Genomic DNA, 57671 nt, shown 5'->3' on the forward strand with positions numbered 1-57671 from the left:
AAGTAGCGTCTAATTTTTCCTCAGCAGTAAATTTCCCCATAGAAAAACTGCACCTCCAATTGTTAGATGTGTCTAACAATTGGGGGGCAGTTCAGACCAATTACCTATAGGGGTGTTTCATTGTGACTTTATACAAATGTCGCAACTATATTTTATTCAGAACATCAAGAAATGCACCTATAAGTTAGCTACAATAAAATATCTAAGCCTATTACAACAAATCAGAGGATAACATTCCATAAACCATACTATCTGTCCATTCATTTTTATTCCAAAAATCTTGTATGAAATGGGCTTCCTTTCTCATGCCTATCCGTTCACATAATTTTTGTGAAGCTGTATTCCGTGCATCAAGATTAGCTTGTATACGATGTACATTAAACTCACTAAATAATTTAATGACCAAATTACTTACTGCTTCAGTAGCCAAACCTTTCCCAGCTACTTCATTTGAAAAACTATAACCAATCTCAACCGTATCTTTCATATCTGTATACCATACAGATAGATCACCAACTACTTTAGTCTTGTATATAACTGCCAAACTTAACATTGATTCTTTCGTCAGTGCACTGTTCACTAGCTTCTTATTAAATCTTGTCTGCATATCTTCATGAGTCCACTTATTATGTAATAGGAACTTACATGTATCATCATTATTATAAATAGTAAATACATCCTGTAAATCAGTACTCTTAAATGGTCTAATTAGTAATCTTTCTGTAGTGATTTCCAAGTTAGCTCTCCTCCCTTGCATTCATTCAACAAAACCTTTTTCTCATAGTATCCTTCTTCGATTTTACTTAGAATACATATAATAGTAAATTAAAATCCTTCTTCCACGCAACTGCTCCGTTCGTTTAAGGACTTTTCTTCACAATCTCCACGTCCAATTTTATTATCGTATTATCTGGCCTGTTTGTTGAATAAATTAACTCACATTTACAAATACATTTATTATTTTTCAAACGACTAATCAAACTTTCATACAAATGATCTAACTATTTTATAATCATACATTTTAAATATTCATCCCAGCTAAGCCAAAGTATCGACAAACATCCTGTCTGTATGTCCAAACCAAAAAAATAGCCCCCTTAGTAAATAAATAAGAGGGCATAATGTAATTTCTAATCTATCACTTATCTTCAACTGGCTTTAGTGAATTCATTGGAAGGTAAACAGCATTATCGAGTCTTTCTTCTAAGTCATCGGATACATATATATAACCATTAATTTCTTGATCATACCTTGAAAAAACAGTACTTCCCTTTTTAATAATTCTTTCAGTTTTAGATTCTTTTAATGGAACGCCTTTCCCCTCTTCATCTCTTGTTAGTTCATAACGTACACCTCTTTCTCTTGATATTGTCTCAGCGATTTTAAGGTCTGTACCAGAATACTCGTAACAAAATTCCTCACTACCATCACCACTGTCGCAATACTTTAGTAGTTGTCCATTATTTGTATCCTTGAAATAAATACCCCATGGTCCTTCTAGTTTAAAGTGAGATCCGTAATATAAGCCGTCATTAATACCATCGCGCGTAATAACAATATAAGTTGGTTTGTTATAAAAAGATGAACGAATTTCTATTGGTACTTCTTTGAAAACTACTAAATCCGTTGCTTGTACGCGGTATTGGCCCATTTGATAGAATATTTTTTTATCATATTTTTCAATATCATACGTTCTAAAGAAGTTATTTCGCTTAACCACTAAAGATTCAAACGTACCATCTGAATTTTTCTTGTATACCTTAATGTCTTTTTTAAAGGTCATTTTCCCAGTTTGCCCTTTTACAACTTCTGCTCCATCATACATCACTTTCGCTTCTGATTTTGTTGGATTTACTACTGAAAATATAAATGCTGCTAGTATCACGATAAATAATTTTTTCATTATTCTCCTCCTTCTCAGTTTTAAAAACATAATTTCTTAGTATTATATACCAGTAACTTAATATGATGAATAAATAAAAAGACCAAGTACTCACCTAATAATGAGCGCTTGGTTATTAGTTTATTGAATCAGGAGTCTAACATAAAGGACATAACATATTTTATATGACTATTATGTTATGTCCTTTAAATACAACTAATCGGCAGTTAAGTGATATGCACAACCGCGCCCGATTGTTGAAGATTGTTATTGAACTAAAGACCCGTTAGTTGCACAATTAAAAATGTAAAAACTTTAGTTTAAGGGTCCGTATATATCAATAAAACTCCCAGTATAGGCATCCATCACAATCGTTGGCTCAATGCCATTATATTTTATTGTTACTTCCCACTGCATTCTATTTGTTAATTGATTCCAAAACCCACTCTTTTGATTGAGCGTTGCTCTAATATTTTCTATCGGGATTTCATTTAAATCAACATAAGAAATTGACTTACTCCACTCCTCTGGTGGTTTTTGCAAGTATCGTTCTGCACTAGATATCGCTTCTACTGTACTCATAATATGCGACTGATATATGTATAAAAAAATCATTGCCATAACAACAAAGCCTAACAATATCTTTTTCAAGTGAACACCTCCATCTATAAATATATACCTGCTAAGAGTTAATCAACTCCTTATTGAACAAAACCGCTTCGTTAGTTGAGGAAAAAACACCCAAATCATCGTTTGGTACCATTGCTTAAAAGCTTGTTTGCTCAATAAATTAGCCCTTTAGTGAAAAACTTATCCTTGTTACAGAAACGCGCCCTATTCTTGAATAAAGTACAATCCCTAAATAGAATAGTGCCCAATTATAGAAGAACAACTTACAATGTTTTCGAGTTCCATTAATTGTTAATGCCACTTTAGCATAATTAAAAACTAAAAAAATGTTTTATTTATTCAATTTAGTGGAATAGATTGAATGTAAACATATATTGGAGGGATAAATAATGACAGTCAAATTGACAGTAGAAAACGTAGTACAAGCGAAACAAGAAGTGGAGAAATTAGAAGCACAAGGATATCTTCGAGATAACATTTACATCTTTGCGCACTATGAAGAACGTGAAGATGATATTAACGAAGCACTGGGGACAGAAGAAGCTGGTATTAGTGAGCAAGGGTTCCTGACTTCTATGAAGAACCTGGTGAATTCCCGTGGAGATGAACTCCGCAATAAGTTAGCTTCTGTCGGATTAAGTAAATCGGAAGCTGCTCAATTCGAAGAGGTACTTGATACAGGTAAATTGGTCTTAGTTGCCAATAAGTAAAAACAAACCCGGGAATCCAATCCCGGGTTTGTTTTTCATTTTACAAGTCTCCTCGTATTGCTTGGACTCTGTATTCCAGATGGCCTTTCAACCAAGTCAGTATAAAAACCGAAAACCCATCCTTCTTTATTGTCAATGATCTGCTCGAGGAAATCTTCATCTTCTTCAACATTATGGCCCTTTAATGAAAACGAGCGTTGATCCTTGTTACAGTATCGAGCCCTTATATGGAAGACTTGATTTCAAGATAATACATTACAATTTCCATTGTTCCCCTGTTACTTAAAAATAAGAAAAAGGGGTCGGTGTTGGTTTAAAAAATAAAATTTGTCGATCACCCGACAAACTGAATTAAACTGACTCGTAAAAAAAGCAGTGACGGACTAGGAACTCGAAAGACCTAGACTGCCGCTGCTTTTATTGTGCTAACGTATTCCGGTTAGCGTAATCTATTTTAGGTGACAAGGTCATCTACCCGTCTGGTAAACGAGACCTATGGCTCCAGAATCAAATGTCTTGTTTTCGATAAGTTTAAGATTGATTTTCTCCTTGAGACCTTGGAATAACGGCAACCCGCTGCCGACCAGGACGGGAGAAACCGTAATCTTATACTCATCAATTAAATCAAGCTGCATAAGGTAGTGTGCTAATCTAGGACTTCCTAAGATGACCATATCCTTGCCTGGCTGCTGTTTGAGGTTCTTGATCTCTTCCTCGACATCTTCTTTCACCAGTCTGGAATTGTTCCATTCGACCTTCTCCAGCGTCGTGGAAAAAACGATTTTGGCTGTCTTTTCGATCCACTCGGCATGATTCCGTTCGTACTGCGAAGCTGATGGGTTCGAAGGCACAGATGGCCAGTAACTATGCATCATTTGATAAGTCCCACGTCCCCAAATGACAGTGTCGGCAGTACTCAAAATTTCTTTCGCGTGTTTCTCCAAATCAGAATCGTAGGAAACCCAGCCAATGTCCATTTCACCGTTTGGCCCTTCTACAAAACCGTCAAGCGATGCGTGCAGAAATAGAACAAGTTTTCTCATTTTCAGTTCTCCTTTGTTCATGAAGGATGTCACATTATACTTTGCAGTTTTCATTAATGTTATGTGCAGAATCAAGTATATCACACATAACAAGCAATAATTTCTTCTAGATTGCAAAATTTCTTTATTTAACAATTTGACCCTATAATAAAAAAACACTCGACTAATTGTATGCAAATAGTTACACTTAACCTTTTTGCAGTTTAGTTCAATAACAGTCACGAAACGATTAATTAATACCTTTTTTGTGTAGAAAATGTGTAGAAACTTTTCATTTTCTATCCTTTTCTAACGGTTTCTCAAAAAAGAAAAGCGCCTCAAACCCTTGTTGTAAAAGTATTTGAAGCACTTTTCAGTTGGTTCAAACTTGTTCTATCTGAACCTTTAGACGTCCCAGGATATCAAGCAATCTGAGTCAATGAATTTAGTTATGAAAGGTTCGAGGAGTGTCAAGAAAGGATTTTTTAAACATAAAAAAAGAAAAGATGACTTTTATAGTCACCTTTTCACTTATATTAGCAATTTAGTTATTGAATGTTTGTTCGTAACGGTGGAAGAATGCCACTGTGTGCGCTCTTGCTAGAGAATCATTTGGTTTAAACTCTTCATTTGTTTTAGTGGTTGTTAAACCATTATCACGAAGAAATTGAATAGCTTCTGACTGAGATACAGTCTTACCATAATGCATTGAAGCTAAGATACGAGCGAAGTTACCACGTGTGATATCCTTACCTGCAATAGCTTGTTTGGATGCTGTGTTTGCACCTAAAACTGGTAGAGAGTATTTTGTAGCCAGTTGGTAGTTTACGTCTCCATACCATGAAGTAATTGCTATCGTTGAAGCTAGTTCTGATGGTTTGAAGTAACGTAATAGGATAGATAACATTTGATTTTCCGTTAAGTTAGTGTACGGTTTAAGTAAGTTTTCGTACTTACCTGTTGATGGGTTTTTCACGTTTGGGTATCCACTGATGATACCGATGTTGACTGCCCACTTAAAATCCTCAGCCCAGTATTGGTTTGCATTGTAATCAGCAAACTTTGATACATCAACATTTCCCGTTGTTGGCGGTGTTACTGGAGGTGTTGGCGTTGGTGTTGAAGCTGAGTAGTTTAAATAACTTGATGCAACATACCCCTCTGTCCCGTCACTTCTTTTCACAGGATACCAAACAAAATGGTTTTTCTTCGTTGATACTTTTTCATATTCAAAAGGACCCGTAATGGTAACAATTTCACCTTCACGTAATGTACCCAAAGAAGGACTATCCGTAGTAGGTCTTGTCCTAAATGTTACATTCGTTATTGCACTAACTTTTTGATTTGTTTCAAAAAGATACTTAGATTTTGTTAATGGTAAATCAAAATCATAGTTCATTGTTGAAAATTTAATATTTTCCCTACTGTTAGAGTCATATTGAAATTGTTCACGTGAAAAAGGTAGCTCTGTTAAGTCTATTAATTCCAATTTATTTATGATTCGGAGAATTCTTTCTTGATAGGCATTGGTATTTCTTTCACCAGTTGCTTGAACAATTGGACTATTTACTGGCTTAGTACCGTTATAAGCCATGATAGCGAAGTACCAATGTTCCAGTACATCTCTTTCCCCACCGTTGATGCCAGGTAAATCCTTTCGCTTAAACATATCATCTAGAGTCTCTACACCAGCTTGTATATTATAGACAATATCACTTTTTAGTCTATCTTGATTGTAGCCGACTTGATTTGTAATTTGCATAATGCCAATTCCATTATCAGCTGTCACAATCGCTTCACCATTCATATCAAAATGACGCCAATTTCCACTTTCACCTTCCGCTATTGCCTTCACAATTTCAGGAGGAACATCATAAATCAGTGCTGTTTCGGTTAACAAGCAGTTCATTGTGGAATAATCAGGGTTTACTTTCGATGCCGAATCATACTTACATGTATTTGCAATATTATTAGCTAATACATTATTATCTATGTTTATAGATAGCGAGATGGCACCAATAGCAATAACACTAATCAATGGTTTCAATATCTTTTTCATATGTGATTATTACACTTCCTTTCATATTTTTTATAGTTAAAAGATTCAGATATATGTTATCATAAACCCAATATTTAGGATATGGGTAATAATCAATGTTTCTTTCATTTAACAGGATTGAGTGATAAATGATAGCTCTAACATATATTGTTTAATTTTAATTCGGTGAAAAGGTGATAAATAGTGATTGTTGGATTTTTACTTTTTTGTAAAATAGGTAGGCTTCCTAAAATATTGACCAAAACGCCAAGCGATTTTGTTCTGCAACGTGTTCCTTAAAATAGTCAACAAGAGGGAGTGCTTTATAAGTTTTTTACTTCCATAAATATATTTAAATTATATACAAAAACCATACTTTGACATTGTCTAAAGCATGATTTTTATTTGAACTAATATGAAACTGCTTAGGTAATTTTTTAGCTCAGCTATTTATTGAATTCATTAACTGGAAGAAGTACTCCCGTTTATGAGTCTTATTTAGGTTATACCATGAATGTAATGTGTCGGGTGTAAAGACGTCTAATTTTTTTAGTACTTCCATCGTAAATTCTAGAGGTGCTACTCCTGATGCAGTAATCAAATTCTCACCAGATACCGCAGGTCTCATCTCATAATATTTTTCTCCTTTATAATTAGGACAGACCATTTTAATATACTCTAAGTCACTGCTTGTGTGTTTTCTAGAATCTAAGTATCCCATATTTGCAAGGGCCTCAGTTGCACCACAAATTGCAGCAACAATAGTGCCAAACTTTAAAGCTTGGCCAACTCTCTCCAAGATAGGTTGATGAATTTCTTCACTCCAAGTAAACCCTCCTGGTAAAATTAAAAGATCTTTACTCTCAATAATACATTCATCAAGTGAAATATCTGGTTTTATGCTCAGTCCTCCCATAGTAGTAATCATTTCTTTATTAGCTCCTACTGTAATTACTTTTAAAGGTGGTAAGTCTTTTTTGAAATATCTTCCTGAGTTTAGTTCAGCAATTAAATATCCATATTCCCAGTCCGACATTGTATTAAAGACATATAGAAAAACTTTGTTTGTTTGCATCCAAACACTCCAATCACATTTGATATAGCTATTATAAAATAACTTCCCTGACAGTTACCGTCAGGGAAGTTATCATACTTGATGAAAATTTATTAATTCCGTCAGAACTTCAATAATTCTTTTCTTAAGACTTATTGGCTCGATAACTTTAATAGATTTATTGTACGGTAAAAGTAAATAAGGTACATATGTATGTATTATATCTTTTTCAAGAAGAAAAACTGCTTGATTTGAAGTCCGTGTTTGTAAATAATGTCCTAAAAACCAATGTTGGCAAATATCATCCAATGTTAGTGAATTCCCATTAATAACCAAAGGAATAATTACTTCCGTATCTTCTATAGTTGGAAGGAGGTTTTTCATAAAAAAGTCACGTGCTGAAAAATTTTCTAGCCGGTTAAACTTATTTTCGGTTAGCGTTAGACTTTCAATTCGATCTACTCTAAAACTACGGATTTCATTCCTAAGATGACAAAACCCAATCACATACCACTTATTATTCCAATAAATAATTCTGTAAGGATCAATACATCTATACTTTGATTGATTCTCGCCACTTTTATGGTAAAGAATTTTTAAAGAGTTTCCGTCAGCTACAGCCTGCTCCAACTCCTTCAAGAAAGGATCCATAGGCTGAGAACTTAATCGACTTATTACTTCAAGACTGGTCAAATGTTGGTTTATCTTTATTTTCTGCTCTTGATTTGAATATTTGCTTAGCTTTGAAATAGCACTATTTAGTGCTTCGCCACCATAATATCCAGCTTCTTCTGCAAAAACAGCAGCATGATAAAGTGAAGTTTGCTCCTCAAAATCAAAAAATAGAGGAGCCTCAATAAAATTGTTCAATAGAGTGTATCCACCGTTATGTCCTGGTTCTGAAATTATAGGTACGCCACTTGTTGAAAGTGTATCAATATAACGATACACAGTCCTTATATTCATCTCTAACTTTTCTGAAATTTGTTGTGCAGTAATTTTTTCACCTGAACGAAGCATCCATAGAATTGCTAACATATTGTCAATTTTGGGCATGAAATTCCACCTCTATATAGAATTTATTATCTATCATATAGTAATAAGTAAACTTTAGTTTATCATTTAAATTTAACTGAATTAGATTATTCTGTCCTTTTCGTTTAAGTATAATTTTTAACAATCTATTTCTGATTTTTAGTATAACCCATCAACTGCGTTATTCCACAATCTGGCCTTTTAATGAAATCGAGCGCTGATCCCTGTTACAGAATCGCGCCCTTTAATGGAATAACTGAAATATGATCTTAGCCATAAAAATACGTAATACTTCTTGAACTAATGTAATGTACCCCGTTAGTTTAAGTACATAACTTCACAATTTGCTGGTCAAACGATACCTAAATTATGTATTAAAAAGCAATCAACGTTGTTCGTGTATCATTTTCATCTGTAATGTACTCAATATTTTCGTAACCAGCAGTTATTGCCTTAGAGAATAAATGCTTAACGGTTACTTGGTCCTTGGAATAGATTGTTACATAGGAGGAATCGACCAATAGGAGTACAAATGTACATTCACTTTCAACAAATTCTTGATAGGTTTCAATTTCTCTCACATCTGACTTTTTCGGAAATCCTTTTAAATCAACAAATATAAGATAATAATCTTCTCTTGAAATTTGCTTATATAGTCCTTCCTCATTTAACACGCTGATATTTGGAAATAGTGGGTCCCCTAATTTATTATTATCAATAAAATATGATTCTCCACCACCAATCTTCAAAGTTAATCCTTTTAAATTGATGCCATCTAATATCTCTAACAAATATTTCCCGTAAGCGTTGGGAATTTCAAAAGATATACCTCTCACTCGTAACCCCCATTTCTCTTTTTTTAATTAACCTGCCCCTATAGTTTAAGTATAATCTTTCACAAAAACCAATCTAGCATTACCATATGTAATCAATTTTTCTTAGGATTCTTCCTCCACTAAATGGCCCTTTAATGAAAACGAGCACTGATCCATGTTACAGAATCTCGCCTGATTGTTGAAGATAGATTAAGTTTTATGAGCTGATTTAATCATCCAACCAAATTATTTTACGGCTTTCCAAATGGTCCATCTATCTCTTTCCACAATATTATTTTCAGTCGAAATTGCTTTATCTATATAATTAATTAATAAGTTTAATTCTTCATCGTCCAATTCGTGTAAAATACTTCTTCCTGTTCTCTCACTCAAGTCTTTTAGTAATTGCTCTTTATTTTTATACACTTTTCTTGTTTCCCACAACTGTACTTCTTGAATTTCTTTAAACCCAACCTCTGAAAGTGTTTTTATTACAAATTGGCTATTGTATCTGCGTTTAGTCTCTTTCTCAATTAATTGTGGAAATAGTTCAAAGAAATATCCCCTAATGTGACTATCATTACCTTTTAATAAGCAATCTTCAGGTGTACGGTCTTGAACAATATAAATTCCCTTGTCCTTTAATAGTCGATATGCCTCTTCAAAGCATTTTTGCAAATCATTTATATGATGTATCAACGCTCTTTCAAGAAGTAAATTGTAATCGTTGCTTTCTAAGCTTGTCTGAAGAGCATCACCTTGCTTAAAAGATATGTTTTGAAATTCTCTACAGTTATCTCTTGCACCTTTTAGTATTTCTTCGGAAAAATCGACACCGGTAACAGAGGCTACTCCCATTTCAGATATCGCCTTTGAATAAATACCTCCACCACACCCTATATCCAACGCCTTAGAGATATTGTCGAACTGTACCAGATCCTTTATAACCTTAACCCACGAATCATCTGCTTTTCGAGTTGAATAAGTATTACGGTTTTTCTCATTATGAAAATCAATACCCATTTAAAATCCCCCATGTCAACTTTAGATTATTTCAACAGGAATGTTTAGTTACATTCGGCTTTAACGCATGTTTTTACCTTCTATTCCCAATAGTATATCAATAAATTCATAAGTAAATTTTTAAATAATTATTAATATACATAAGTTTATCTAATAGAACTATTTTTTAATAAAATAAATCTGAGCTTCCAATATAATCCTTCAATCTCAATTAAGAGTGTAAGACCATTTCTTAACAATATGGCCCTTTAATGAAAACGAGCGCTAATCCTTGTTACAGAATCGCGTCCGATTGTTGAAAATCGTTATTTAACTAAAGCTCCCGTTAGTTGAATAGTATACAAGAAAGGTAATTACTTTATTAATTGTTCTCCTGTTAAAATCTCATATAGATTCGCTTGATCTTGCTCTGTTAATTTCACATATCTACCGCTGTCCGTAACAATTTCTAAATTTTCACCGCTTATACTACTAAAGAATAGTACATACTTATGATACGGTTCACCTTAATGTAGTTAGTTTCCATTTTATATATTTATTTATCCTTACCAGCGATTCATCGCTATTTTCACCAAGACAACGTATAATAAGAGAAGCAGAAGAAGAATTTATTTTTCCTCTAGTGAAAAAAAGAGGTGCTATTACTTGAAACAGTTTGAAACAGCATTACCTGAGCAGTATGAAGCATTAAAAAAACAAGCCAATTATACGTCTAGCTGGCGAGAGCGTTTAGACGCAGTCGAAATGTTATCGGCTTATCAACATGACAAAATCATAGATTTATTAAAAAATCGTATGGAGCATGATACTGTCAACAAGGTGCAATTAGCAGCCTATGAAGCACTCGTGGCGTTTGGTGAGGACGTAGAGAAGCCATCACCTGCACGTTTTGATATTATTAAAGGAACAGATAAAATTTTCCTACGGGTGAAAAAGAGCTTGCCGAAGGACCATACAGTGGCAGAATTTGCGGATAAACTAAAACGTATGCGTTTAGATGTCTTTGATGCGTATGAAGGCGACAAAGGTGTAGAATTTATGAACTGGTTAGAGGAACGTTGGGCAAAGCTATAATCAGTAGTTTTGCGATTTATGAAGGAAAGTCATTTTCTCCGCTTGTGGAGTGAATGGCTTTTTCTTATCTTATGCTGCTATTCATCGAAACTAATTAAATTGTATTAGTTCATTTCTTTGATCATCTATTTTATTGTTTAATGATAAATGCTTATATTCATTCCTATCATCACAAACGTATGTAAGCTAAATTAAAAAATCTGAGTCCAATACAATACCGGACTCAGATCTTAGCAGTTGCTTAAATTATTTGTCTAACTTTTTTGGTCAGATCACATCATGTTTTAAGTGATCCCTATGGCAACCGCAACAATTAACGCCAGACAAGCAATAACTACCCAACCAAGTATCATCTTCCAAATAAATTTAATCCACTTTTCATAGGGGATACCTGCTACAGCTAAATATGCCATTAATGCCGATGAAGTTGGGATGATAGAGTTTGTTAGAGAATCGCCATATTGAAAGGCTAAAACAGCTACTTGTCGTTCTAATCCTAATAAATCAGTAATTGGAATCATAATTGGCATTGTTGCTGCTGCCTGTCCACTGCCTGATGAAATAAATAAATTTAAAATTGCTTGGATAATTAACATGCCGATTGCGCTTATAGCATGTGGTAAATGTCCAATTGTTTCAGATGCTGCATACACAATCGTATCAATAATTTTCCCTTGCTCTAATACAACCGTAATGGCACGGGCAAAGCCTACAATTAAAGCACCAAACGTTACAGCCTTAGCTCCCTCAATAAAGGAATCAAAGATAGTGGCAGGTTTTAAACCACCAATTAATCCTGCAACTAACCCCATAATTAAAAAGGATGCAGTTAGCTGTGTTAAGAACCAACCCCAATTAAAGACACCATAAATATTAAAGCCAATTCCACAAGCCATGACAATAAATACAAATTTATGCTTTCCAGTTAATGTAGGAATGTCAATCACTGATACATTGGATTTAGCTTTTTGCTCAATATCGTAAATAACGCTTGCCTGAGGGTTCTTTTTCACCTTAAAAGCATAGCGAGATACATAGAAAATAGCAAAGCCTAATACAAAAACATAGACTACTGCACGGAAGCCAATCCCTGAGAATAATGGTACATCTGCCAATGATTGCGCAACACCTACTGTAAAGGGATTTAGCATTCCTCCAAAAAATCCACTGGCAGCACCAAGTGTGATCATGGCAGTTCCTGTTATAGCATCAAAGCCCATCGCGCGTGCAATGGCCACACCAATTGGTACGAAAATAATTGTTTCTTCCGCCATTCCCATTGTAAAACCACCAACAGAGAATAAAATCATCGATAAAGGAATAAGCAATTTTTCTCTGCCTTCTAAAGCTTTTACCCCTTTATAGACACCAGCTTCAATGGCACCTGTTTTATGAATAATTCCAAATACACCACTAACTAAGAAAATGTAGAAAATAATTTGAGCTCCTTTTTCAAGCCCCATTGGAATCGCTGTAAACATTTCAAAAAATGAAACTGGATCACTCTCAATATGATGATAGCTTCCATCTACAACGAGCATTCGCCCTTCCTCATCTTCTACACGATCAAACTCACCTGCTGGAACAATATAGCTTAAAATACCCGCTAAAAAAATAATAGCAAAAATAATGGTATATGTATGAGGGACTTTGAGCCAACTCCTCTTCTTTACGCTCTGTTCATTTTCCATTACATCATGCTCCTTTTATAGATTTAGACATATAACAACTTTGTCGTTAATATGTCGTTAATAAAAAATAAATATACAGGAGTTAAAATTCTTTGTAAAGTCTTAATTTTCCCTCATTTCAAAAATAAATTGGTAGTTGCCTAATAAAGCTTTCTTCAACGACCTTGATGAGTGATAGGATACTTCTACCTGCTAACAAAAAAATGTCATGCTCGTTTAACAAATTAATAATGCGTTCATTAGATACTCATAAAGAGCTAATTCCTCTGCAGAAAACCTTTCAATATTAGAATAGTTAATGTGTCCATGTCATCGCGATGTTGATATATTTACATAAAAGTTGTGTAGACAATATTCAAAGAAAAATCCAAGAAATGATGATTTAACAGCATTTCTTGGATTTCGGTTTCATTCCACTCTTTCATTTGGGAATGTTATTAATGTTTACTATTATATAAAAATAATTTTCTTGAGATATGTGTAACCATTTGAGTTAACCATAGGGACTTTTTAACATATGTCTTCGTTGAAGAAGTATCAGTTAAATGAAATGATTTAACTACTTTTTAACATGTATTACTTTGTATCCAACGAATAAGATTAAAAACCAAACTGGCGCGACATATAGGGCAACACGCATATCTGGAATAAATGCCATTAACACAATAACCATTAGTAAGAATGCAATGGCAATATACGTAGAAAGTGGATACAGCGGAATTTTAAATTTCAGTTCGGCTACTTCCTCTTTCGTTTTTGACTTTCTAAATTTCAATTGTGCTAATAAAATAATCATCCAACTTGTAATGACTGCAACAGTCGCAACGGCAGAAATATAGATGAACACTTTTTCAGGTACTACGTAATTTAAAACAACCGCAATTAATAACACCGCTGAAGAAAATAAAATCCCTCTTCGTGGACTACCGTTTTTACTTACTGTTTTAAAATATTTTGGAGCATTTTTTTGTACCGATAAGTTGTGTAGCATACGTCCTGAACCGTATAAACCACTATTAAATGCAGACATTGCTGCTGTGATTACAACAAAGTTAATAATGTGAGCCGCAGCAGGGATACCGACGTAATCGAAAATTTGAACGAACGGGCTTCCTTCTGAACCAACCTCGTTCCAAGGATAAATAACCATCATAATGCCTAATGCACCAATGTAAAAAATTAAAATACGCCAAACGATGTTGTTAATAGCTGAAGGAATTGACTTGCTAGGATTTTTTGCTTCTCCTGCAGAAATACCAACTAATTCAACCCCACCGAATGAGAACATAACTAATACTAGTGACATTAAAATACCATGGAAACCGTTTGGCATGAAGCCACCGTGTGCCCATAAATTATCGAAGCCAATTGCTTCACCTTGGTTGCCGACACCGAAGAAAATAATGGCCAATCCTAGAACAATCATACCGATAATCGCAACAACTTTAATCATCGCAAACCAGAATTCGAATTCTCCGTAAGCTTTTACATTTGCTAAGTTTACAAGCATCATAATAAAAAGTACTACAAGTGCAGTTACCCATTGTGGAATATCAGGGAACCAGTAGTTAATGTATACACCGACTACTGTTAATTCAGCCATGCCAACGACAATCCACATGAACCAATACGTCCAACCAGATAAAAACCCAGCAAAGCGTCCTAAATATTTATCCGCGTACGTACTGAAAGAGCCTGATACAGGTTCCTCTACTGCCATTTCGCCTAATGCACGCATAATTGTGAAAATTACTAATCCGCCAATTAAATAAGCTAGTAAAATAGACGGCCCAGCCATTTGAATTGTTGAACTAGAGCCATAAAATAAACCGACCCCAATGGATCCGCCCAATGCAATTAGTTGCATGTGACGAGTACTTAATCCGCGCTTTAGCTGTGAATCTTGATGATTGTCTTTCATAATGTCATACTCCTAATACGTTTAGATTTTCAAATACTTTGCTCAAAAAAGGAATAAAAAAAAACGCCCTTTTGGATTAACCAAAAGGACGATTCAACTCGTGTTACCACCTTTAATTTATAAGCAATTCACATTACTTACCTTAAGAAGTACGGTCATTTGACGATACTCTCGCACATGATTACGGGTGCTTACCGGCGTAGCCTACTTAGAATAATCTGTTCGGTACACGGCTCCAAGATGAATTCTCAATCGTTTTACATGCACCTCTCATCAACCGGTAACTTTCTGTTCGTAAAAATAATTGATACTATTTCTTTTCATAGCCTTTGTTCTATACAAATATTTTTGAATTGTTTTTCATTTTACAGAAAAAAAATATTTTGTCAATATAATTTTCAAAATTTCTTCATAACCCACTTAAATTATATATGACAATTTGCTATGTAAATATAAAATCTAAAAGAAATATTACAACAAATGTTAGTAAAGTTCTTTTAAAAATGTTATTTAACAATCTGGTCTTTTAATGAAAATGAGCGCTGACCTTGTTACAGAATCGTGCCAGATTGTGGAAGATCACACAACTCAATGATTATTTTGTTTACCCTTCAACAATTGCAAGATATTTTCTGATTTCTCCTTTTGATTCAACGATTAAAATATCTCCTCGTTCTTTGGTGGAAAAAATCTTTGTACCAACAGGAAGTTTATTCGACATCTCATCTTTAAAATCTGTATTAGCTTCATTTTTTGTTTTTATTTCACCGATTTGAACATCTTTTGTTAAAGACAATTCTTCAACCCAATCAATATTAGTTTTGTAGATAACGCCATCATACTGAAAAATATCGGCATCAGAATCTAATGTTAAAACTTCTTCAGCATCTATACTGTCTATTGATACTGTTGTAGTTCCCCCTTGAATATTGCATCCTGTAATCATGAATAAAGCTAATGCAATCAAACTATAGAATAACTTTTTTATATTCAATCCACCCACCTCTTTTATATAGACATAAATTGTTTACCAAAAGTTACATATAACTAAACTGCATCGTTAGTCGAAGAAGAAAAAAGCTGCCTATGCAAGTCAATATTCTTCAAGTAATGCCCCCCCATTAATTTCACCCGTGGGATTACTTATTTTTCTCTGAAATATGGAGCGAAACAAATTTATTTGAGCATCGGACATATCGCTATTCGTTCTGTACAAATACACTAATTATAAAAATTTACCAACAATAATTTGACAATTCAACTGCTACGTTGTATGGTTAGTTACACAAGTAACGAACCAATTAACTAGGAGGTGGATTGTGATTTATTCTTTAAGCAATGAAAAACCAATCTTCCAACAAATTCGGGAACGGATTGAAGATGCAATTCTTGATGGGCATCTTCAATCTGAAGATCGCATTCCATCGACAAATGAATTTGCCAAGGAGTATCAAATAAATCCTGCAACAGCAGGAAAGGGTGTGAACGAATTAGTGGAAAAAGGTGTCATCTATAAAAAACGAGGCGTAGGCATGTTTGTTAGTATTGACGCACGGAAGATTTTAATCGAAGAACGTAAGGAAATCTTCTTTGCACAACATATTGAACCGTTGAAAAAAGAGGCAATTCGTTTAGGTATCTCAGATGAAGAATTACAAAATATGTTACAGAGGGGATAACTTATGAAAATCGATGTGAGTAATGTAAGCAAATTATATAAGCAGAAGCATGCTTTAAAAAATATATCGTTTACTATTGAAGGGCCAAAAATCATAGGTTTTTTAGGCCATAATGGCGCTGGTAAAACAACATTCTTAAACCTTTTAGCAGGACTTATTTCTACAAATGAAGGGCAAATTTGTGTCAATGGCGAGAATGTATTTAATGCCCCTGTTATATTACGAGACATTTGTTTTGTTGCAGAGAGTGGGAATTTTCAAGAAGATATGACAGTTGCACAAAGTTTAAAGACTAATAGTTTTTTCTATCCAAAGTGGGATGGACAGCTTGCAAATGAACTACTTCAAGTGTTTGCTCTTAATCCAAAAGATAAGGTGCGCAATCTCTCCAAAGGGATGGTATCTGCACTCGGTATCATTACAGGGTTTGCCAGTAATGCTTCAATCACGATTTTCGATGAGCCTTACATTGGATTAGACGCAGCTGCAAGAAATACTTTTTATGATTTATTAATCGAACAACAAATAGAAAATCCAAGGCTATTTCTTTTATCAACGCATTTAATAGATGAAGCTAGTAAATTGTTTGAGGAAATTCTTATCCTCCATGAAGGTGAATTATTACTTCAAAAAACAGCGGAGGAATGGGAAAAGTATATTGTTGCAGTAAAAGGAAGTCCACAGGATGTCGAGCTCGCAATCAAAAACTTAGAAGTAATTTATAAGCATAGTTTTATGCAGGAGATGACAGCCGTTGTGTTTGCTAGTGGTCAGGCTATTGAAGATGAGAACATCACACTAGAAAATGTATCTTTACAAGACCTATTGGTTTATTTAAGTAAACAGCAGAAAGCGAGGTTAGTGAAATGAAGACAGTTCAGGGGAGCTTATACGTCCTTTTTCAAAGCTATAAAAAAAGTAATATTATTTTTTGGTGCATTCTGTTTTCAATCGTCATACTGTTATTTTTTATTGACACTTTTTTTGGGCAGTATGTATCCTTTGCCGTGACTATTTCAATACCTGTCTATGTTTTTTATAGTATAAAGGGAGCGAAAATTTTAAATAAAACATTGCCCTATTTTTTAAAGCTTGGCTTAAGTCGTATGCAATATGTGTGTAACGTTGGCTTATTTTTCATCGTTTGGAGCCTTGCTGGAGCATTCGTAATCGCTTGCACGCATAAAATTATTACCCTCGTTTCTAACCTATTTGATTATGAAAATATGGTTATTATCCACCCTATTTTATTTTTCAGCAATTCTGATTCCTTTTTATTAACAATGTCTATGGATACTGTGTTACTTCTACTCTGTCTAATTTCAAGCTTGCTTTTAAATGTCGTCTTTTACCGCTTCGGAACATTAGGTGGCTACAGCTTTATTGGTGTACTTGCGTTGATTCCGATTACAATGGTGATTTTCGAATGGTATACACCGCTGTTTGAATTAGTATCTAAGGTTTCTGCTTTTACTATTATCGCTAGCTTACTAGTTATTAGTATTTTCATCTATATCGTAATATCAGGTGCATTACGAAAAGCTTCTGCAATTCCATCATAAAACGGTGCTTGAAAACATTAAATAAAGAAAAGTAAAAACATTAACCATGAAGGGATTCAACAAAATGAAAAAAATCATTTTTAAAATTATTGGATTAGAACTGCTTCTTATATTTTTCTATGTTGCAAATGGCGCCTACGTATCCATTCAACAACCATCTAGTCCGTTTCTACAATTTGCCTTTTTGATTCCTTTAGCAGTTGGCCTCCTCCTTTATATTGCTGTCAAAAAGAAATGGAGCCATTACTTCTTTATTGCAATCAATAAAGAAAATATTATAGTATTCTCACCGCTTCTTATCGTGTTATGTATTATTTTAATTGGCACAAAAGGCTTAAATTTCGAATCGATTAGCGATTTATTTCTTATGTTTATGATGCAAATGTTTATCGTTGCGTTTATTGAAGAAACAATTTTCAGAGGAATCCTACTTCGCATGTTGCAACCTAAAGGAACCTTTGTTGCCATATGGATTTCAAGCATACTGTTTGGCGTCACACATGCATTGCAACTAGTTGGCGGGCAATCGGTTGAAGATACTATCATTCAAATTATTTATGCCCTTCTTGTAGGTCTTGTTCTTTCATTACTGATTATCGATGGCCAATCCATTATTTTGACAATTCTCTTCCATGGTTTTAATAATTTCTTCAACTTTATGGGGAATGCTGAAAGTTCTATGCTAACAGCGTATATTATCATTATTGTCCTATTTGTTTATACGTTATTTTTATGGAGACGTGTTAAGAAAAAAGACAAGGGGCTACTCCTAACAGCATAAATCAAATTAAAAGCATCTTCGATTGAATTAGGGTATAAATACCTTACTTTCAATTAGGAGGTGTTTTTTCTGTCTTATACAGTTTCTCATATTTTTCTATAAGTATGTACGTTGCATAGTTACATCTTTTATTACTATTCTACATGCAGTTAAAAAGGGCATTACCATGAGCTTTGTCCTTTATAGGATGCCCACTGATAATGCCCCATTCGCATTCGTTATGCTACATTCAATCTTACTTTTGAAAAACGCCTTTAGAAACTATCTCTTCAACACTTACTTTTCGATCTTCATTTAGAGACAATGTAAGGGCATCTGCAGTAGCAATTGATGCTCTCGCAGCAGTACCGTCCAGTAAAGGAATAAATTCTTCTTCAACCTCTGCCCCCTGCATAATACTATGGAAATACTTCATCTCTTTTTCCATAATCGAATGCAGCCACATTGGTGGTGTTTGATTTGGTTTACCATAGGCAATCGCTTGGTCAGACTTTAGCCCACTATAAATTCTTGTACGATCCTCATCTTCTTCTTTTGATTCATGCAATAAATATCTTTCTTCTTTCTCCGGTGTTTTTAAAACTACTTTTACATCTTGCAAATCGATTAAAATTGCACCTTTCGTTCCTTGGATTTTTACATAATGATCGCTCCATCTAAAAGCAGACCCATATTGTAATGTTGCAAATCGTTTATTTTCAAATTCAAGCGTAATTAATAACATATCATCTTCATCACCAAATTGTTCTCCTTGATGAGCAACATTTCCCCCAACCATTGACACACGTTTAGCTGGACCCATTAAAAACTGAATAAAATCAAGTTCATGAATATGATGATATAAATGACCACCTGAAAGTTCCCTTTGCTTTTTCCAACTTACTTCTTTTTGTGCTTCTTCCCAGCCATTACGTTCTGCGTGACAGAAAAGAATTTCACCAATTTCACCTTCGTTAATCAATTTTTTAGCTGTACGTACCCCGTTCATAAAATTCATGACATGACCTGCCATAAATGTAACGCCATTTTGTTTCGTAGCTTCAATCATCTCATTACAATCTTCATAGGATAAGGCAATTGGTTTTTCACAAAATACATGTTTGTTATTTTGTGCAGCGCTTAAGACGGGATGCTTATGAAATCCATTTGGGGAAGCTATAATTACCGCATCAATATCTGCTCGTTGACACAATGCTTCAATATCAGGTTCAACCTCACAATCTAATTCTTTGGCAACCACTTCAGCATTATTTGGATCATATACCGCTACAATCTTCGCATCTTCTAAACTGTTAAGTATTCTTGCAAGACCTGCTCCAAAATAGCCTGTCCCTACTACTCCATAGTTGATTTGACTCATATTTATTCTCCTCTCAATTTAAACAATTGTTATTTTCCTGCTCCATCCGATAAACCGCCTGCAATCTTATTTTGGATAATCATAAAGAATATAATAGAAGGTAAAATGACAATTACAGATGCGGCCATCATTTCTCCCCAATCCAATACTTCTGAACCTGTTAAGGAATACAATGCCACTGATATTGGCATCTTTTCAGAACTATTTATAAGCAGCAAGGCAAATAAAAACTCATTCCACGTATTGATAAAGGTATAAATAGCAGTTGCCACTACACCTGGCGCTACGATTGGTAGCACGACTTGCAGAAAGGTACGCACTATCCCTGCTCCATCCACCTTTGCAGCTTCCTCTATTTCTAATGGAACGGTTTGAAAGAATCCAATAAGCATCCAAATCGCATAAGGAATTGAAAAGGAAAGATACGTTATGACTAGTCCCGTCCATGTATTTACTAAACCTACAGATACGATAATAATTGAATATGGGACTGCCAAAAGAATAGGCGGGAACATATAAGTCGTGATTAAGATTTTAGTCATTTTCTTTCCTGCCTTCGGAAAGAAACGAACAATACCATATGCCCCTAACGCGGACACTACGATGGTAATGAATGTAGCTGAAAAAGATACTAATAAGCTGTTTTTTATATTGGTAGTAAATGATAAGTCATTTAACACCCTGAAATAGTAATCAAATGTAATTTTTTCAGGAAAGAACGAGAGTGGATTATTAGCCATTTCCCCTGAGGACTTTACTGACGATAAAATTATCCAAAGTAACGGGAAGACCGACACGATGGCTAATAAAGTCAAATAAATATAATTCATTGTTGTAGATAGTTTGCTTTTTCCTACCATCATCGATCCTCCCTTTCCCATTTATCGAGTAATTTAAAGTACAAGAAACAAATACCAAGTAAAAATAATAATAAAATGACGGTAATGGCAGAAGCGACGCCAAGCTGCTTCATACCCCATCCTGCTTTAAATGCAAAGATTGGCAATGTTGTCGTAATATCTGAAGGTCCCCCTCCAGTAATTAAGTATAGGATGTCAAAGTTATTAAAGACCCAAATCGTTCTTAAAACTAATAATAACCCGATAACGACACGAATATGTCTTAGCGTAATATGCCAAAATACTTGAAACGAGGATGCCCCATCCATTTGGGCTGCTTCGTACTGTTCTGATGGAACCGTCTTCAAAGCTGATAAAATATTAACCATAAACAACGGTGCTCCAAACCAAATATTTATTAATACTACAACGATAAAAGCTAAATCTGGATTAGCTAGAAAGTTAATATTTGCGTCTGTTATTCCAAGTTTAGTAAGTAAATTAGGTAAAAATCCGTATACATCGTTTAAAATATATTTCCACGAAAAGGCAATGACGATTGCTGGAAATGCCCACGGAATTATCAATAAAGTTCGATAAAGTCCGGTGAATTTTGGAATTCTATTTAAGGCTAATGCAGCAGTAAAACCAATAAATAATTGCCCTGCTAACGACAAAACAGTCCATTTTATTGAATTCATAAAAGCCCTATAAAAATCTGGATTGGTTAAAACAAATTTAAAGTTTTCTAACCATACAAAGTCATAAAATGGACGGATTAAATTTTTCGAAGTAAAACTAAAATAGATACTCGAAAAGATTGGATAGATTAATAGTAAAATAACTATTAGTACAGAAGGTAAAACGAATAGCATACCTGTCAAATTAAAAGACTTAAGTTTTTTTTCCATGTCTCGTCTCCTTTCCTGTTATGTAAAGACCTGTTACAATTACGCCTCAATGTAATGGTCTCCAAATTTTATTGAGCCATCGCACCTTAAAGAAGTATGAAACAAGTTAAAAAACAAACGCCCTCATAATTCATGAGAGCGTCGTAAGTTGTGTATTCCGAGCCCTGCTTATTTACCTAACATCTTAAATAAGTCATTTAATTCCTTTTCGGCCTTTTCAGCAGCTTCTTTTACAGGTACATCTTTAAGAACAATATCCTGGAACATTTTCTCAATAACGCCTTGACTCACGATAATACCTGATTGTAAGGTAGGACCGTTCTCCATACCGATTGCAGTCCCTTTATCTACGGCTGCGCTAATAACTTTTACGGCATTATCAAATTTCTGGATAGTCGGATTATTTAAGAATTCTGGGTCCTCAGCAATGTCTTTTAAAGCTGGTAGCATTCCTGCTGGTACTGAATGTAAGAACTTAATATATTCTTCTTTTTCATATAAACTTTCTACAAATGCCTTAGCGATTTCAGGGTGCTTACTATTTTTCCACACTACAACTGGAATGTTAGATGTTTCAATTCCGTTTTCTGGATCATTCGTATTAATTTTTGGCATTGGCGCAGCATCAATTTTATCGAGCAACTGTGGAGAATTCGTTTCCACTCCACCGATTTGGAAACCGCTATTAAAGTCAAACGCAGTTTTTCCTTGATAGTATAAATTAGCTTGATCTAATACTTTATAATTGACTGAACCTTCAGGTGATGTAGATTTATACATATTTATCCAGTAATTAATACCATCAATTGCGGCTTTACTTGTTAAGTTTGCTTTTCCATCTTTCGTTATTAACGTTTCACCAGCTGAACGAACATAAAAATTCAAGAATCTTGTTGCCATCATATCACCAGATCCCATTGGCACTGATAATCCATAAACATTAGGAGCATTATTTAACTTTTTAGCAGTTTCATATAGTTCATCCCATGTTTTTGGCACTTCCAATCCTGCTTCTTCTAATAAATCTTTTCTATACCACATCACTTGCGCATGTGAATACAGTGGGATGGAGTAATTATTTTCATCCACTGTTCCTTCTTTTAGCGGGGCTTCATAAAAACGATCCCTACCAATGTTATCAATGACATCATTTAATGGCACAAGTGCATCAACATCAATTAATTCAACGACATGGTTTGGCAATGCTGTACTCACATCTGGTACTTGTCCAGATTGCAAACCTGTTGTCCATTTCGTATAAAATTCAGGCCACGCAAAAGTTTCGATTTTTATTTTTACTTTTGAGTGTTCTTTCATAAATGAATCTGCAGCTGCTTGCATAAATTCTAATCTTGGTCCCTGTGTGAAGGAATGCCAAACTGTGATTTCCCCTTCAAATTCCCCTGAAGAGCTTTGGTTTGTTGTTGCTTCATTTTCTCCACTGCTACAAGCAGTAGTAATCATCATAGCTAATATGACGAACAACACTAACATTTTCTTTTTCATTCAAATACCACCCCTTCAATATTTATAGATATGAAAAGTAATACAAACTAACTTATAACAACGCTTGTATAACGTTTAGCAATTGCTCCATCGATTCTATCCTTCATGACCTCTATAGTATGTAATTTCATGCTGGAATTTCTTCTAATGGAGTACTTACTCTTCCCATGAGAAAATGGAATGCACCAATACCTCTTTTATTTTCTATTAACTTCTTAAAAAGCTTTATAGAAAGATTAAAACAATATAAAGACTGAAATTTCAGATATATATAGTTAAAGGACTAGCGCGCAAACACCGTACATTCCTCCGTTAATAATGCTCCTAGGTGGGCAATTAATGTGCATTTTCATTTGAGATTTAAACTTTGATAAATACATTCTCCAACACAGATGCCTACATAATGCATGTGTACCCCATTTTCTAGGTCGTCATAACAAGCATAAAAAGCTGGAAAAACTTATTTAAATCTCTTTAATGTTATTTTCTCCCTCCCGCTTTTCAATAATTATCTGTTACCGCTTTCAAATGAAATATACCAAATTAAAAATTAATTGTAAATAATTTTCTTTATATTTTAAATTTTTGAAAAAAAAATCCACCAATAATTAAGCTATTTAATCGCATTCAAACAAAGAATATTGTAAGCAACATAAGGGTTTCACAGTCTTTTTACTGTGAATGACAAGTTGATTTCATTGGGTAATTTTAAAAAATGTTAATGTTGAGAATTTTCGGAATATATGTATAATTCACTTGTGTACGCATTTCAGTTGAAGAAAATATATTCCTACACTTTAATATGTAGGACAAAATCCTTATTATTCAGTATGTTTTAATGCGTTAATTTTGTAAGGAGGTGTTATTATTCGATTTTGTCCTTTTGCTGTAAAAGAACAGACCTAGTCACTTAAAGCTGTAAGGCGTAACAACATATCTTTAACACGTACTAGCTTTCGCTTCACAAATTTAAACGATAGGATTTTAACGCACATTTCAGAAAATCTACTTCAACTGGAAACTCTTTTTACAGGAGCTCTTAAATAAATATACGAGGAGGCATAAATATGAAATATACTTTTAAAGTAATCGGTATCTCTACACTGCTCTTAGGGCTTGGTTTTGGTCAAGTGAGTCCAACACATGCAAGTGCAGAAACAAATGTTACAAGTAATCAAACACAATACGTTAGTACACCAATTTTTGAAAAAAATAATATAGTGTTAAATAACCAAGGATTAGATGTAACGAATGAACTACAACAAGCACTTACATCGGAAAGTTCTACAATAATCATTAAGTTTAAGTCCAACAATCAAAATGCATTGCAAGCTTTGTTTGGAATATCAAATAAAGACACTGGCTATAAAAATAATTATTTTGATATTTTTTTACGAAATAACGGTGAATTGGGTGTCGAAGTAAGAGACGCTAATGCAAGTATTAATTATCTGATTGCAAGACCCGCTTCTCTATGGGGGAAAGATGAGAGTGGAGAGGTTTCTAACACTGTAGCATTTGTTTCAAACTCACAACAGGGTATGTATGCGTTGTATGCTAATGGTGAAAAAATTATTGAAAGTAAAGCTTCAAATTTTAAACCGATTAACAAAATTTCAGGAGCAAATTCCTTTGTTTTAGGTGGAGTTAACCGAGAAGGAAAACTAGACTTTAAGTTTAATGGAGAAATAGAATCACTAAAAATATTTAATGAATCTTTATCCAATGACCAACTGATCAATGAAACGACAAATTCCACTACAAACAACTTGATTTTTAAAGCTGGCGATACAACAAAAGCTAATTATTTCAGAATTCCTGCTTTATATACGCTAAGTAATGGCAGAGTTCTTGCTAGTGTGGATGCTAGATACGGAGGGACACATGATTCTAAAAGCAAAATAAATATTGCTACCTCATATAGTGATGACAATGGGGTTACTTGGTCCAATCCCAAACTAGCCTTAAAATTTGATGACTATGCAGAACAAGCAATTGATTGGCCTAGGGATGACGTAGGTAAAAATATTCAAATAAGTGGTAGTGCCTCTTTTATTGATTCTGCATTAGTGGAGGATAAACAGAACAATAAGGTAATTTTGATGTCTGATTTTATGCCAGCTGGTATTGGAAATCAGAATGCATTAAAAACGGATTCAGGTTACAAATCAATAAATGGACAGTTCTATCTAAAATTGAAATATGGCTCTGAATCGGCATATAATTATTCCATTCGTGAAAACGGTGTAATCTATAATGATATTTCAAATACACCCACTGAATATAGTGTGGATCATTACTACAATATAAAAAAGAACAATGAATATTTAAATGTAGAGCAGTACTCTGTCAAGTTTGAAAACGGTAATCTAATTGAATACAAAAATGGTAATCAAGTTAAAATGAATATCTTTTACAAGGATTCCTTATTGAAAATTACACCTACGAACTATATAGGCTATACGACAAGTGATAATTCAGGGGAAACTTGGAATGCTCCGCTATTATTACCGCCTTTCCTTGGATTAAATTTTAACGCTTCATACTTAAGCCCTGGACAAGGTTTGGTCTTAGCTGACACGAATCGCATTATCTTTTCATCATATGCAAGTAAGCAAATGGTATATATTATTAGCGACGACAATGGGCTAACTTGGACACATAAAACCGCTCCACTGCCGTTTACTAATGCAACTGCCGAAGCACAAATGGTGGAAATTAAACCAGGTGTCATTCAAACGTATTTAAGAACGACAACAGGCAAAATAGGCTATATGACGAGTTTAGATAGTGGAGATAGTTGGAGTGAAGTGAAATATCTAGACATCGTGGAAAATACCTCTTATGGTACACAACTGTCGATTATTAAATATTCTCAGCTAATAAATGGCAAAGAGGCAGTAATATTAAGTACCCCGAATTCCACAAATGGCCGAAGAAATGGACAGTTATGGGTAGGATTCATCAATCAAGCTACAAATACAATCGACTGGAATCACAAGTATGATGTCGATTATCCGCAATATGGATATTCATATTCAGCACTTACCGAGTTACCAAATCATGAAATCGGTTTATTGTATGAAAAATATGATGCATGGTCTAGAAATGAGTTACATTTAAAAAATGTATTGAAGTACACTACTTTAACGATTGATGACATTATGAATTAATTCATACATTCCGAGCGTTGGATTGCTAATTGATAATAAAGACACGTTAAGAAAAAAACATTCGTACAATAATATAGTAGTAGCATATCAAGGGCTTCCAGAAGCTCTTGATATTTTTTTGTTAACTAATGGGTTGCTCCTATTATTTGAATAAGTTTCCCATTATGAGCATCTATCACGACAGTTGGATTTCTATTATCAAATTGGAGCATAATTACCCATTCTTTACGGTTAAACATTCGATTTAACATGCCAGTTTGATTGTGTAATTGTGTATTTATTTGTTCAGTAGTCAGCTCCTTTACATTGACATTCATTTGCGCAGTATATGTATGTTGAGGAGGATTATTTAAATACATTTCTGCCTTTAAAACGGCATCTTTAGTATCTAACATTGGTGTCTTATAAAAATACAATAGCAATAGTAGCAGGCCCATCAAAGTCACAATGTTTTTCAATAGCCTATCTCCTTAGTTCTCATATTTTATCAGCGATTCGATTCATTTTATTGGCCATCCTCTCGATGCTATCAGCGATCGCTTACCCCCAGTAGATAATAATCGAAATTGTCCTCACAACCAGCAATATAGTATTCTGATTTGCCTTGCATCTTACCTTTGCTAGTTATAGCAGTACAAATTTCTGTCTTAACTCCTTTATCTTGCCCACCGAATGCATCATTCGTGTTATCGTATGAATATTGAATGTTCTCCCCATCATAATGTAAATCCTGAAAAATAGGATCACCTTCGATGGTAAAGGATGTCACCCGAATCTTGTCCTCTTGCTGCTTTGTTATGCTCTGCAAAAATTGCTCAAAACGCTCTAGGTTGTGAATTTCACTTGGTGTAACCGTAATATCCCCCTTTTCAATGGCATCTGCTGTGCTATAGCTACTTTTTGAACAGCCCGTTAAGACAAGCATACTTATGAAAACAAACATTACATTTTTCATCATTTTATAGTAAATGTCCTTCATGTTTTTTATCTATTATACACTAAATTTACAATATATTGTAAAATTAATATTGTATCTTGAACATATTGGAGATGTGATTGAAGTGAAAAAAACGGCCGTATTGTTATACCCGCAATTTAGTGAATATGAATTAAGTGTAGCATTATCAATATTAATGCAAGGGAATAAACCCATTGTGACAGTTGGTTTAAATAATAAGAGTTGCATTAAAGGTGAGTCAGGTTTATCTTGTTTAGCAGATATACAACTTTGCGAAGTCAATTTAGAAGAGTTTGATAGTCTGTTATTACCTGGCTGTTTGGACATTATGACATTAGTAGATGCGCAAGAGCTAATCGATTTTATTAGAAAAATGAGTTCTACTGGGGCAATCATTGCTAGTATTTCAAGCTCTCCATACCTTTTAGCTAAGGCTGGTGTATTGAAGGGCAAAAACTATACAGTAGGCTTGTCACTTGAAGGTATGAAGCAATTAGGGGTTTTTGACCTTAACTATTACTCAGAAGACTTAATCGTCCAGGATGGTCCGATTATTACTGCAAGAGGAAGAGGTTTTATTCAGTTTGGTGTTGCTTTTGGTAAAGCGTTACAACTTAATTTTGATGAAAATTGGTATCAAGCATAAAAATAATGGATAGTTCTGTCGCCAAATTACTGACGAGAACTATCCTTTTTCGCTAGGCATTTCAATATACGACTAAAATGAAAAGCAGCTCTTGTTATATCCAGATGCTGTAGTCTATTTTCACTTTTTGGCTGTAGCTATCGATAAATGATTTTTACAAATTGATAAATCCCCCAATTACTGCTTTCCTTTTTGGCAAATAAACATTACATGCCACGAAATTTCACTGCTCTGTGGCAGTTAAGAGATTTAACTAGCCCCTAATAGGCATACAAATAGACCACTTAGTCTTACATCTCATATGTTAATTATGAACCACAACTTATCAAAACAGGAGGTAATAACATGTTTAATCGTAAGCGTCACCATGGAAGAGGACCACAATGCTGCCCACCACAAACAATGCCAACACAATTTGATCCACCACAATTTTTACCACCAGAGCAATATGTTCGCACAAATTATATCCATACAGTTGTACCACACGTTCAGCCAGCACATATCACAACAGTTAACAAACATATCATTGATCATCAATACTACTTCCCATGCACTGAAAACGTAGTAAACGAGTGCTGTGAAAACCACACTCTATGCGGTATGCCACACAATCACTGCCATATGCCACAGCACCATATGGGTCACCATAAACATATGGGCATGGGTATGGGGTATTAATTTTTTATGCGATGAGACACTTTTTGTCTCATCGCTTTTCTCATCTTCTATCGGCTGCACTATTCTTTTCCAGCAATCTTCACTTGGTTTCGCCCCGCTTGCTTAGCAAGATACAGTGCACCATCTGCAGCTTCAAAAAGGGCTTCTGTCGTACTAGCCATTTTCGGATACTCCGCAACCCCAGCTGATAATGTTACTGGACGTCCACATGGACTATTCGTGTTTGCTAACAGTTGTCTTAAATTTTCGGCTACAACTGCTGCTTCTTCAACAGATGTATTAGGCAATAAGATAATAAATTCCTCACCACCATATCGACAGCAAATATCATGTTCCCGTGCTACAGCTTTCATATTTTTTGCTAAAAATTGCAGTACTTTATCTCCTACTGCATGACCATAAGTATCATTAACGCTCTTGAAATAATCTAAATCAAGTAAAATAATCGAATGCATCATATGTTTTTTCTGCCATTCATATAGCATAGCATCCATTGTGCGTCGATTTGTTACACCAGTTAAAGGATCTGTTGTCGATTGATCTTTAAAATAGGATACTTGCCCTTGCAAAAAGGACAAACTTCGAATAAGCGCACTCTTTAAATAATACGCTTCAAAGTACCAACTGCGTACGGACTTTAACCCTTCTACATTTCGTGAATCTAAACTTTCTTCCGTTAATGTTGCTAACTGTTGTAATGGACGGGCAATTCGCGCTGCTGTCCATAATAAAATAATGATTGATAATAGCATAAGAGGGATAGCCTTAATCGCTACATCTTGTACTCGGTCGAATGAAGGCTCTAGCGCTACATCTAACGGTCTTTGAGAAACGACTCCCCACCCTGCTAGCGGCACGGAGCTATATCCTGCCAGCATCTCTACCCCTTTTGTGTTCGTTACTAGCTTTGCGCCATTTTTTCCCGAAACAACTTCTTGAACAGCTTTATTTTTTATTACAACATCGTTAATGCGCGTTGGATCTTGATGGTAAATAATACGTCCATCTGCATCTACTACAAAAACATACGAACCGTCATGATAATAATGCTCTCCTAATAGCAAGTTAAATACATTCTTTTCCTTTAAATAAATTGTACCTGCTACCATTCCTAAGTATTCATTTTCCGCTGAAAATATAGGGTATGAAATAAAGATAATTAGTCTTCCTGTTATGCCTTCATATGGTTTGGATACGAGAGGGGTTTTTTTAGATAACGCCTCTTTCCCCCCTGCAGAAGTTAAATACCTACCTTTAACATCTACAGAAGGCGGTGATACAGACAATACTAAACCATCCGCATTGGACACAATGACTGAGTTAAACATATTATTTTGCATTTTCAAACGATCTGTTTCCCGATCCAAGGCTGCCTCATCGTTCATGATAGATTCTATATTGCCCGCACTATATCCTAAAATTTGAAAGGCTTCTTCTAAGTATGCACTTGCGGTAGTTGCCAATTTTTGTGCATATACACGATTGGTTTCAAGCGAATTTTCCTTTATCGAATCAACATTCATGCGATAGCCACTCCATAAGCTACCGATACTTGTAAGGAAAAATGCTGCCATAGCTAAACCCATTATTAAATGCTTTAGCCTTAATTGTGTTGATTTCATTGTTTTTTATTACTCCTATTTATGTATTTTGGACATCTTATTAATTAAGTTTAAAGACTCACTTTCCACTATCTATTAAAACACAAATTTCATTTTATTTTACAAATATCTTGTATATATTAAAAGTATTTGTAAAAGAAGTATTGTTAAAGACCTATACAGGAATTGTAAAACTAAACTTTTAATCATTTTTCTGGTTTAAATATAAAACTAAAAACTCAATATATGATAATTTTTACTATATTTCTCTAACTTAATGTATATATTTATGATTATTGAGCTATCTCTTTTACAATTAAATACGTTACTTAGAACACGACTATTCTATTATATAGCAACGGAAATTTATGTACGAGATGATTATTCCATTATAAAAAAAGACTATTTACAATAAGCGTAAATAGTCTTTTTCTTATATTTCTTCTTTTCGAACATGTTCAATCAGTCTTTCTAAATACTGAATAGAGCCCTGTATTCTAAAATTCGCATAGTCGCCAACAAACTCTGCTAACACTTCTCCACCTGGTTTAACTAAATGCTGTCTATCTGATTTAAAAAGTAAGTCCCATTTTGAATGCATCCCGTTTAACTTTTTTTCTAAAATATGAATGATTCTATCGCGGTCCACATATTCCATATTCGCTAAACCGATAACCATATCACCTATCGTATTTGCACTTTCAAGGGATTTATAAATCTTTTTTGGCAAGGCATCGCGGCCCTTTTCCGTAATGGAAAACACATGCTTATCTGGTCGATTATCCTCTTTTATAACTTCTTTCGTCTCGATTAGTCCTTGCTTCGCTAATGATTCAAAATGATAATATAACTTACTTTCCGTTAAACCATTTATCGAATCAAGGGACTGTAATTCTGAGATTTGTTTTTTTAAATTATAAGGATAATTATCTCCTTGCATAAGCTTGCTAAGAATGAAAATTTGAATTGCCATTGTTTCAGCTCCTTAGGCAAATATTAGTTCTATTTTATCAAAACTAACGATTTACTTCATCAGAATTTTATGCCTTTGATAAATTCTAAAAAAACTACTTCTCCACAGCTACTGGTAGTGGTTTATGAAGTACCCAAACAATAAGAACATTAATGACCATTGCTACAAAGCCAACTGTTGTTAATCCTAAAACAAACGGAGCCGCACTCACACTACCAAAAATACTGTTAAAGTATGCTTGAACAGAATAATACATTGGTGAAATATGACTCATCCATTTATACGGTAAATACATCATATCGCGATTGATTGTTGCACCATTCGCGATTGTTTGGATTAATAGAACTGGAATATTTAAAATCATACCTGCTTCACCAACTAATAAAACGAAAACTGCAGTGAAGTTAAAGCATGCCCAATAGTTTAGTATTTGTTGACCCCAAATTTGGAAGAATGAATCTGCTCCAGATAAATCATTGATTGCAAATGACATTGCTGTTGATACTAAACCAGCTAACATACCGATAATAATTGCTGTTAATTGCATGTAGATAAATAAACGTGTTTTCGTTGCTTTCCCACGACTCGCTTTAAATGCACCTACTAATTGCATCGCACCAATCATTGCCCCAACATAAATTGCCATTGTTAAGAACATTGGAAGCATATTATTATGCATACCATCTGGCACGTCGTTCAACGTAACAATATTTCCTACATAACTATTTTCAATTTGTGCCGCTAATTCAGCCGCTTGCTCTTTTGGAACATGTAAGTTCATTAAAATTCCTTGAGCAGTTTGTTGTGAAAATTGTGCACTTAATTGTGCGTTAATTTGCATGACGATTTGTTGCATAGAAGATGACACTGCTGTTGCACCAGCTTCATTAATTGAGAAATCAATGCTAGATGATACATCTCCTTTTTGTAAATCAGCTGAAAACGTCTCTGGAATGTGAACAACTAAAGCTAAGTCGTTTTTTTCTAAATCTTTTATAGCCTCTTTATTTGAGATCTTTGTTTGAATATCCTCGAATGGCAGCTGTTCAGTTAAACTATCCGCTATTTGAGCGCCATATTCTCCTTTATCATCATTAATAATGGCAATCGGTAATTGATCCATATTGCCCGGTATTGCTGTGTACCCTGGTAAAAAGATACCCAACATACAGACCGCATATAAGATCCCCATAAAAATAGAGCCTTTTGCACCCTTCGTTTTCAAAAACTCTTTAAACTTCATTTAATTAGTACTCCCCTTCTACAAACCTGTTTGTTCAATTTATATTCTAAACAGAATAGTTTAATTTAAGTAGTTTAATTAAACCGTGAGTGTAATTCTACAAAAATACTATTTACTTTGCAATCAATACATATAGCCTACTAATATTAATTTTTATAATTTGTCCAAAGTGTGAAATAGCATCTCTTTGATAACGTTTACAAGTTCAGACTTAGAAAATCAGGGATTATTTGTAAGTAGGGAGCTTATAAAGACATTTTTATTTATTAGTTTTATTACTATCCTGTCTCATTTTCTGTATGAAAAGAATTATATCAATTGATTAATAAATTCATTCATATTTCTTTAAAACAATTGCTGCATTATGACCGCCAAAGCCAAATGAGTTCGATAATCCGGTATTAATATTCACATGACGAGCAACAGATGGTACATAATCGAGATCACATAATGGATCGGGATGTTCTAAGTTGATAGTAGGAGGAATGATTCCTTCTTTTAAGCTCATCGCTAATGCAATTGCCTCCGCTCCACCAGCCGCTCCTAGCATATGACCAAGCATTGATTTATTTGCTGTTACTGGGATTTTATAAGCTTGTTGGCCAAACAACTGCTTAATAGCCATCGTTTCAGAAATGTCTCCTACTTTTGTACTTGTCGCATGAGCACTAATGACATCAATTTCTTCAGGCGATATTTTGGCATTTTTTAAAGCTGACTTCATTGCGAGATAGGCTCCCTCGCCTTCTGGATGCGTGGCTACGATATGATGTGCATCTGAACTTGCACCATAGCCTATTACTTCTGCATATATTTTTGCCCCTCGTCGTAATGCATGTGATAACGATTCTAAAATTAAAATGCCTGCTCCTTCTGACATAACAAATCCATCACGGTTGTCATCAAATGGACGGCTAGCCATAGCAGGTTCATCGTTTCTTGTTGATAATGCCGTAGCATTTCCAAAGCTAGCTATCGATAAATCTGTTATCGCGGCCTCTGTTCCACCTGCAAACATAACATCAACTTCACCGTAACGAATTAATCTAAATGCTTCTCCGATAGCTGTATTTCCGATTGCACAAGCTGAAACAGGTGACATGGAAGGACCCATCGCTTTCCACTTAATACTAATTTGAGCTGCAGCAGCATTAGCCATCATGCAGGTACTAAAGTTGGGCTAACTCTTCGTGGCCCTTTCTGTCTAAGCGCATCAATATTTTCAATGAAAGTTTCAATTCCACCTATACCTGAGCCGACGTATACGCCTAATCTTTCTGCATCTATTTGATTGAGGTCTAAATTGGCATCTTGCCATGCTTGTTCTGCCGCAACTAAAGCAAATTGAGCAAAACGATCTAAGCTTCTTGCTTCTTTCTTACCTAACGCTTCCTCTGCATTGAAATCTTTTATAATACCTGCAATTTTTGTTTTTTGATTTGTAGTATCAAATGTATAAATCGTTGATATGCCCGATTGCCCATTCATCAAATTGTTCCAAAATGTTTTAACGTCGTTGCCTAGAGGAGAAACTACTCCCATTCCAGTAATCACAACTCTCTCCATTTTTCATTCCTCCAAATCAATATTATAGTTGTATTTTACATCGTTAATATCCTATTACAAGACACTGTTTATCCTGGTATAATAACTACTAGGAAAAAATGATACTGAGGTGTTGTTAACTTGAATGATAAAAATAGGCTTGAAGCTTTGTCGACATTTTTAAAATCGAAACGTGCCCAAATAAAGCCCGAGTCTATCGGTTTGCCTGCCGGAACGCGGAGAAGAACACCAGGATTACGCAGAGAAGAAGTTGCCCAATTGGCAGGTGTAAGTACTACTTGGTATACATGGCTAGAGCAAGGAAGAGATATTAAAGTATCTGCAAGTGTGCTTGATTGTATTGCTACTGCTCTGCAATTGAGTAATGATGAAACAGACTACTTATACAACCTTGCATTAGATGTAAAATCTGAAATGACAAATCTAAAAAAGAATTCTTCAGAGCTTAGCCCTGCTTTAAAACGAATATTAGCTGAATTAACATATTGTCCAACCATTATTACGGATCGGCATTGTCATATTGTCGGTTGGAACGCTGCTGCTGCGCATGTTTTTTTAGACTTTGACCTAGTACCGTATAATGAAAGAAATTTAATTCGTTTAGTGTTCACTAGAAAAGAGTTTAAAGCGTTAGCCGTCAATTGGGAACATTTTGCGAAAGGTTTTCTTGCTATTTTCCGTACCTACTATGGACACTATTTAGGTGATGAATGGTACAACCAATTTATTGAGGAAATGAGTCATTCCCATCAAGAATTCCGAGATTTATGGCAAGAAAGTCAAGTGAGTAAGGCGCCAGAAATGATAATCGAATTTAGACATGCCAAAGCAGGCAAAATGTTGTTTAATCTCACTTCACTCCAAGTTCAAGGTGATATGGATTTACGATGCAGTATTTATACACCTGCAGAGGAAACAGAAACAGAGGATAAATTAAAGCGGTTAATGAAGAAGGTATCCGGTGAAAAATGAAATGGATTTTTTGGTAGAAAAAAAGCGTTGGAGCCCTTGAGCCCCAACGCTTTTGATTAATACATTTTTAAATATTGATCGCGTTCCCATTGGTGTACTGTTGTACGGTACATGTCGAACTCGATTTCTTTTGCTTCTTTAAAGTTAGCGTAAATGTGCTCACCTAAAGCAGCTTGAGCCACTTTATCTTGCGCAAGTAATGTTAACGCATCGTCAAGCGCTGGCGGTAAATTGGCAATACCGTTTGCTTTGCGCTCTTCTTCCGTCATTACGTAGATATTGCGGTTAATTGCCGCTGGTGGTGTTAATTGTTGGCGAATACCTTCTAGACCCGCTTCTAAAATAACAGCCATCGCTAAATATGGGTTTGCTGCTGGGTCCACTGAACGTACTTCTACACGAGTTGAAAGTCCGCGTGCAGATGGGATACGAATAAGTGGTGAACGGTTTTGTGCAGACCAAGCAACGTAGCATGGCGCTTCATAACCAGGAACTAATCGTTTATAAGAGTTAACAGTTGGGTTTGTTACTGCTGTGAATCCTTGTACGTGGGCAAGGACACCTGCCATGAATTGCATTGCTGTTTCAGAAAGGCCTAGCTCAGTAGACTCATCATAGAATGCATTTTCTTTACCTTTAAATAATGACACGTTAAAGTGCATACCAGAGCCTGCTTCACCAAATAATGGTTTTGGCATAAATGTTGCATGTAGGCCGTGTTTACGTGCAATTGTTTTAACAACTAATTTGAACGTTTGGATGTTGTCACATGCTGTAATGGCATCTGCATATTTAAAGTCAATTTCATGTTGACCAGGTGCTACTTCATGGTGAGAAGCTTCAATTTCAAAGCCCATTTCTTCAAGCTCTAAAACGATATCACGACGACAGTTTTCACCTAAATCAGTAGGTGCTAAGTCAAAATAACCACCGTGGTCGTTTACTTCTAACGTAGGTTCACCTTTTGCATCTAATTTGAATAAGAAGAATTCTGGCTCAGGCCCTAAGTTGAAGCTTGTGAAGCCCATATCTTCCATTTTTTTAAGGATACGTTTTAAATTGTTACGTGGGTCACCAGCGAATGGTTCGCCTTTAGCAGTGTATACGTCACAGATGAAACGTGCTACTTTCCCTTTTTCTGAAGTCCAAGGGAAAACTACGAAAGAATCTAAATCAGGATATAAATACATATCTGATTCTTCGATACGCACGAAACCTTCAATTGATGAGCCATCGAACATCATTTTGTTTTCTAGTGCTTTGTCTAGTTGACTAACTGGAATTTCAACGTTTTTAATTGTACCTAGTATATCCGTAAATTGTAAACGAATGAAACTAACATTTTTTTCTTCGATTAAACTCTTGATGTCCTCTTTTGTGTATTTACCCACAGTTTTCCACACTCCTATAAATTGTCTAGCTTATATCTTTACCCTACCCTATTAAATAAAAACCGACCAATTGAAAAATACTTGCATTTATCTAATAGAATCGGGATAAATCCCCACGTCGGATAGATGACTTTTGCATGCGCTGTGCTTGACGCATTTCTTCGCGCATAATTTGACGTAATTCTGTGTCAGTTAAATCAGGTTCTTCAGCTGCAACAGGATCTAATTTTTTAGCAAATAATTTTTTAATTTTCGCCATATTCATACCCTGCTCCAAGTAATCTTTTATTTCAAGAAGCGTATCGACGTCATTTAATGAAAACATTCGACGATTACCTTCTGTTCGGTGTGGCTCAATTAAATGGTGTTCTTCATAATAACGAATTTGGCGTGCCGAAAGCTCGGTCAATTGCATCACGATACTCATAGATAATAACGGCATCGTTCGTCTAATTTCACGACTCATTTAAGTCCCCCCAATACCCGCTTATCATATAACGAAAAATTTTCACTGTCAACAAAGATGTAAGGTTTCCTAACATGGTTTTTTAATTTTTTTTAGAATTGATAAAAAATTGTTAAAAACTATACAGATTACAGTCTTTTTCTTGTTAATAAATTGTAAGAAACAGTAGATTTCAGTTCCATTCGCTCCTTTTTACTAATTTCCTCCACTTAGAAGTTCTATACGCAACGTATTTTCCATTCGTACTGAAGTGTCAAACTCCCACTATTACCATTACGAGACAAGCCCCATCACAAAACTGTGATAGGGCTTGTCTAACAGCTATAAATTGCCTATTTCCGTATGCTTTGGACAGCGCTACAAATGGCAAATTTCACGTGCTCATATGTCAATCCACCTTGAATAAATGCTGTATACGGCGGACGAATTGGACCATCCGCTGTAAGTTCAATGCTTGAGCCTTGAATAAATGTCCCCGCTGCCATAATGACATCGTCTTCATAGCCAGGCATGTAAGCAGGCTCTGGAGCGTAGTGCGCATTAATTGGAGAATTTGCTTGAATTTCTCGACAGAAAGCAATCATTTGTTCTGCTGTTTTAAATGATACCGATTGAATTAAGTCTGTACGTTCCGCATGATAACTAGGGAAAGTATTCATCCCTATTTCCTCCAGCATTGCTGCTGTGAAAATGGCACCCTTTAATGCTTGACTAACAACATGCGGTGCAAGGAAAAAGCCTTGATAGAAATCACCAAGTGTGTTTAATGTTGCACCTGCTTCTGCCCCAATACCTGGTGAGGTCATACGATAAGCACATTTTTCTACTAAATCAGCTCGTCCTGCAATATAACCACCTATTTTTGCTAAGCCACCACCCGGATTTTTAATAAGAGAACCTGCCATTAAATCAGCACCTACTTCTGTAGGTTCCTGTGCCTCCACAAACTCACCATAGCAGTTATCAACAAAAATAACGGCATTTGGAGCCAATTCTCTAACTTTTTCACACATTTTTGCAATTTGTGAGATGGTAAAGGAAGGACGAGTTGCATAGCCTTTTGAACGTTGAATAGCTATCATTTTCGTGTTTGGTGTAATAGCTGCAGCAACTGCAGTCCAATCAATTTCTTTGTTGTCAATCAAATCTACATGGCGATAACCAATTTTATAATCCTTCAGCGAGCCCGTATCTTTGTCACCACCATCGACAATCGATTGTAGCGTGTCATATGGTTGACCTGAAATATAAAGCAATTCATCACCTGGTCGTAGCACACCGAATAGACTAAGCGTAATCGCATGTGTACCAGATATGATTTGCGGACGGACAATCGCCGCCTCTGCTCCAAAAACTTGTGCATATACACGCTCAAGATTGTCACGTCCCTCGTCATCATAGCCATAGCCATTTGACGGATGTAAATGAAAATCGCTTACTTGATGCGCTCTGAATGCGGAAAGTACCTTTTGCTGATTGATGAACGCCATATTCTCTACCTTCGTGTGATAAGGGCGCACCTTTTCTTCTATTTTTTCCGCTAATGTTAACGTTTCTGTTGTTAAATGGGTTGTAAAAGTCATTGTTTTCGTCTCCGTTTCAAATTGTTCTTTCCTATCTTATCAATTTGTTTGCAACCCTGCAAAAATTGCTATTGTGTCTAGCTGTTAAATGCGCTAAGCTAAGGGGCGGACTTACTACAAATTATTCTCGTATAAGGGGGGAAAGTGATGGCTTGGGAAGTTTTTAGCATCATCGGGACAATTGCCTTCGCTATTTCCGGGGCAATAATTGCAATGGAAGAAGAATACGATTTATTCGGTGTATATATACTTGGCATTGTAACTGCATTCGGTGGAGGTGCCATTCGTAATTTACTGATTGGTCTACCTGTCACAACATTGTGGGGGCAAGATATGATGTTCCAAATTGCGATTGCTGCAATTACTATATTTTTTATTTTTCCGCATCATCTAATACAGCATTGGCATCGTTGGGGCAATTTCACCGATGCTATTGGTTTATCGGCTTTTGCTATACAAGGTGCATTGTACGCTGTCAAACTCAATATGCCAATTAGTGCAGTCATTGTTGCTGCTGTTTTAACTGGTTCAGGCGGTGGTATTGTTCGGGATTTATTGGCTGGACGGAAGCCACTCGTGTTACGCGATGAAATTTACGGTGTATGGGCAGCACTTGCAGGTCTTCTTATTGGACTGGAATTACTACCAGGCGATATTTTCTTATATGTATTATTCGGTGTCATTACAGTTTTACGAGTTCTTTCATATATGAAGAAATGGCGTTTGCCGTTACGGAAGTTGAACCGAGCTTAATAGAGGCTTTACCGTTGATGTCCGCTACGGCGAGTGCTTTCCGCGGGCACAACGTAAGCCGCAACCGTCGCTGTCGCGCCGCCTGTTGCGTCTTTCGTTTTGTGCTGTTCCCGCAGGAGTCACTCGCCTTCGCTACCATCAACTCGTGTTCTCTTCTAATTTTTTATTTACTACCAAAGAATGAACAGCTATAGTTTCATTCATTTTACATAGCGTAAAAATGCCATCACATTAGTCGAACTCTTTCTGCTTTACCGTTGATGCCCGCTACGACGGGTGCTTTCCGCGGGGTCGCAACCGTCGCTGTCGCGCGAATTGTTGCGTCTTAGGCTGCGTGGGTTCCCGCAGGAGTCACTCGCCTTCGCTACCATCAACTAGATTGTATATACTATTTCCTTCGCTCTAAGAACAAACCTTATTCCTCGTCAATTATTATTTATCTATTAGCGCCATAGACTCTGCTAATGTAGCCATATTGCTCATCATCGAACAAGCTGCGTCTAGAATTGGAAACGCTAATGCTGCACCAGAGCCCTCTCCCAATCGCATATTCATATGAAGCATCGGCTCTACTCCTAGCAATTCGGCTGCTATTTTTGCCCCAGGTTCTTCTGATGCATGAGAAGGTATGATATAGTCTTGTACTTTTGGTTCAAGCTCATATGCAATTAGTGCAGCTACTGTAGAAATAAAGCCATCAATGACAACTGGTTTGCGATTTGCGGCAGCCGCAAGGATCACTCCAGCCATAGCCCCTATTTCTAACCCACCAACTTTTGCAAGTATATCGATTGCATCATGACGATTAGGTTTGTTTATTTCGATAGCCTTTTGAATAACAGCTACTTTATGTTCAATTCCTCCTGACCCTAGCCCTGCACCGAATCCCGTCACTTCATGCGGGTGACAAGCATGAAGTACTGATAATATAGCTGCACTAGGTGTTGTATTGCCAATCCCCATTTCACCAGTACCAAGAACATTTGCCCCTTTTGCTATTTCTGATGTAGCTATTTCTATGCCTACTTCAATTGATTGGACTGCTTCTTCCCTCGTCATTGCCGGACCTTTCGCCATATTATCCGTACCATATTTAATTTTTTTTATTAGTACACCAGCATTAAGCGGAATATCCTCTTTGACACCGACGTCCACCGTTACAATTTTTGCATTTGTTATTTTAGCAATAGCACAAACACCTGTTACCCCTTTAGGAAAATTCAATGTTTGAAAAAATGTTACGTTTTGTGGATTCGATGTTACCCCTTCGTCACAAACACCGTGATCTGCCGCACAAACGATGATCACTTTGTTATCGAGTTTAGGATATAGTTCTCCCGTAATCCCAGTTAGTTGTATAGCAAGCGACTCCAGCTTCCCTAAACTGCTTGGTGGCTTGCTAAGAGAATCTATACGTTCCTTCGCATTTTCCATCATTTTGTTGTTAGTACGTTGAATTTGTTGAATCGTTTGTTGTAGCAATTGCATCATCATCTCTCCTTTTTTTAGCCTTTTACATAAAAGAATGAAAAAAATAGAAAAGTCTGTAGTTTATTTCATAACAAATAAACTACAGACTTTTCCATCGTCCATATCATCCGAAGCAATTAGGCAGGTCTCCTGGCTCAATCTCAACATTTTATAGAACCTTCCCAGCCATCGCTAGTGGTATTCTCTATAAAACTCCATTTTACAGTGGTGGGACCGCTAAAGCATTTCACTTTATTCCCTATTCTCCCAACGTGGGCACCTAATGCTTTTATGTAATTACTTTAAATTTACGACAAAGTTTTTTGAGTGTCAATATTGTTAAAAGTTTTGGTAACAGCACTTTTTGCATTGCCATCATTTAATATAAACAAAAAAAATGAGGTATTTAACAACTGACTTGTTAAATACCTTCATCTTTACATTATTTAAATTCTAATTCCCCATCATAGGCAAGCATGCCGCCTTCAAGATTTGTTACATCAAAGCCTTGTGCTTCTAAATAAGCACATGCATTTGCCGAGCGTCCGCCAGCTTTACATACGATAATATAAGGCTTAGATCTATCTATCTCATCTAGACGCTCTGGAATTGTTCCAAGCGCTATATGCTTAGCACCAGGAATGACACCTTGTGCTACCTCATCATCTTCTCGCACATCAATAATGTATAGGTCTTCGTTAGCATCTAGTTGTTCTAATAATTGCGTTGTATCCATTGATTTCATCTTTATAGTCCTCCAATATATCAATTTCCTATTACATTATAGCGTGAACGAAAAAAAACAGCTAGTGATGTAGCACTAGCTGCTTAAAATGACTCTATTCTTCTGTCTCTAAAAATTCGACTTGCTTTGCTGGAACGAAAGTAGAAATTGCGTGTTTGTAAATGAGATGCTGTTTGCTTTCAGCATCAACTAATAATACTGTAAAGTTGTCATAGGATTTCACTGTTCCTTTTAACTGGAACCCGTTTAACAGAAACACAGTTACAAAAACACTGTTTTTACGTAGATGGTTCAAAAACGTATCTTGCAAATTGATTGATTTCATAGATTGCGCCTCCCCTACTCTCTTTCTACCTCTTCATTCCTATAGTAGCATGTTATACCAATTTATCAATTAGTAATTTTTAGAAATTATTAAAGTTTTTAGTCTTTTTCAATAAAATGAATGTCCATCTTATTACGGAAATAAGTAAGTTGTCTTTTCGCGTAGCGACGAGAATTTTGTTTTAAACTTTCAATTGCTTCTTCTAATGTGCATCGACCATCTAAGTAATCATACAATTCCTTATAGCCAATCGCTTGTATTGACTGTACACCTCGAATATTTTGCTGCCATAACCCTTTTACTTCTTGTAACAGCCCTTTGTCCATCATCAAATCTACTCGGCGATTTATGCGATCATAAAGCTCATCGCGTGACATATTTTCTCCAAGCCCTAAAATCAAATGGCGATAAAGGGGGATTTCTCCACGATTATGTTCATCTGAAGCTTTTGAAACACCACTTAATTCAATCATTTCTAATGCTCGAATAACACGTCTTGTATTATTCGGATGAATTGTTTCTGCCGTTTTCGGATCCAATGCTAGTAGTTTTGCATGCATTGCTTCAGGACCCAACTTTTCTAGCTCTTCATAATATGCCTTACGTGCTACCTCATCTACCTGCTCCTCCGTAAATTGGAAATCATAGAGCACTGCTTGTACATATAATCCAGAGCCTCCAACAATAATTGGCAACTTCCCGCGTGCCTGTATTTCACTAATTTTGGCACGCACCAGTTTTTGATAATCCGCTACTGAAAATGATTCTGTTGGCTCTTTGAAGCTTAATAAATGATGTGGTACACCTTGCATCTCTTCCTCGGTAATTTTCGCTGTACCAATATTTAAGTCTTTATAAATTTGCATCGAATCGCCATTAATAATTTCACCATTATACTTTTTTGCTAGCTCAATGCTCAGTGCTGTTTTACCAGAGGCCGTTGGACCAACGATTGCAACAACCTCTGCTTGCTGAATTTTATTTTGTATCATACTTTTTTAACCACCGTAATAAAACTTGATGAACCGCCTGATGATTGTCTTCATTTAAAATTTCGTGTCGCTTATCTTCAAATAAATAGACTGTAACATCCTGTATACCTGCTTCTACAAAACGCTCTGCCACTGTATACACTCCTTGACCACCGTCACCAACAGGGTCCTTGCTACCACTTATCAAAAGGATCGGTAAGTTTTTATTTATTTTTTCAATCTCTTTTTTTCGATTTAGCACCATAAGGCCAGCCGTTAAATCAACAAAAAATTGGTTTGTTGGTATAAAGCCACAATATGGATCATCAATATATTTTTGCACCTCATGCTCTACAGAACATAACCAATCATACGCTGTTTTAGCATTTGGAACTTGCTTATTGAAGCTCCCAAAACTCAATTTATTTAATAAAGGGCTCTCCAACTCTTTGCCCATCTGCATTGCTAATACTTGTGCAACATAATGTCCAATCTTATGCAATGTTGAAACGTTTCCTGTTCCACAAAGTATAACGTTATCCACGCCATTGCCGTAAAGCTGAATATACCTTCTAGCAATAAAAGAACCCATACTATGACCGAACAAAATGAAAGGCACATCGGCAAATTGAGCATGCATAGTTAATATCACTTCATGGGCATCTTCAACAACACGGTCAAAACCATTTTTCTCAGCGAAAAAACCTAATGTGCCGTTATAAGATGCTGTTTCTCCATGTCCACGATGATCATGCATCGTAACTGCATAGCCTGCTGCACATAGTATTCGAGCAAATTTTAGATAACGTCCACTATGCTCTGCCATGCCATGTAAAATATGAAAATGACCTATGCATGGAATAGCCGGAGTCAATGTTCGCGTAAACACAAAATGTCCATCCGACATTTTCATATAACGCTCTTCCATTTACTACACCTCCACATCTGCAAAACTTGTCGCATCTATTATGGCTTGTTCTAATTGAGCAACATAAGTATTTCTTTGGGATTCTGAGTAGTGAAAACGCTGTTGCATTACTTGAATTACTTGCTCCTTATATCGTTTCACTGCATCAATATCAAAGTATAATAATCCCGTACGACGAATAAAGAAATCACAAGGTGTATAAACCATTTCCGCTTCTATACCATAGAGCAGCATCGCATGTAACACGAGAGGCATCGTACTGCCATGCTCATGCAAATACTTCACCTGATCAAATAAAGCGTCAACATTTGTACCATACTTTTGCACAAGATGCTTTGCTTCATCATAATTCAGGCCATACTGAACACCCTCTCTAGCTTTATATGCAGTATAATCAGGGAAATTAATAGCATTAATGCCCTTTGCACCCGAAAGCGACAGCTCACGTGTCATACATGGACTTGCATGCTTAAATTTATGTGTTTTGACAATTTTATCAACAATTGTTTCAGCCATTTGGCGGTAGCCTGTTAGCTTGCCACCAGCAATGGTCATCAAACCACTTGATGCTGTCCAAATCTCATCTTTACGCGAAATTTCAGAAGGGTCTTTACCTTTTTCGAAAATAAGTGGACGTACACCTGCCCAAGAAGATTCAACTGTTTCTCTTGTAATTTCGGCTGTTGGAAAAACATTTTTAGCAGCCTCAATTAAATAATCTACATCTTGTTGTGTTGCAGTAGGGTGTATAGGATTTCCTTCATAAACTGTATCCGTTGTCCCTAAATATGTTTTACCATCACGTGGAATTGCAAAAGCCATACGACCATCTGGAATATCAAAATAGACTGCCTGTTGCAATGGGAAGTGCTTTTGATTGAGTACAATATGGACACCTTTTGTCAGACGTAATTGTTTTTTGTCCGTACTTTTATCTTTTTGTCGTACTTCATCTACCCAAGGGCCAGTAGCGTTGACGATTTGCGCCGCATGAACTTCCACTACTTTCCCTGTTACATGATCTTTTACTTTTGCCCCAATTAGCTTTTTCTTGTTATATAAAAATCCTGTCATTTCAGCATAGTTTACACAAAGTGCACCATATTCAACCGCTTTTTTTAACACTTCAATTGTTAAACGTGCATCATCGGTACGATACTCCACATAATAGCCGCCGCCAACGAGCTCATCACGCTTTAATAATGGCTCAAGCGCTGCTGTTTCTTGTGCACTCAACATTGTGCGACGTTCTTGCTTTTTCACACCTGCTAATCGGTCATAAACCTTCAATGCTATTGAAGTCGTAAATGGACCAAGTGAACCATGCTTATATAAAGGCAACAGCATCTTTTCAGGCGTCGTTACATGAACAGCATTATCATAAACGATTTCGCGTTCACGCCCAACTTCAGCCACTACACCCATATCAAATTGTTTTAAATATCGAAGGCCTCCGTGAATTAGCTTTGTTGAACGGCTTGATGTACCAGCCGCAAAATCCTGCATCTCAATCAATGCGACAGATAATCCTCTTGATGCGGCATCGAGTGCAATTCCAGCACCAGTAATGCCACCTCCAATTACTAATACGTCAAAGCTATATTGCTCTAAATAATCCATAATTTTAGGACGGTTCTCAAATGAAAACATACTTTCTCCCCCATTAGCTATGATTTGAATAAACGTGTAGCTTCCACAGCTCTTTGCCAGCCCGCATATAATATCGCGCTTTGCTCTGTGCTCATTTTGGGTTGATAGGTTTTCCCATTTGCCCATAATGCAGCTAACGCCTCTTTATTTTCCCAAAATCCAGTTGCCAGCCCTGCTAAATAGGCTGCCCCGAGTGCAGTCGATTCATTAAGCTTTGCTAACTCCACCTCTAACTGTAAAATATCACTTTGGAATTGCATTAAGAAGCCATTACTTACTGCTCCACCATCTACTCGCAATACTTCAATTGGTGTGCCAGCCGCTTCCTCCATTGCATCCAGTACATCTTTCGTCTGGTAAGCCAATGATTCAAGCGTTGCGCGGATAAAATGTTCTTTTGAAGTACCCCGTGTCAAACCAAAAATAGCGCCACGGGCATCGGTATCCCAGTATGGTGTGCCTAATCCTACAAATGCAGGTACAACGTATACACCATCTGTATCAGCTACCTTTGTTGCATATTTTTCAGATTCTTTAGCAGTGCGAATCATGCGAAGACCATCACGTAACCACTGAATTGCTGAACCTGCTACAAAGACACTGCCTTCTAATGCATATGTCACAGTGCCATCAATGCCCCAAGCAATCGTTGTAAGCAAGCCATTTTCAGAATGTATAGCCTGTTCACCTGTATTTAACAACATAAAACAGCCGGTACCATACGTATTTTTAGCCATGCCCTTCGCAAAGCATGTTTGCCCAAAGAGCGCTGCCTGCTGGTCGCCAGCAATACCTGCAATTGGCGTTTCTTGCCCAAAAAATACGCTCGGTGCGGTTTTCGTATAGATTTCTGACGAATTTCTTACTTCTGGTAACATCGTCATTGGGATATTTAGTAGCTCGCAAAGCTCTTCGTCCCACTGTAGTTCATGGATATTATAAAGTAATGTCCGCGCCGCATTCGAATAATCCGTAATATGTGCCTTCCCTTTTGATAATCGCCAAACAATCCAAGAATCAATCGTGCCGAAGAGTAAATCACCATTTTCCGCCTTGTCACGTGCACCTTCAACATTGTCTAAAATCCATTTAATTTTTGTTGCAGAGAAATAGGAATCCAGACGTAACCCTGTCTTTTGTTGAAACATGTTTTCATGGCCTTGTTCCTTCAACTCTTTAACAATGTCCTGGGTTTGCCTTGATTGCCAAACGATAGCATTGTAGACAGGCTGACCTGTATGTTTATCCCAAACTACCGTAGTTTCCCGCTGATTTGTAATGCCAATTGCATGTACCTCACTTGCTTCATGACCACTTTCAGTTAACACAGCTGCGATAACTGAGAGCACTGATCCCCAAATCTCATTGGCATTATGCTCTACCCAGCCTGCCTTCGGAAAATACTGCTGAAATTCCTTTTGTGCAACATGGACAATTTCACCTTTATGATTGAATAAAATCGCTCTTGAACTTGTCGTACCTTGATCAATTGCTAAAATAAATTCACCCATTTTTTCTCCCCCTTAGGTTTTCTCACCACGCACGAGATTGCTGTAGGTTTTTCTTTTATTTACTGCGACCTCGATGCTCAGTTATCACTACATTACCCGTTTGAACATTTTTTCCACTTCATAGGTTGTAAAATGAATTAGCACTGGGCGACCATGTGGACAGGTAAATGGATTGTCTGCTTCGCGTAAATCGTCTAGCAATGCAACCATTTGCTCTTTCGTTAAATAATGATTAGCCTTAATAGACTTTTTACAGCTCATCATAATGGCTGCTGCCTCACGCATTTTTTTAACATCTGCCTTTTTCGTCGTCAATACTTGCTCAATTAAATCCTCAATAATGTCCTGCTCCTCGCCATTTGGAAACCAACTAGGATGCTCACGAATAACAAATGATGACTGTCCAAAATCCTCTAAAAATACGCCAACAGCCTCTAGCTGCTGTCTATTTTCACGCAGTATAAGCGCCTCGTCTGCTGCGTAATGGAAGGTCAAGGGAAGTAATAATGTCTGTCGTTCGTTCGGATTCACTTGCCCAACCTTTTCACGGAAAAACTCGTACTTAATACGCTCCTGTGCCGCATGTTGGTCGATTAAATAAAAGCCATCCTCCATTTGCGCAACGATATAGGTCCCGTGAATTTGCCCTACTACTTCAAGAGCAGGGAATGGTTCTTTTTTAGGCTCTTCTATTTGAGATTCTTCTATTTGAGGTTCCTCATTTAGAAATTCCATGTGCTCTATTGGTGACTCTACTTCAACCTGATTTGTTTCTAATTGTTGAATTGGTTGCCAGCTCTCTTCTATAATTGTAGCTGTTGGTGCTGGCTCCTTAACTGGCAATATGCTGGACTCTTGAACAGTTTGCGCATCATAAAGCTTTTCAACGATAGCATTCATTTTTTCGACATCCAGCTTCGGGGTAGGCTTCCAAATATTCAGCTGTTCTGTTGCAGGTTTCGGAATTTTTTCTTTCTTTTCCATTAGTGGTACACGCATAACTTCTCGAATTTTGCCACGAATCGTTTCTTCAATCAATTTCAGTAGCTCTGGTTCTTTACTTAAACGTATTTGGTGTTTGGCTGGATGAACATTTACGTCTGTTAAATAAGGATCACCTTCAATATAAAGTGCTACAATTGGAAAACGTTCAATCGGTAAATACGTATGGTATGCGTCGATAATAGCCTTTTGCACCAAATAATGTTTCACCCAACGACCATTAACAAACAGCGACATATAATTTTTAGAAGCACGCGTCACCTCTGGTAAAGATATAAAGCCCGACACCTTATAGTCATGAGACTCCCCTTGAAATGGCACCATTTTTTTCGCATTATGCATACCATAAATCGCAGCAAGTACTTGCTGTACATCGCCTCGTCCATTTGTCTGTAGCAACTGCTGACCGTTATGTAGCAATCGAAAGGCAATTTGTGGATTACCAAGCGCTAGACGGTTCATAAGATCAATCGTATGCCCAAGCTCGGTTTGTATCGTTTTCATATATTTTAAACGCGCAGGCGTATTGAAAAATAGCTGTGCCACTGTAATATCTGTTCCTTTACGCAATGGCCCAGGCTTTTGCACTGTCACATGGCCACCCTCTAGTTCCACATACGTCCCTGATTCACCAGTCGAAGTAATCATCGTCATTTTGGATACCGATGCGATTGATGCTAATGCCTCACCACGAAATCCTAAAGTACGAATACGAAATAAATCATGCTCCTGATGAATCTTACTTGTTGCATGGCGTGAGAAAGAGATCAGTGCGTCTTCCTCATCCATCCCACTACCATTATCAATAACTTGAATTGAAGTGAGGCCCGCTTCTAGTAAAAAGACATCAATGGACGTACTCCCAGCATCAATTGCATTTTCGACTAGTTCTTTGACTACAGATGCTGGTCGTTCTACTACTTCCCCCGCGGCAATTCTATTGGATAGCCACGCGTCCATAATTTGAATTTTCCCCATGGCGCTTCACTCCTTTATTTTTTAGCGTTAACTAATTGCTGTTGTAATTCATATAAAATATTAATGGCCTGCATTGGTGATGTGCCTAGAATATTCACCTTCTCCAAGCTTTTCAAGACATCTGCCTCAGCTGAAGGCAACGCTGCTTCTTCTGTAAAGAGCGACATTTGTACAGGTTGTTCAACTACTTCTTGGGACACAGGAATTTCTTTACCTGCCTCAAAGTTTTCGAGCAATATACGTGCTCTCTCTAAAATTTCCTCTGGTAATTGTGCTAGCTGGGCTACATGAATACCATATGATTTATCTGCCGCCCCCTTTTTCACCTTGTGTAAAAAGACAACTGTTCCATTCTTTTCAGTGGCAGATACATGCACATTTTGTAAGCGAGGTAACTCTTTTTCTAAAGCTGTCAATTCATGATAATGTGTAGAGAAAAGTGTATTTGCGCCGATTTTGTCATGAATATATTCCATCATAGATTGCGCAAGACTCATACCATCATATGTGGATGTTCCACGACCAATTTCATCAAACAGCATTAAGCTATTTTGAGTTGCATGCATAATTGCATGCTGTGATTCTAGCATTTCTACCATAAATGTTGATTGTCCTGCAGCTAAATCATCCGCTGCACCAATCCGTGTAAAAATTTGATCTGTAATTGGTAATCTTGCCTTTTCCGCTGGCACATAGCATCCCATTTGTGCCATCACAACAATGAGTGCAACTTGGCGCATATACGTACTTTTACCAGACATATTGGGCCCCGTAATGAGCATCATGTTGTGATTTTCTTCGAGCACACAATCATTCGGTACATACATTTGCTTATTGAGCATTTTCTCTACAACGGGGTGTCGTCCTTCAATAATTTCAAGCGCACGTCCCGCATGAAATTCGGGCTTCGTAAAACGATATTTTTCAGAAACGCTTGCAAAGCTAAGCAATACATCTAATTCACTAATGCTCGCTGCTAACGCTTGTACACGTGGAATGAATGATTTTAATTGTTCACGTATTTCAACGAATAGGTTGTACTCCAATGCCAAGCTTTCTTCCTCGGCATTCAAAATAAGTGACTCTTTTTCTTTCAGTTCCTGCGTAATATAACGTTCCGCATTTGCGAGTGTTTGTTTACGTTCATAGCGTGTTAAATCTGCCAAATGGATATTAGATTTTGTAATTTCGATATAATAGCCAAAAATACGGTTATAGCCTATTTTCAAGTTTTTAATGCCCGTTTTTGCACGTTCCGCTTGTTCTAACTGGGCTATCCAGTCCTTGCCATTGCGAGACGCATAACGCAGTTCATCTAATCGTTCATTATAGCCATCTCGGATAACATCACCTTCTTTAATAGTGATTGGTGGGTTATCTGTAATAGCAAGTGCCAATAAAGCCTCAACGTCAGCACATGTATCGAGTGCTGCACCTAACTTGTGCAATGTTTCTTTATTTGCTCCAATTAGCTGTTGTTGAATAACTGGAACTTGTCGTAATGAATCGCGAAGCTGTGCTAAATCGCGTCCGCCTACATTGCCAAACGCCACACGACCAGCTAAACGTTCTAAATCATATACTTGTTTTAGAGAAATTTGTAATTCTGATCTTACAAAATATTCTTCTAACAAATCACTAACCATCGCAAGTCTATCCTCAATAGCTGAGCGTGATGCTAACGGTTGATGTAGCCACTGCTTCAGCTTACGCCCACCCATCGCTGTAACAGTGTCATCTAATAGCCATAACAATGTACCTTTTTGGTCGCCGCCACGAATGGACTGAATCAGTTCTAAGTTTCGCTTTGAGCTAGAATCGATGCGTAGATAGTTTTTCATTTCATTAAAGGTAAACGCTTGAATATGAGAAAGTGAACGCATTTGTGTCTTATCGATATAATGAAGCAAACGAAGGCAAGCTAACTGTATAGTTGCTGGAACAGCTTCTAAATAGGTCACCGCTTTGTCCATCGCCATTTCATCTTCTTCAACGGATAGGACAATGCCAACATTCATTGCATGTTCTGCCAACAAAAGCTGTAAGCTCTCTGTTACGATTAATTCTCGAATACCATATGCCTGCATCTGCATCAGAAGTGCCTTGCCATCCCCTTCAATTGTTGACGCTATTGCTTCACCTGTAGATAGATCCAAGTAGGCATAGCCAAATGTCGTGGCATCCAATTGTTCTGCTGCGCCTATAAAATGATTGGTTTTACCATCTAGCGCCTTACCTTCCATAATAGTACCTGGCGTAATAAGTTGGACTACTTCACGTTTGACTACACCTTTTGCTTGCTTAGGATCTTCCGTTTGCTCACAAATTGCAACCTTATAGCCTTTTTGCACAAGTGTTTCAATATAATTTTTTGCCGAGTGATGTGGTACCCCACACATTGGAATACGCTCCTTAGCGCCTGCATCTCGACTCGTTAATGTAATTTCTAAAATTTGTGATGCATTAATTGCATCTTCAAAAAACATTTCGTAAAAGTCACCTAATCTAAAAAATAAAAAGGCATCCTTATAATCTTCTTTTACTTGCAAATATTGTTGCATCATTGGTGTATAAGTTGTCATTTAAAAATTCCCTCGCTCTTGCCATTTAAATCAAATACGCATTGGCATATTTGCGTTTAGATAAATTTTGTATTGTGCTATGGGTATGTACACTTGTAGTTACGTTAGCAATTGCTACTTAGAGCGATAAATCTAGGCTAACATATTAACGCCTTCTAAAGGCTGAACTATCCATTGAGTGCTTCTTCCCCTAATCGTTATATTTATTATAACAAAAGATACATGCGAAACGCTTATTTCACCTTTGTAAAGATGCTAGCATTTCGCATGTATCAAAAAATATTATCTTGTATATTATCTTGGACGTTCGTCAGGAAACGATGAGGACTCTAAAACGAATCTTCCTTCACTACTTGAGCTAGAAGAACTGGAACTAGAGCTTGATGATGAAGATGATGAAGATGAACTTTCATCATTAAAATTCCATTCCTCTTCGAAATCTAGCGGATGTACACTAATACAAATTGTCATTTCACCCATTACTTCAACGACAGTCTCACGTTCTACTACAATTTCAAATTTTGTTCCACATGGAGAAATTACCGCTTCCATGCAATTTGGTTCTTGTATTACACGCACACGGACATCATCGCCAACTGTTACTTCGCCATCTCTAAAATTAAGCTTTACTTTGTCTTTATAGTGAACCGTTTCTGAAAACACTGCTGTTTTCGAATGATTACTATAAGCATACCATACATTGACATCAAACTTTCCTGACACTTCTACAAATTTACCGACTTTTTTTGCTGAACAAGTATGGTTAATTACCCAGCAACCGAGAATACTCGTCGGTTTATTTGTTGGACATAACGTTACACGTTCTTCCGTTCTCTTCTTCCCTTTGGCAACTACTGCTTTCGTCACGATTTGTCGTAAACGTTTCAGCGCAATTCCTCCTTCGACTCTTTTCACTCCATCATATGCAGGTAGCGCCCATTGGGTGAACATATTTCATAGAATCGAATTGACTTCCTTTATACATTTTTGCATTCAACAGCTTTAGTAGAGGCTTTCATTATGTGTAAACCCCTTGCTAAATTACGCCATAAAAATAGCCCGAATGCAGTCATTCGGGCTGTTTCTTCTATTATTTATTTATGAACAGCTACCTGGTTGAGAATTTTGTACATAAGAGCCAGTTTCACCACGTAACACATCGCCACCTGTTGAACGCACAATTTCATTTGTAACGTTATTGGCAATTGTGTTCGACACTAATTGTAATAAGTCATTCACATCACCTTGTGATTCTTTAAATTGCTGCACGACAGGAATGGCATTAATTTCTTCTTCGATTTTTTCTATTTTGTCTTCGATCATTTTTAATGCTTTTTCTTTACCTAAGTGCTGGAAGTTTACTGCTTGTTTTTGCAAGCTTTTTAAACTAGCAATACGTTCACGAACAAGTTGATTTTCATTAATTTGTGCTTCAGCTTTTTTAAAAAAATCAACTTCCGGTGTATTCGCAATCATATGCGCAATTTCATGGGATTTTTTAATTAAATCTTCTTTTGTATACAATACTTGTGTCATTTACGCTTCCACCTTTTCATTTTTTACTACTTCCACAAAATCTCCTGTTAATGAATAAGAAGTAGCCTCCGTTATTTTCACTTTCACTAACTGCCCAATCAACGCTGTTGGTGCTTTAAAATTCACTAGGCGATTTTTACGCGTATAGCCGGCAAGTACGTCATCACGACGTTTACTTGTTCCTTCCACTAACACTTCTACGATTTCACCTTTCAAGCCTTCAAGCGCTTTTCTAGAATATTCTTGTACGACTGCATTTAAACGATGTAGACGCTCTTTTTTCACTTCTTCTGGTACATTGTCAACCATCTTCGCTGCTGGCGTACCTTCTCGAGGAGAGTAAATATACGTAAAGGCCATTTCAAAGCCTACTTCACGGTATAGTGATATCGTCTCTTCAAATTGCTCCTCTGTTTCGTTTGGATAACCGACAATAATATCCGTTGTTAACGTCACACCTGGAATTGCAGCTTTAATCTTATCTACTAGGCTAAGGAAATGCTCACGACTATATTTACGAGCCATAATTTTTAACACATCATTTGAACCCGATTGTACTGGTAAATGAATATGTTCAACTAAGTTCCCACCTTTTGCTAGCACTTCAATTAAATAATCATCGAAATCACGAGGGTGACTTGTTGTAAAGCGAATACGCGGAATATCAATTTTTCGCAATTCATCCATTAAGTCACCTAAGCGGTAATCAAGGTCCTCAAAGTCTTTCCCGTAAGCGTTGACATTTTGGCCAAGGAGCATAATTTCTTTATAGCCCGCCGCTGCTAGCTCACGAACTTCAGCAATGATTTCCTCGGGACGTCGACTACGTTCTTTCCCACGCGTATATGGCACGATACAATACGTACAAAACTTGTCACAGCCGTACATTATATTGACCCAGGCTTTAATGGAACCTAAACGTTTTTTCGGCAAGTTTTCAATAACGTCGCCCTCTTTAGACCAAACCTCTACAACCATTTCCTTCGACATGTATGCTTCTTTTAAAATATTTGGCAAACGGTGTATATTGTGTGTGCCAAATACCATATCGACGTGTGGATACGTTTTTAAAATTTTATTAACTACAGATTCTTCTTGCGACATACAGCCACATACACCAATTAGCATTTCTGGATTTTTACGTTTATATTTTAGCAGGAAACCAAGCTCTCCAAATACTTTGTTCTCTGCATTTTCACGGATTGCACATGTATTGAGTAGCACCACATCTGCTTCCTCGATAATCTCTGTTGAAGTATAACCGAGCTGCATAAATATCCCAGCCATCACTTCTGTATCGTGCTCATTCATTTGGCAGCCATATGTACGGATATAGAAAGTCCGTCCCTCGCCCATGCCAGCAAATTGTTCGGCTATTTGGAAGTCTTTATGGTATTTCACTTCTTCTTTGCCGCGTTTTTTTGCATCTTTTAATGAAGGTGCAGTAAAGACCTTCTCAAAATATTTACTATAATCCTTTTCAGGCTTGTCTTCTTTTTTTGGTTGATTGACTTGTTGACTGGTTAATCGTTGTTCCTCATTCATTGCAGGTCAGGTAACTCCTTTCAAACGAAATCCGTGCATTCGAATTCCCATTTTACTATTATACTGAATGATTACTACTTCCTACAAGGTTTGTGTACTAAATGTCGTGGTTTCGACTTAAATACACTTCTTATTAAAAAAATTCCGTCGTTCTTGTCTATTGCTTCATAATAAACAAGGAGGCTGGGACAAAAGAGAAAAAGTGTTAGATTGACAGTAATCAATCTAACACTTTTTTGCAATGTCGTTGTTGTCCACTACGGCGGTGCTTTCCGCGGGCACATTCGTAAGTCGCAACCCCCGCTATCGCGTGGTCTGTTGCGTCTTATGCTGCGTGCATTCCCGCAGGAGTCACCCCCTTCGCTGCCAACAACAAGTATAACTGTTTAAATGCATGATACTTAACATAGATACCTAGCAAAAATCACCGATGACATTATCAACGGTGATTTTTGTTATAACTCTATATATTTTTTTGTGCGTTGATCGAACCCTACTAGGTGTTGAACGCCTAAGCTCTTTAGCAAATCAGTATTGGCAAACGTATATTTTCCTAAATCATCAGGGAAATGGGCGTCTGAAGAAACGGTAAATTCTACACCTCGTTGCACTAAAATCTGCAAAAACAATGGACCTGGGCACATTTCTTGGACGGGATAGCGATAATATAACCCTGCATTAATTTCCGTAGCCGTTTGTGTGTTAACAAGCGCTCGTGCGATTTGTTCATACCATAAAAGATTAAACGCCTCATCCTCAACATGATAATGAAAAACTTTAAAATTATCTAAGTGAGCCACAAAATCAAACATGTTAGACTGTATCATTTGCACGACCGTTGAAAAAAACTGCGTATAGTTTTTTTGCAATGTTGTTTGATCCATATTAGCAAATAAATGCTCTGTCTGTGGATTATCAAAGCCCCAGCCATCTACAAAATGTACAGAGCCAATTACATAATCCCAAGGGTGTCCTTCTAGTAGCGATGCCAATTGTGACTCGCCACCTACAAAGTAATCCGCTTCAATGCCTAGCTTTAACTCGACACCATGCTGACGCCATTTTTTCTTCGCCTGTGCTATCGCTAATACGAAATCGTCCATATTTTCAGTCATCACACTATCTAGCCAGTATCGTTGCAGTCGACCGATTTCTTGTGAATCATCTAATTGCATATATTGTTCAAAATAGGAGCGAGCCTCATGAAAGCGATACAAATGATCGACAATACCAACCTCTCGTAAACCAAGTTGTTTTGCCTTTTGTAAATATAGGTCAAGCCATTCTTCACTATAACAGCCATTATGCAATCGACTAGCCAATGCTGACACTTGCCATTCAACCAACGCTTTGGAACCTTTAGTAGCACTTCTAGGCTCATGAAAATGCGATATCGCGCGAGATGTTCGCTCCAGCCAACGGAAAGAATAAGGCCCCTCCTCTAAATGCACATGGTAATCAATTGTCATTAACTTTTCCCTCCACTACATACTGTCCACTGTTCTTCGTATACTTGCCAGTCTTCTGGGCAAGCAATATCACACATTATTTCCGTACATTGTGCTAAATGACAGATTTGATAAAATGAATGGCCATTAATTTTTGATGCATCTGCTAATAATATTGTCTTTTTACTTTGCTGTAGCATCTTTTGGGAAATCAGTGATTCATCTAAATCATAGTCATACACAATGCCATCCTTCATGCCACCGCAAGATAAAAACGCTTTGTCGAAGTTCATATTGCCTAACCATTCTAATGTCATTGCACCAGCAACCGAAGCTTGTCTAGGGTTTGTTGTTCCACCTAATAAAATAACTTTCCCTGTCATCCGTCTTTCTTCAATGGCGAGATTAAATTGTGCAGCAGCGGCAATGGAATGAGTAACAACAGTAATATCATCCACTGCCATTAAGTAATCTGCAATGTGCACTGTCGTCGTCCCTGTATCAACTGCAATCGTATCCCCATCACATATGCGCATCGCAGCCTGCCGAGCAATGATACACTTTGCCTCTTTTTGCATTTGTAATTTCCGTAAAAATGCAGGTTCTGTTCGAACATTTGTATACTTAATTGCTCCACCATGCACTCTCGTCAATAGATGTTGCAGCTCTAGCTCATCCAAATCCCGACGAACAGTTTCAGGTGCTACGAACAATGCTTCTGCGATATTTGCCACAATGATTTTTCCATCGAGCTCTAATTGCTTTAATATAAATTCAAACCGTTCAATTTTAGCATACGTCATGATAGTGCAATCACATCTTCCTTCGCCACGTAACACTTATAGTTTTTACCTAGTTCAAGCGTTTGCCCCCGCTGATGTAACTGTTCCATTGTAAATGTACAGTCGCCTTCTAAAGTTGTACGAATGATGTTACCACTCATTAACGACTGTGTCGCTACACCTAAAAGACAAAAGTCTCCATCCTTCATCTCGACATGAACAGCTTCTGGTCGAATGGCAAACTTCCCACTATTACCAGGCAATTTCGTTCCAATCATCGTCTCTAACACTTGTCGTGGAAAAACATTATAATGACCAATGAAATTTGCAATAAATTCACTTTTCGGATTCGTATAAATTTCTGTCGGTGTGCCGCTTTGCGCAATTTCCCCATTGCTCATAACAAATATTTTGTCTGATACAGCCATAGCTTCATCCTGATCATGGGTTACTAAAATCATTGTCATCCCAAGCTGTCGTTGGATTGCACGTAAATCGCTCTGTAATTTTTTGCGTATTTGCGCATCAAGCGCACTTAGTGGCTCATCTAAAAGCAACACTTTAGGTCGTACAATGAGTGCGCGTGCAAGCGCTACTCGTTGCTGTTGACCACCAGACAATTCCTTTGGATATGCATTCGCCTTTTCTGTCAAATGCACGAT

At 36.6% G+C, this 57671-nt stretch carries 50 protein-coding genes, 1 pseudogene, 1 riboswitch and 1 other annotated feature (1 of these 53 running past the window's edge); of the genes and pseudogenes, 11 read left to right on the forward strand and 40 right to left on the reverse strand.

All coding sequences use genetic code 11. The annotated features are described in order from the left end of the window. Positions 1–211: 211 nt before the first annotated feature. From ACIP9G_RS14070 to ACIP9G_RS14080, 3 genes are all read right to left on the reverse strand, one after another. Positions 212–736, reverse strand: a complete 525-nt coding sequence (locus ACIP9G_RS14070; RefSeq protein WP_401020190.1) for a GNAT family N-acetyltransferase — start codon at positions 734–736, stop codon at positions 212–214. Between the two features lie 402 nt (positions 737–1138). Next, on the reverse strand, positions 1139–1903 hold the full coding sequence (locus tag ACIP9G_RS14075; protein WP_401020192.1) for a hypothetical protein: 765 nt from the start codon (positions 1901–1903) through the stop codon (positions 1139–1141). Positions 1904–2197: 294 nt separating this feature from the next. Further along, positions 2198–2533, reverse strand: a complete 336-nt coding sequence (locus ACIP9G_RS14080) for a hypothetical protein (protein WP_401020194.1) — start codon at positions 2531–2533, stop codon at positions 2198–2200. A 368-nt stretch (positions 2534–2901) separates the two neighbouring features. Here ACIP9G_RS14080 and ACIP9G_RS14085 point away from each other — a divergent pair, with 368 nt between their 5' ends. Then, positions 2902–3222 (forward strand): YflT domain-containing protein, encoded by a 321-nt coding sequence (locus ACIP9G_RS14085; protein ID WP_340825674.1) that lies wholly within the window; start codon positions 2902–2904, stop codon positions 3220–3222. A gap of 467 nt (positions 3223–3689) precedes the next feature. Here the strand turns inward: ACIP9G_RS14085 and ACIP9G_RS14090 are convergent, their stop codons facing one another. The 6 genes from ACIP9G_RS14090 to ACIP9G_RS14115 all read right to left on the reverse strand — a co-directional run bounded on the left by ACIP9G_RS14090 (position 3690) and on the right by ACIP9G_RS14115 (position 10209). Next, entirely contained in the window at positions 3690–4265 is a 576-nt protein-coding gene (locus ACIP9G_RS14090; RefSeq protein WP_340825675.1) for a dihydrofolate reductase family protein, read from the reverse strand. 523 nt (positions 4266–4788) lie between these two features. Beyond that, positions 4789–6303, reverse strand: coding sequence for an SH3 domain-containing protein (locus tag ACIP9G_RS14095; RefSeq protein ID WP_401020197.1), 1515 nt, complete (start codon positions 6301–6303; stop codon positions 4789–4791). Between the two features lie 421 nt (positions 6304–6724). Beyond that, positions 6725–7357 carry a type 1 glutamine amidotransferase family protein gene (locus ACIP9G_RS14100; protein ID WP_401020200.1) on the reverse strand — a complete coding sequence of 211 codons (633 nt, stop codon included), beginning with the start codon at positions 7355–7357 and terminating at the stop codon, positions 6725–6727. Positions 7358–7429: 72 nt separating this feature from the next. Beyond that, positions 7430–8392 carry a helix-turn-helix transcriptional regulator gene (locus ACIP9G_RS14105; RefSeq protein WP_401020203.1) on the reverse strand — a complete coding sequence of 321 codons (963 nt, stop codon included), beginning with the start codon at positions 8390–8392 and terminating at the stop codon, positions 7430–7432. Between the two features lie 353 nt (positions 8393–8745). After that, the gene (locus ACIP9G_RS14110; RefSeq protein WP_401020206.1) at positions 8746–9207 is read right to left on the reverse strand and encodes a DUF2691 family protein; all 462 of its coding nucleotides are present in this window, start codon (positions 9205–9207) and stop codon (positions 8746–8748) included. A gap of 225 nt (positions 9208–9432) precedes the next feature. Continuing rightward, entirely contained in the window at positions 9433–10209 is a 777-nt protein-coding gene (locus ACIP9G_RS14115; protein ID WP_401020209.1) for a class I SAM-dependent methyltransferase, read from the reverse strand. A gap of 645 nt (positions 10210–10854) precedes the next feature. On the opposite strand from ACIP9G_RS14115, the gene ACIP9G_RS14120 reads away from it, so the two are divergent. Beyond that, complete coding sequence (locus ACIP9G_RS14120; protein ID WP_340825682.1) at positions 10855–11283, forward strand: HEAT repeat domain-containing protein; 429 nt, start codon at positions 10855–10857, stop codon at positions 11281–11283. A 284-nt stretch (positions 11284–11567) separates the two neighbouring features. On the opposite strand, the gene ACIP9G_RS14125 is transcribed toward ACIP9G_RS14120, so the two are convergent. From ACIP9G_RS14125 to ACIP9G_RS14135, 3 genes are all read right to left on the reverse strand, one after another. Next, entirely contained in the window at positions 11568–12974 is a 1407-nt protein-coding gene (locus ACIP9G_RS14125; protein ID WP_340825684.1) for a YfcC family protein, read from the reverse strand. A gap of 559 nt (positions 12975–13533) precedes the next feature. Continuing rightward, positions 13534–14895 (reverse strand): amino acid permease, encoded by a 1362-nt coding sequence (locus tag ACIP9G_RS14130; RefSeq protein ID WP_401020214.1) that lies wholly within the window; start codon positions 14893–14895, stop codon positions 13534–13536. 81 nt (positions 14896–14976) lie between these two features. Further along, positions 14977–15228, reverse strand: a binding site (T-box leader). Between the two features lie 271 nt (positions 15229–15499). Then, on the reverse strand, positions 15500–15898 hold the full coding sequence (locus tag ACIP9G_RS14135) for a hypothetical protein (RefSeq protein ID WP_401020216.1): 399 nt from the start codon (positions 15896–15898) through the stop codon (positions 15500–15502). Positions 15899–16214: 316 nt separating this feature from the next. On the opposite strand from ACIP9G_RS14135, the gene ACIP9G_RS14140 reads away from it, so the two are divergent. From ACIP9G_RS14140 to ACIP9G_RS14155, 4 genes are all read left to right on the forward strand, one after another. Beyond that, a complete protein-coding gene (locus ACIP9G_RS14140; protein WP_401020219.1) occupies positions 16215–16574 on the forward strand; it encodes a GntR family transcriptional regulator in 360 nt (119 codons plus the stop codon). Positions 16575–16577: 3 nt separating this feature from the next. Further along, entirely contained in the window at positions 16578–17444 is an 867-nt protein-coding gene (locus tag ACIP9G_RS14145; protein WP_401020222.1) for an ABC transporter ATP-binding protein, read from the forward strand. After that, on the forward strand, positions 17441–18136 hold the full coding sequence (locus ACIP9G_RS14150; RefSeq protein ID WP_401020225.1) for a hypothetical protein: 696 nt from the start codon (positions 17441–17443) through the stop codon (positions 18134–18136). Before ACIP9G_RS14145 ends, ACIP9G_RS14150 begins: the two co-directional genes overlap by 4 nt. A 64-nt stretch (positions 18137–18200) precedes the next feature. Beyond that, positions 18201–18917: a CPBP family glutamic-type intramembrane protease gene (locus tag ACIP9G_RS14155; RefSeq protein WP_401020227.1), complete on the forward strand. Its 717-nt coding sequence runs from the start codon at positions 18201–18203 to the stop codon at positions 18915–18917. A 235-nt stretch (positions 18918–19152) separates the two neighbouring features. Here ACIP9G_RS14155 and ACIP9G_RS14160 read toward each other — a convergent pair whose 3' ends face one another. The 4 genes from ACIP9G_RS14160 to ACIP9G_RS14175 form a co-directional block, all read right to left on the reverse strand. Then, entirely contained in the window at positions 19153–20277 is a 1125-nt protein-coding gene (locus ACIP9G_RS14160; RefSeq protein WP_401020230.1) for a Gfo/Idh/MocA family protein, read from the reverse strand. 29 nt (positions 20278–20306) lie between these two features. Then, the gene (locus ACIP9G_RS14165) at positions 20307–21140 is read right to left on the reverse strand and encodes a carbohydrate ABC transporter permease (protein WP_340825696.1); all 834 of its coding nucleotides are present in this window, start codon (positions 21138–21140) and stop codon (positions 20307–20309) included. Continuing rightward, complete coding sequence (locus ACIP9G_RS14170) at positions 21137–22027, reverse strand: carbohydrate ABC transporter permease (RefSeq protein ID WP_340825698.1); 891 nt, start codon at positions 22025–22027, stop codon at positions 21137–21139. The genes ACIP9G_RS14165 and ACIP9G_RS14170 overlap by 4 nt, the downstream gene beginning before the upstream one ends. Before the next feature lie 168 nt (positions 22028–22195). Then, positions 22196–23533 carry an ABC transporter substrate-binding protein gene (locus ACIP9G_RS14175; RefSeq protein ID WP_401020234.1) on the reverse strand — a complete coding sequence of 446 codons (1338 nt, stop codon included), beginning with the start codon at positions 23531–23533 and terminating at the stop codon, positions 22196–22198. A gap of 1067 nt (positions 23534–24600) precedes the next feature. Here ACIP9G_RS14175 and ACIP9G_RS14180 point away from each other — a divergent pair. Beyond that, entirely contained in the window at positions 24601–26706 is a 2106-nt protein-coding gene (locus tag ACIP9G_RS14180) for a sialidase domain-containing protein (protein ID WP_401020237.1), read from the forward strand. Between the two features lie 125 nt (positions 26707–26831). On the opposite strand, the gene ACIP9G_RS14185 is transcribed toward ACIP9G_RS14180, so the two are convergent. Beyond that, on the reverse strand, positions 26832–27164 hold the full coding sequence (locus ACIP9G_RS14185; RefSeq protein ID WP_401020239.1) for a hypothetical protein: 333 nt from the start codon (positions 27162–27164) through the stop codon (positions 26832–26834). Positions 27165–27235: 71 nt separating this feature from the next. Beyond that, positions 27236–27685, reverse strand: coding sequence for a DUF4362 domain-containing protein (locus ACIP9G_RS14190; RefSeq protein WP_401020241.1), 450 nt, complete (start codon positions 27683–27685; stop codon positions 27236–27238). 82 nt (positions 27686–27767) lie between these two features. Here ACIP9G_RS14190 and ACIP9G_RS14195 point away from each other — a divergent pair, with 82 nt between their 5' ends. Further along, complete coding sequence (locus ACIP9G_RS14195) at positions 27768–28310, forward strand: DJ-1/PfpI family protein (protein WP_401020245.1); 543 nt, start codon at positions 27768–27770, stop codon at positions 28308–28310. Between the two features lie 345 nt (positions 28311–28655). After that, complete coding sequence (locus ACIP9G_RS14200) at positions 28656–28988, forward strand: CotD family spore coat protein (RefSeq protein ID WP_173478152.1); 333 nt, start codon at positions 28656–28658, stop codon at positions 28986–28988. A gap of 59 nt (positions 28989–29047) precedes the next feature. Here ACIP9G_RS14200 and ACIP9G_RS14205 read toward each other — a convergent pair whose 3' ends face one another. From ACIP9G_RS14205 to fabF, 4 genes and pseudogenes are all read right to left on the reverse strand, one after another. Next, positions 29048–30610 (reverse strand): sensor domain-containing diguanylate cyclase, encoded by a 1563-nt coding sequence (locus ACIP9G_RS14205; protein WP_401020248.1) that lies wholly within the window; start codon positions 30608–30610, stop codon positions 29048–29050. Positions 30611–31022: 412 nt separating this feature from the next. Next, positions 31023–31562, reverse strand: coding sequence for a PadR family transcriptional regulator (locus tag ACIP9G_RS14210; RefSeq protein ID WP_340825706.1), 540 nt, complete (start codon positions 31560–31562; stop codon positions 31023–31025). A gap of 94 nt (positions 31563–31656) precedes the next feature. Continuing rightward, positions 31657–32805 (reverse strand): YhgE/Pip domain-containing protein, encoded by a 1149-nt coding sequence (locus tag ACIP9G_RS14215; RefSeq protein ID WP_340825707.1) that lies wholly within the window; start codon positions 32803–32805, stop codon positions 31657–31659. A 331-nt stretch (positions 32806–33136) separates the two neighbouring features. After that, positions 33137–34371: pseudogene (gene fabF, locus ACIP9G_RS14220) on the reverse strand (beta-ketoacyl-ACP synthase II). 120 nt (positions 34372–34491) lie between these two features. Here fabF and ACIP9G_RS14225 point away from each other — a divergent pair. Continuing rightward, positions 34492–35343, forward strand: a complete 852-nt coding sequence (locus tag ACIP9G_RS14225) for a helix-turn-helix transcriptional regulator (RefSeq protein ID WP_340825709.1) — start codon at positions 34492–34494, stop codon at positions 35341–35343. A 56-nt stretch (positions 35344–35399) separates the two neighbouring features. On the opposite strand, the gene glnA is transcribed toward ACIP9G_RS14225, so the two are convergent. The 3 genes from glnA to ACIP9G_RS14240 all read right to left on the reverse strand — a co-directional run bounded on the left by glnA (position 35400) and on the right by ACIP9G_RS14240 (position 38783). Beyond that, complete coding sequence (gene glnA / locus ACIP9G_RS14230) at positions 35400–36734, reverse strand: type I glutamate--ammonia ligase (protein WP_340825713.1); 1335 nt, start codon at positions 36732–36734, stop codon at positions 35400–35402. 91 nt (positions 36735–36825) lie between these two features. Next, positions 36826–37200 carry a MerR family transcriptional regulator gene (locus tag ACIP9G_RS14235; protein WP_340825714.1) on the reverse strand — a complete coding sequence of 125 codons (375 nt, stop codon included), beginning with the start codon at positions 37198–37200 and terminating at the stop codon, positions 36826–36828. Positions 37201–37532: 332 nt separating this feature from the next. Further along, positions 37533–38783, reverse strand: a complete 1251-nt coding sequence (locus ACIP9G_RS14240; RefSeq protein WP_401020252.1) for a methionine gamma-lyase family protein — start codon at positions 38781–38783, stop codon at positions 37533–37535. 147 nt (positions 38784–38930) lie between these two features. Between ACIP9G_RS14240 and ACIP9G_RS14245 the strand changes: the two genes are divergently transcribed. Then, positions 38931–39536: a trimeric intracellular cation channel family protein gene (locus tag ACIP9G_RS14245; protein ID WP_340825716.1), complete on the forward strand. Its 606-nt coding sequence runs from the start codon at positions 38931–38933 to the stop codon at positions 39534–39536. A gap of 432 nt (positions 39537–39968) precedes the next feature. Here ACIP9G_RS14245 and cobT read toward each other — a convergent pair whose 3' ends face one another. The 15 genes from cobT to ACIP9G_RS14320 form a co-directional block, all read right to left on the reverse strand. Beyond that, complete coding sequence (gene cobT, locus ACIP9G_RS14250) at positions 39969–41024, reverse strand: nicotinate-nucleotide--dimethylbenzimidazole phosphoribosyltransferase (protein ID WP_401020255.1); 1056 nt, start codon at positions 41022–41024, stop codon at positions 39969–39971. Positions 41025–41129: 105 nt separating this feature from the next. Beyond that, positions 41130–41305: riboswitch (cobalamin riboswitch) on the reverse strand. Positions 41306–41448: 143 nt separating this feature from the next. After that, positions 41449–41751 carry a rhodanese-like domain-containing protein gene (locus ACIP9G_RS14255; protein ID WP_340825719.1) on the reverse strand — a complete coding sequence of 101 codons (303 nt, stop codon included), beginning with the start codon at positions 41749–41751 and terminating at the stop codon, positions 41449–41451. Between the two features lie 94 nt (positions 41752–41845). Beyond that, positions 41846–42076 carry an RNA chaperone Hfq gene (hfq, locus tag ACIP9G_RS14260; protein WP_228134406.1) on the reverse strand — a complete coding sequence of 77 codons (231 nt, stop codon included), beginning with the start codon at positions 42074–42076 and terminating at the stop codon, positions 41846–41848. Between the two features lie 98 nt (positions 42077–42174). Continuing rightward, positions 42175–43068, reverse strand: a complete 894-nt coding sequence (gene miaA / locus ACIP9G_RS14265; protein ID WP_401020258.1) for a tRNA (adenosine(37)-N6)-dimethylallyltransferase MiaA — start codon at positions 43066–43068, stop codon at positions 42175–42177. Then, the gene (locus tag ACIP9G_RS14270) at positions 43055–43975 is read right to left on the reverse strand and encodes an alpha/beta fold hydrolase (RefSeq protein WP_401020260.1); all 921 of its coding nucleotides are present in this window, start codon (positions 43973–43975) and stop codon (positions 43055–43057) included. Before ACIP9G_RS14270 ends, miaA begins: the two co-directional genes overlap by 14 nt. Positions 43976–43978: 3 nt before the next feature. Beyond that, positions 43979–45625 carry a glycerol-3-phosphate dehydrogenase/oxidase gene (locus ACIP9G_RS14275; RefSeq protein WP_401020263.1) on the reverse strand — a complete coding sequence of 549 codons (1647 nt, stop codon included), beginning with the start codon at positions 45623–45625 and terminating at the stop codon, positions 43979–43981. A 17-nt stretch (positions 45626–45642) separates the two neighbouring features. Next, the gene (glpK, locus tag ACIP9G_RS14280; protein ID WP_401020265.1) at positions 45643–47136 is read right to left on the reverse strand and encodes a glycerol kinase GlpK; all 1494 of its coding nucleotides are present in this window, start codon (positions 47134–47136) and stop codon (positions 45643–45645) included. A gap of 87 nt (positions 47137–47223) precedes the next feature. Next, the gene (gene mutL / locus ACIP9G_RS14285) at positions 47224–49116 is read right to left on the reverse strand and encodes a DNA mismatch repair endonuclease MutL (protein ID WP_401020267.1); all 1893 of its coding nucleotides are present in this window, start codon (positions 49114–49116) and stop codon (positions 47224–47226) included. 14 nt (positions 49117–49130) lie between these two features. Continuing rightward, positions 49131–51698: a DNA mismatch repair protein MutS gene (mutS, locus tag ACIP9G_RS14290; RefSeq protein ID WP_401020268.1), complete on the reverse strand. Its 2568-nt coding sequence runs from the start codon at positions 51696–51698 to the stop codon at positions 49131–49133. Positions 51699–51992: 294 nt separating this feature from the next. After that, entirely contained in the window at positions 51993–52649 is a 657-nt protein-coding gene (gene cotE, locus ACIP9G_RS14295; protein WP_340825727.1) for an outer spore coat protein CotE, read from the reverse strand. A gap of 147 nt (positions 52650–52796) precedes the next feature. Continuing rightward, a complete protein-coding gene (locus tag ACIP9G_RS14300) occupies positions 52797–53234 on the reverse strand; it encodes a YlbF/YmcA family competence regulator (RefSeq protein ID WP_340825728.1) in 438 nt (145 codons plus the stop codon). Next, entirely contained in the window at positions 53235–54779 is a 1545-nt protein-coding gene (gene miaB, locus ACIP9G_RS14305) for a tRNA (N6-isopentenyl adenosine(37)-C2)-methylthiotransferase MiaB (RefSeq protein WP_401020271.1), read from the reverse strand. It abuts the gene before it with no gap. Between the two features lie 455 nt (positions 54780–55234). Continuing rightward, entirely contained in the window at positions 55235–56248 is a 1014-nt protein-coding gene (locus ACIP9G_RS14310) for a histidinol phosphate phosphatase domain-containing protein (protein ID WP_401020274.1), read from the reverse strand. Next, complete coding sequence (locus tag ACIP9G_RS14315; RefSeq protein ID WP_401020276.1) at positions 56248–57030, reverse strand: DeoR/GlpR family DNA-binding transcription regulator; 783 nt, start codon at positions 57028–57030, stop codon at positions 56248–56250. The genes ACIP9G_RS14310 and ACIP9G_RS14315 overlap by 1 nt, the downstream gene beginning before the upstream one ends. After that, positions 57027–57671: the 3' portion of an ABC transporter ATP-binding protein gene (locus tag ACIP9G_RS14320; RefSeq protein ID WP_401020278.1), read on the reverse strand. The gene runs 357 nt beyond the window's last position; the window shows 645 of its 1002 coding nt (coding positions 358–1002); its start codon lies off the right edge, out of view; it ends in the stop codon at positions 57027–57029. The genes ACIP9G_RS14315 and ACIP9G_RS14320 overlap by 4 nt, the downstream gene beginning before the upstream one ends.

It is taken from the genome of Lysinibacillus sp. NPDC093197 (assembly GCF_044754025.1).
Taxonomy (GTDB): Bacteria; Bacillota; Bacilli; order Bacillales_A; family Planococcaceae; genus Lysinibacillus.

What these genes read in the sequence shown, in the direction of transcription:
- ACIP9G_RS14145 (WP_401020222.1), top strand. Translation starts at nt 16,578, where the DNA reads ATGAAAATCGATGTGAGTAATGTAAGCAAATTATATAAGCAGAAGCAT.
- hfq (WP_228134406.1), bottom strand. Translation starts at nt 42,076, where the DNA reads ATGAAATCAATCAATTTGCAAGATACGTTTTTGAACCATCTACGTAAA.
- miaA (WP_401020258.1), bottom strand. Translation starts at nt 43,068, where the DNA reads ATGATACAAAATAAAATTCAGCAAGCAGAGGTTGTTGCAATCGTTGGT.
- ACIP9G_RS14270 (WP_401020260.1), bottom strand. Translation starts at nt 43,975, where the DNA reads ATGGAAGAGCGTTATATGAAAATGTCGGATGGACATTTTGTGTTTACG.
- ACIP9G_RS14090 (WP_340825675.1), bottom strand. Translation starts at nt 4,265, where the DNA reads ATGAGAAAACTTGTTCTATTTCTGCACGCATCGCTTGACGGTTTTGTA.
- ACIP9G_RS14170 (WP_340825698.1), bottom strand. Translation starts at nt 22,027, where the DNA reads ATGGAAAAAAAACTTAAGTCTTTTAATTTGACAGGTATGCTATTCGTT.
- cobT (WP_401020255.1), bottom strand. Translation starts at nt 41,024, where the DNA reads ATGCAATTGCTACAACAAACGATTCAACAAATTCAACGTACTAACAAC.
- ACIP9G_RS14310 (WP_401020274.1), bottom strand. Translation starts at nt 56,248, where the DNA reads ATGACAATTGATTACCATGTGCATTTAGAGGAGGGGCCTTATTCTTTC.
- ACIP9G_RS14205 (WP_401020248.1), bottom strand. Translation starts at nt 30,610, where the DNA reads ATGAAATCAACACAATTAAGGCTAAAGCATTTAATAATGGGTTTAGCT.
- mutL (WP_401020267.1), bottom strand. Translation starts at nt 49,116, where the DNA reads ATGGGGAAAATTCAAATTATGGACGCGTGGCTATCCAATAGAATTGCC.
- ACIP9G_RS14150 (WP_401020225.1), top strand. Translation starts at nt 17,441, where the DNA reads ATGAAGACAGTTCAGGGGAGCTTATACGTCCTTTTTCAAAGCTATAAA.
- ACIP9G_RS14160 (WP_401020230.1), bottom strand. Translation starts at nt 20,277, where the DNA reads ATGAGTCAAATCAACTATGGAGTAGTAGGGACAGGCTATTTTGGAGCA.
- ACIP9G_RS14210 (WP_340825706.1), bottom strand. Translation starts at nt 31,562, where the DNA reads ATGGCAATTCAAATTTTCATTCTTAGCAAGCTTATGCAAGGAGATAAT.
- ACIP9G_RS14085 (WP_340825674.1), top strand. Translation starts at nt 2,902, where the DNA reads ATGACAGTCAAATTGACAGTAGAAAACGTAGTACAAGCGAAACAAGAA.
- ACIP9G_RS14100 (WP_401020200.1), bottom strand. Translation starts at nt 7,357, where the DNA reads ATGCAAACAAACAAAGTTTTTCTATATGTCTTTAATACAATGTCGGAC.
- ACIP9G_RS14130 (WP_401020214.1), bottom strand. Translation starts at nt 14,895, where the DNA reads ATGAAAGACAATCATCAAGATTCACAGCTAAAGCGCGGATTAAGTACT.
- ACIP9G_RS14275 (WP_401020263.1), bottom strand. Translation starts at nt 45,625, where the DNA reads ATGTTTTCATTTGAGAACCGTCCTAAAATTATGGATTATTTAGAGCAA.
- ACIP9G_RS14125 (WP_340825684.1), bottom strand. Translation starts at nt 12,974, where the DNA reads ATGGAAAATGAACAGAGCGTAAAGAAGAGGAGTTGGCTCAAAGTCCCT.
- miaB (WP_401020271.1), bottom strand. Translation starts at nt 54,779, where the DNA reads ATGAATGAGGAACAACGATTAACCAGTCAACAAGTCAATCAACCAAAA.
- ACIP9G_RS14235 (WP_340825714.1), bottom strand. Translation starts at nt 37,200, where the DNA reads ATGAGTCGTGAAATTAGACGAACGATGCCGTTATTATCTATGAGTATC.
- ACIP9G_RS14115 (WP_401020209.1), bottom strand. Translation starts at nt 10,209, where the DNA reads ATGGGTATTGATTTTCATAATGAGAAAAACCGTAATACTTATTCAACT.
- ACIP9G_RS14245 (WP_340825716.1), top strand. Translation starts at nt 38,931, where the DNA reads ATGGCTTGGGAAGTTTTTAGCATCATCGGGACAATTGCCTTCGCTATT.
- ACIP9G_RS14175 (WP_401020234.1), bottom strand. Translation starts at nt 23,533, where the DNA reads ATGAAAAAGAAAATGTTAGTGTTGTTCGTCATATTAGCTATGATGATT.
- mutS (WP_401020268.1), bottom strand. Translation starts at nt 51,698, where the DNA reads ATGACAACTTATACACCAATGATGCAACAATATTTGCAAGTAAAAGAA.
- ACIP9G_RS14215 (WP_340825707.1), bottom strand. Translation starts at nt 32,805, where the DNA reads ATGAAGTTTAAAGAGTTTTTGAAAACGAAGGGTGCAAAAGGCTCTATT.
- ACIP9G_RS14165 (WP_340825696.1), bottom strand. Translation starts at nt 21,140, where the DNA reads ATGATGGTAGGAAAAAGCAAACTATCTACAACAATGAATTATATTTAT.
- ACIP9G_RS14255 (WP_340825719.1), bottom strand. Translation starts at nt 41,751, where the DNA reads ATGAAATCAATGGATACAACGCAATTATTAGAACAACTAGATGCTAAC.
- ACIP9G_RS14240 (WP_401020252.1), bottom strand. Translation starts at nt 38,783, where the DNA reads ATGACTTTTACAACCCATTTAACAACAGAAACGTTAACATTAGCGGAA.
- ACIP9G_RS14200 (WP_173478152.1), top strand. Translation starts at nt 28,656, where the DNA reads ATGTTTAATCGTAAGCGTCACCATGGAAGAGGACCACAATGCTGCCCA.
- ACIP9G_RS14095 (WP_401020197.1), bottom strand. Translation starts at nt 6,303, where the DNA reads ATGAAAAAGATATTGAAACCATTGATTAGTGTTATTGCTATTGGTGCC.
- glpK (WP_401020265.1), bottom strand. Translation starts at nt 47,136, where the DNA reads ATGGGTGAATTTATTTTAGCAATTGATCAAGGTACGACAAGTTCAAGA.
- ACIP9G_RS14315 (WP_401020276.1), bottom strand. Translation starts at nt 57,030, where the DNA reads ATGACGTATGCTAAAATTGAACGGTTTGAATTTATATTAAAGCAATTA.
- cotE (WP_340825727.1), bottom strand. Translation starts at nt 52,649, where the DNA reads ATGTTCACCCAATGGGCGCTACCTGCATATGATGGAGTGAAAAGAGTC.
- ACIP9G_RS14105 (WP_401020203.1), bottom strand. Translation starts at nt 8,392, where the DNA reads ATGCCCAAAATTGACAATATGTTAGCAATTCTATGGATGCTTCGTTCA.
- ACIP9G_RS14180 (WP_401020237.1), top strand. Translation starts at nt 24,601, where the DNA reads ATGAAATATACTTTTAAAGTAATCGGTATCTCTACACTGCTCTTAGGG.
- ACIP9G_RS14190 (WP_401020241.1), bottom strand. Translation starts at nt 27,685, where the DNA reads ATGAAGGACATTTACTATAAAATGATGAAAAATGTAATGTTTGTTTTC.
- ACIP9G_RS14155 (WP_401020227.1), top strand. Translation starts at nt 18,201, where the DNA reads ATGAAAAAAATCATTTTTAAAATTATTGGATTAGAACTGCTTCTTATA.
- ACIP9G_RS14075 (WP_401020192.1), bottom strand. Translation starts at nt 1,903, where the DNA reads ATGAAAAAATTATTTATCGTGATACTAGCAGCATTTATATTTTCAGTA.
- ACIP9G_RS14300 (WP_340825728.1), bottom strand. Translation starts at nt 53,234, where the DNA reads ATGACACAAGTATTGTATACAAAAGAAGATTTAATTAAAAAATCCCAT.